The following is a 49,845-nucleotide window of genomic DNA, read 5'->3' on the forward strand; positions in this document are numbered from 1 at the left end:
AGGGCGGGTGTAGGAGGGATGTTTCTGGATCACCGTCCGAGGCCTTCGAGGCCAAGGACGGTGAAGATATCAAAGACCCGGTTTCCGGTGGACCGTAAGGCTGCTCCGCTTAAGTGAACAGCATTACTGCATATGCAGGCCTTTTTTACTTTCCGCACCTTGTTACGGCTTGTGCGCCCGCGCCAGGAATTCGTGGGATTGCATTTCCAGCAGTCGGCTGAGGGTACGCTGGAATTCGAAATTCAAGCGACCGCCGGTGTAGAGGTCTTTAAGCTCGACCTCGGCGGAAATGATCAGCTTCACGTTGCGGTCGTAGAACTCGTCGACCATGTTGATGAAGCGTCGGGCGATGTCGTCGGTGGTGACGCTCATCTGTTCGACATCGCTGAGCAGTACGGCGTGGAAGATCTTGCCCAGCTCGATGTAGTCGTTCTGGCTGCGCGGGCCGTCGCACAGCTCACGGAAGTTGAACCAGGCCACGTCATCGCAGGTGCGCACGGCACGAATTTCACGATTTTCGATCATCAGCACGTCATTTTCGACCGCCGCCGTGCATTCCGGTGTCAGCGCACGGAAGCTCTTGCGCAGGCTTTCGTTGGCGGCTTCGTCGAGTGGATAGTGGAACAGCTCGGCTTGTTCCAGGTGACGCAGACGATAGTCGACGCCGCTGTCGACGTTGACGATCTCGGTATTGATCTTGATCAGCGCAATGGCCGGCAGGAAGCGCGCACGTTGCAGGCCGTCCTTGTACAGGCCGTCCGGCACGATGTTCGAGGTCGCGACGAGGGTCACGCCGTTCTTGAACAGTTCTTCCATCAGGGTGCCAAGGATCATGGCGTCGGTGATGTCGGAGACGAAGAATTCATCGAAGCAGATGACCCGGGCTTCGGTGGCGAAACGCTTGGCGATGATGGTCAGCGGGTTTTTCTCGCCGCCGAGGGTCTTCATCTCTTCGTGCACGCGCTTCATGAAGCGGTGGAAGTGCGTCCGGGACTTTTCCTTGAAGGGCAACGCTTCGAAGAAGGTGTCCACCAGGTAAGTCTTGCCGCGACCTACGCCGCCCCAGAAATACAGGCCCTTGACCGGGGTTTGATCCTTCTTGCCAAACAACTTGCCCAGCAAGCCCGGCTTGTTTTGCTCGGCCGCGACCAGGTCGTCGTACAGGCGCTGCAAATGACGCACGGCAGTTTCCTGTGCGGCGTCATGGAAGAATTCCGGGCGTTTCAGATCAGCTTGATATCGTTCTAGGGGCGTCATAATTCGTTAGCAAGGCAACAAAAACGGGCCGTCACTGTAGCGACGGCCCCGAGGAATGGCAATCAGCCCTTGGTCGGGCCGAACCGTTGTTTATTCCTGAACCGGGGTCAGGGCAATGCGCAAGGCTTCGATCGCTGCGTCGCGAGCGGTGCCGTCGGCGAAGCTCGGGCTGTCGGCAACGCACTCGCCTTCCAGCCAGACACTGAAGCTCAGGTCTTCACTGCGCACGTCCAGAACCTGGCCAGCTTGCAGCTGCTTGGTCACCTGACCCGCGGTTTTACCATCAGCAAAGTTTCGCGACAGCAGCAGTTGCTCGCCATCCGCCGACAGCAGACGGAAACGGAAACTGCCGTCGTCTTCGCGGAAGCTGACAAAACGTGCAGTTTTCGCGGCTTTCTTTTTGGTAGTCGCCGCCACTTGGGTCTGGGCAACGAAGGAGCGCAGGCCGACCGCTTCACGCAGTTCGTTGAGGAACGGCGTCGCTACCGCACGGGCCTTTTTCGCGCCGTGTTGCAGGATGTCTTCCAGATCTGCCGGACGCTCGATCAACTGGTGATAACGCTCGCGGGACTCGCCTAGGTCGCTGTCCAGCAACTGGAACAGGCGACTCTTCGCCTCGCCCCAACCCAGGCCCTGTAACAGTTCGCTGCGGAACTCGTCGGCTTGCGCCGCAGAGGCAAACGCCTGGAACAGGGTGAACAGGTGCGAATTGTCCGGATCTTTGGCTTCGCCCGGGGCGCGGGAGTCGGTGACGATCCGCGAAATCGCGTCCTTCATCTCTTTGGCGCTGCTGAACAACGGAATGGTGTTGTCGTAGCTCTTCGACATCTTGCGACCGTCCAGGCCCGGCAATGTGGCGACGCTCTCTTCGATCAACGCCTCGGGCATGGTGAAGAATTCTTTGCCCTGGCCAAACAGATGGTTGAAACGCTGGCCGATGTCGCGGGCCATTTCCACGTGCTGGATCTGGTCGCGACCGACCGGCACCTTGTGCGCGTTGAACATCAGGATGTCCGCCGCCATCAGCACCGGGTAGCTGTACAAGCCCATGGTGATGCCGGCATCCGGGTCTTCGCCGGTCTCGACGTTTTTGTCCACCGACGCCTTGTAGGCGTGGGCGCGGTTAAGCAGGCCCTTGGCGGCGACGCACGTCAGCAGCCAGGTCAGCTCCGGGATTTCCGGGATGTCGGACTGGCGATAGAACGTCACGCGATCCACATCCAGGCCACCGGCCAGCCAGGTCGCGGCGATTTCCAGACGCGAGCGCTGGATGCGCAGCGGGTCATCGCACTTGATCAGGGCGTGGTAGTCGGCCAGGAAGTAGAACGAATCAGCATTACTGTCGCGGCTGGCGATGATGGCCGGGCGGATGGCGCCGGCGTAGTTGCCCAGGTGCGGCGTGCCGGTGGTGGTGATGCCGGTGAGGATGCGGGTACGGGTCGTCATGGGTAATCGCTTGTCAGACTGCAATCAATTCGAAAGGCGCGGCAGGATCAGATCCTTGAGATCGGTCAGCTTGCCATGAAAAAAGTGTCCGCATTCTGCCACTTTCAGCAGCTCATGGGGGCGTTCGAGCGTGTCGGACCATTCGTAAACCAGCTGCGGATCGATCACTTCGTCGGTTTCCGGCTGGATCAGCGTCACCTCGCCCTGCTGCGGCAGTTGATCCTGAGCACCCAGGCGCATGACGGCCGGAGCGACCATGAACAGATGCTTGATCTGTTCACCCTTCGCTTCCAGACGTCCGCCGAGACTTGCTGCAACAAATCCGCCAAAGGAGAAACCGAACAGGGTCAGTGGCAATTCCGGATGTTTGGCCCGGAACCAATCGGCCACCGCCTGGGCATCATCGACTTCGCCAGTGCCCATGTCGTGGGAGCCTTCGCTGGCGCCGACGCCACGGTAGTTGAAACGCAAGGTGATCAAACCCGCATCGCGCGCGGTGCGCTGCAGGGTCGAGACCACTTTGTTGAGCATGGTGCCGCCCTGCACCGGGTTCGGATGGCAGATGAGCGCGAGGCCGCGTGGCTGCTCGTTATCCAGGTAAAGTGCTTCCAGTTGCCCCACCGGGCCATCAATCACTACAGGGGTTTCACGCATAAGCAAGGAAGGAACTCCGTGACCTCGAATCAGGTCGACTCGTCTAGCAAATTGTCTGTGCCAATCTATTGCGAGTGAATCGCGGTATACAGCGCAGGTTGGAGCCGTTAACGTAAAGCAAAGCCGTTTATAGAGGAAGGACTCGTGGAACACTCGCTCTTAGTTTGGTTGTTACCGACTCTTGCCCTGGTTGTGGGTGTCGCCATTGGGTTCCTGATCGCTCGCCTCGCGCCGAACGCCGCGCCTAACCGCACGCAGCGTCAGCTGGACGATATTCAGGAACGTTTCGACAGTTATCAGAACGAGGTGGTGACCCACTTCAACAGCACGGCCACACTGGTCAAGAAACTGACTCAGAGCTATCAGGAAGTGCAGGATCATCTCGCCGAGGGCGCCAACCGCCTGGCCCTGGACGAGCAGACCCGCCAACGCTTGCTGGCCTCCCTGCACGCCGATGCGGCACAAGCGCCACGTGAACGCCTGACGCCGCCGCGCGATCAGGAGCCACCGCGCGACTACGCTCCAAAAGCCCCGAACTCTCCGGGCATGCTCGATGAGCATTACGGCCTGAAGAAGTCATAGGGTTTCAGGAAAGCAAAAGCCCCCGGACAATCACTTGTCCGGGGGCTTTTTTATTTCTGATCCAGTATTTTCGGTGTCTGTCAGGGCCTCTTCGCGGGCAAGCCCGCTCCCACAGGGTTATTTGTTGAACACAGATGTTGTGTACGACATCGATCACTGTCAGAGCTTGCTCGCAATGGGCCCGGAACGGACGACACAAAGAACTCCGGCCGAATGACTTAACCCAAAACCTCCCCCGCCACCTGATCAATTGCGTCCTTGGTGATGCCAACAATCAGGTCCGCCTCTGCCTCGGTCAAGACCAACGGCGGCGCGAAGCCAAGAATGTCGCCATGGGGCATCGCCCGGGCAATCATGCCGCGCTCAAGACAAGCCGCCGAGACTTTCGGGCCGACTTTCAGTGCTGCATCGAACGGTGTGCGTTGTTCGCGATCAGCCATGAACTCAACCGCTGCGAGCATGCCGTCGCCGCGCACCTCGCCCACCAGCGGATGCCCTTCCAGGGTTTCACGCAGTCGACGATTGAGATAGCCGCCAACCTTCTCGGCATTGGCCGTGAGGTTTTCCCGCTCCAGAATATCGAGGTTGGCCAGCGCCGCTGCGGCACAGATCGGGTGTCCGGAATAGGTCCAGCCATGGCCCATGGCACCTTGGGATTCGGAGGCCTTTTCGATGACATCCCAAACCTTTTCACCGACGATCACTGCCGACAATGGTGCATAGGCGCTGGTCAGGCCTTTGGCAGTGGTTATCAGGTCCGGACGCATGCCGTATCGTTGGCTGCCCATCTTCGAGCCGAGGCGACCAAAAGCGCAGACCACTTCGTCGGCGATCAGCAACACATCGTATTTATTCAGCACGGCTTGAATTGCAGCCCAGTAACCCGCTGGCGGCACGATGATGCCGCCCGTCCCCATCAACGGCTCGCCGATAAACGCCGCCACGGTGTCGGGGCCTTCGGCAAGGATCATTTTCTCCAGTTCGTCGGCGCAGTAATGTACGAACGCGGCCTCATCCATGCCAGTCGGCGCCTTGCGGTACCAGTGGGGGCACACGGTGTGCTTGATGCCTTCGGCCGGCAGGTCGAAATGTTGATGGAAGGTTGGCAGGCCGGTCAGGCTGCCGGTCATGATGCCCGAGCCGTGATAACCGCGGTCTCGGGAGATGATTTTCTTTTTCTGTGGACGACCCAGTACGTTGTTGTAGTAGCGCACCAGCTTGATCTGGGTTTCGTTGGCGTCGGAACCTGAGAGGCCGTAGTAGACCTTCTTCATGCCTTGCGGTGCCCAGTCGATTATGCGGTTCGACAGTTCGATGATCGCTTCGGTCGAATGCCCCACGTAGGTATGGTAATAGGCCAGTTCCTTGGCCTGCTTGTAGATGGCCTCGGCGACTTCGGTGCGACCATAGCCGATGTTCACGCAATACAGGCCAGCGAAGGCGTCGATGAATTCGCGGCCTTCGTGGTCGCGAATGCGGATGCCTGATGCGCTCTTGATGATGCGTCCCTTGAGTGCTCCGCTGGCGTGGTCATGGGCATGGGTCGAAGGGTGCATGAAATGCGCACGGTCTTGCTCGAACAGGGTATCGAATTCTTGGCTCATGGTAGATCTCCTCAGAACTGGCCTTGATGGTGCAGGCAGAAGTATTTGGTTTCGACAAAGGCTTCAAAGCCCTCGGTGCCGCCTTCACGGCCCAGCCCCGAGGCTTTCATGCCCCCGAACGGAATCGGATGGCCGGTGAACTTGACGCCGTTGACCGCGACCATGGCGTGGTCGAGACGACGAATCAGCGGGTAGATCAGGTCCAGGCGATTGGAGCAAATGTAGGCGGCCAGACCGTATTCGGTGTCGTTGGCCATCTCAATGGCATGATCAAGGCTGTCGAACGGCATCACTCCGGCAATCGGCGCAAAGTTCTCTTCGCGGTAAATGCGCATTTGCGGTGTGACGTCTGCCAACACTGTGGGCTGATAGAACAGGCCACCAAGCGCATGCGCTTCGCCACCCACCAGTCGGTGCGCCCCCTGTTGCAAGGCATCGGCCACACGCTCGGCGGTGACATCAAAGGCGGCCTGATGCATCAACGGGCCGATATCGACGCTCTGCTCCCGATCGCCGAGCATCGCCGGGCCGACCCGCAGTTCACGCACCGCCGAGGCAAAACCCTTGAGAAATTCCGGGTAGATCGAGCGATCGACCATGATGCGGTTGGCCGCACAGCAATCCTGGCCGGAGGTCTGGAACTTGGCGACGACCGCGACTTTTACTGCCAGCCCGAGATCGGCATCGGCGCAGACAATGAACGGTGCGTTACCGCCCAGTTCCAGCGATACCTTCTTTACATCCGCAGCCGCCGCTTGCAGCACCAACTTACCCACACGGGTCGAGCCGGTGAAACTCACCGAGCGCACGCGACGGTCCTGCACCAGGGTTTGCATGGCCATTTGCGGTTCGCCCAGCACCACGTTGAACACACCGGCCGGGAAACCCGCTTCCTCCGCCAGTTGCGCCAGGGCAAACGCGGAGTACGGTGTTTCATGGGCGGGCTTGATCACCACGGTACAACCGGCTGCCAAGGCGGCCGCCGCTTTGCGGGTGATCATGGCCGAGGGAAAATTCCACGGGGTCAGCAGCGCACAGACACCGACCGGTTCCTTGAGCGTGCCCAGGTGCGCACCGGGTATGTGGCTGGGAATGTTCTGCCCATAAAGGCGCCGCGCCTCCTCGGCGAACCAGGGAATGAAGCTGACCGCATAGGCGATTTCACCGCGGGACTCGGCCAGGGACTTGCCCTGCTCCAGGCTGAGAATCCGCGCGAGGTCTTCCTGATGCTCAAGAATCAGTGCCGCCCAGCGTCGCAGAATCAACCCGCGTGCCTCCAGGCTTTGTTCGCGCCAGCCGGTAAACGCACGGTGGGCCGCGTCGATGGCCGCGACAATTTGCGGCTGATCGAGCATCGGCACATGGCCGATGAGTTTTTGATCGGCCGGGTTATGCACGGCGATACTGTGACCGCTGTCGCTGTGGACCCAATGGCCGTCAACGTAGCAAAGGGCCTTGAACAGCAGTGGATGTTTATAGGTCATGGCGTTCACTCCAATCCGTGTGCGTAGAACCATGCTAGGGCAGCAAGACCTCGGGGATTTGGCGTTTGAACGGGGTGCGGCAGGTGGTTTTTTCTGATTGAGCGGGGGTAAATCGGGGATTTTTGCGGTGTGAATACTGCTCACGATGGCGGGACACCCGTCAATGCAGGGTTGAATGTAAGGGCGCTATCGCGAGCAGGCTCGCTCCCACAGGGAATAGCGTGTTTTCAAAGCTCCTGCGCCACTTCGGCCGGCAACGCGCCGCCGGTCTTGATGGTCTTGGTGACGATGTAGGTGAAGTAGCGTTCGATGCCCAGGTCGTCGAGCAACAACTGGTCGATGAAGCGCTGGTAATGGTCAATGTCCGGTGCCTGGATCATCGCCATGTAATCGACGCCACCACCGGTGGCGTAACAGAACGCCACTTCCGCAGCCTCGTTCATGCGCTGTTCGAAACGCCGCATGTCCTGCGCGGTGTGTCGAGCCAAGGTGATTTCCACCAGCACCTGTTGGCTTTTGAACACCGCGTTCCAGTCGATCTGCGCCCGGTAGCCCTTGATCAAGCCCAGGCTTTCGAGTTTGCGCACCCGCTCCCACGCAGGCGTTACCGACAGGTTGATCGCCTCAGCCAGGCTCGATTTGGTGATACGCCCGTCTTCAGCGAGGATTCGCAGGATTTTCAGGTCATAGCGATCGAGTTTGTGCATGGGCCGAGAATCTCCTGAATGGATGAGAAACCCTGTAGGAGCGAGCTTGCTCGCGATGGCGGCATGTCAGTCACGTCTTTATTGGATGAGCTGGCGCTATCGCGAGCAGGCTCGCTCCCACATGGGGTTTTGGGTTAGTTCAATACATCCGCGATTACCGCAATGGTATCGCCACAGCGCACCAGTCCCGGAAAATGCCGCGCCGCCAGCAGACCGCTGCGCGCCGCACGATATTCAACCGACGCCGCGCCGCTTCGGGTAGCGTCGTACACCCGGGCAATCACTTCACCTTGCTCCACGTTGTCCCCCAGATCACGGCACATTTCCAGCAGACCGTCGTGCTCGCTGGCGATGAAGCAATCGCCGTCGGGCATGTCGAGCATGATCGACGGTGCGAGCTGCACCTCGCCGTCAAGGATCCCGGCATGCACCAGCAAATTGCGCACACCGCGTTCGGCAATCGCCACGCTGCGCGCCGTGGAAGAGCCGCCGCCGCCCAGTTCGGTGGTGACGAAGACTTTGCCCTGGCGTTCGGCGGCGGTGTCGTACATCGCCCCGGCATCGAGTTCCAGCATGCGCATGCTGTACGGTGCATTGAAGGCACGCATCCCGGCCTCGCATTGCGCCTGCTGCTGTTTATCCGGCAGCACATGACAAGCGGCGAACGGCAGGAAATCCAGGGTGCGTCCGCCGGAGTGAATGTCCAGCACGATATCGGCCAATGGCAGCAAGGTACGCGTGAAGTAGTCGGCGATTTTCTCGGTCACCGTACCGTCCGGCTTGCCGGGAAAACTGCGGTTGAGATTGCCCTTGTCGATCGGTGACGTACGTCGCCCGGCATGGAACGCCGGGGTGTTCATGAACGGCACGATAATCAATCGCCCGCTCACGTCTTTGGCCGACAGGCTTTGCGCCAGTTTGCTCAGTGCTACCGGCCCTTCGTATTCGTCGCCATGGTTGCCACCGGTGAGCAGCGCGGTCCGCCCCTCACCGCGTTGAATCACCGTGACCGGAATCATCACCGCCCCCCAGGCCGAGTCGTCCCGGGAATACGGCAGTTTGAGAAAACCGTGCTGCACGCCTTCACGGGCGAAATCCACCGTGGCGCTGATTGGGTTGTCCGGCAATTCGCTCATGATTCAATCCTTCACGAACAGTTGGCGTGGCACGTTGCACAAGGTTTCGACGCCGGTTTCAGTGATCAGAATGCTCTCGGTGATCTCCAGCCCCCAGTCGTCCATCCACAGGCCCGGCATGAAGTGGAAGGTCATGCCCGGTTGCAACACGCTGGTGTCGCCGGGACGCAGGCTCATGGTGCGCTCGCCCCAATCCGGTGGATAACTGATGCCGATCGGGTAGCCGCAACGGCTGTCCTTGTGGATGCCGAATTTCTCCAGCACCTTGAAAAACGCCGTCGCGATGTCGCCGGTGGTGTTGCCCGGTTTGGCCGCTTCAAGCCCGGCGGCGATGCCTTCGACCACGGCTTTTTCACCGTCGAGAAAATGCTGCGGCGGCTTGCCCAGGTAAATGGTGCGCGACAACGGGCAATGGTAACGCTTGTAGCAACCGGCGATTTCAAAGAAGGTGCCGGCGCCCTTTTCGAACGGCGTATCGTCCCAGGTCAGGTGCGGCGCGCTGGCATCGGCACCGGTCGGCAACAGAGGCACGATGGCCGGGTAATCACCGCCATGGCCGTCGGCGCCGAGGATGCCGCTGCTGTAGATCTCGGCCACCAATTCATTCTTGCGCATGCCCGGCTCGATCCGTTCGAGGATCCGCCCGTGCATGTTTTCAACGATGCGAGCGGCGATGCGCATGTAGGCGATTTCCTGCGGCGACTTGATCGCCCGTTGCCAGTTCACCAGGCCGACCGCATCCACCAACGTGGCACTCGGCAAGTGTTTTTTCAGCGACAGGTAAGCCGCAGCGCTGAAGTAATAGTTGTCCATCTCCACACCGATGGTCAGCGCGTCCCAACCACGGGCGCTGATGACTTCCCGCGACAGGTAATCCATCGGGTGACGTTCCCGGGACTGCACGTAGATGTCCGGATAACCAACGATGTTCTCCTGCCGCATGAACACCGTGCGCCTGGCGCCATTGGCATCCTGCCCGCGACCGAACCACACGGGCTCGCCGTCGAGCGCCAGCAGCACGCACTGATGGACATAAAACGACCAACCGTCGTAGCCGGTCAGCCAGGCCATGTTCGACGGATCGGTGACCAGCAACAACTCGATGCCCTGCGCCTGCATGGCCGCTCGAACCTTGGCCAGACGCTGGGCATATTCCCCCCGTTCGAACGGGAGATTGACGACTATCTGAGACATGCACCTGCCCTCTGATAAATGACACGCGGATGAAAAAACCGGTTAACTGCCGAACTGGAATCCCTTGCCTGCCGAACGCGCGCGCTCGAATGCCAGGTTGGCCATGGCCGTGTCCTGAGCACCGGTGCCGGTGAGGTCGCACAAAGTGATTTGTGTTTCATTTGTGCGACCGGGACACTGCCCGGCCAGCACCTGCCCCAACTCTGCGAAGTCGGACTCGTCGCTGAGGACGCCAGCTTCCAGGGCGTGATGCAACTCGCCGAGAATGCGGGTCTGGCTCAAGCGATCCGCCACGTAGCAATCGACCTGAGCCAGGGCTTTGGGGGCAATTTCGTTTTTGTGCTCGGCATCTGAACCCATGGCCGTGATGTGCAGGCCAGGCTGCAAATGCCGCACGTCAATCAAGGGCTCGCGGCTCGGCGTGCAAGTGATGGCGATGTCCACGCCATCCATGGCCTCGTCGATACTTGCGCACAGCCTGACCGCCAGCCCGCTGTCACGCGCCAGATCGACACTGAAGGCTTCGGCCTTGGCGTAGTCGCGAGCCCAAACCCGCACGCTCTCGATCGGCCGTACCAGCCGCAAAGCCTGAAGTTGCAACGCCGCCTGCTCGCCGGCCCCGATCAGCGCCACGCTGCGACTGTCGGACCGCGACAATGCACGTGCGGCCACGGCGCCCGCCGCCGCCGTGCGCACGGCTGTCAGGTAGCCGTTATCCAGCAACAAGGCATCGAGCAAACCGGTGCGTGCTGACAGCAGCATCATCATGCCGTTGAGGCTCGGCAGACCGAGTTTCGGGTTGTCGAAAAATCCCGGACTGACCTTGATTGCGAAGCGCTCCAGTCCGGGTAGATACGCCGTCTTCACGTCCACTTCGCCGTTATGCTCGGGGATGTCCAGGCGCAGGATCGGCGGCATGTCCACGGCGGCGGTGGCCAGCAGCAGGAAGGCTTGCTCGATGGCTTCGATACTCGGCAGATCAAGGGCCACGCAGGCTCGCAGATCCGCTTCGCTCAACAGGGTGATTTCACTCATCAACGCTGCACTCCAGTCTGATTTTTGATTGAGTTCACGCATCCGCGCCGGCCAGCACACGCAGATGCTGGTCGACGTCGACATTGCGACCGCTGACCACCACCACGATCGGCCCACGCGGTTCGATCAAACCATCAAGCACAGCGCCAATTCCCACCGCCGCCGCGCCTTCGAGTACCAGGCGCTCTTCGCGATAGGCATGGCGCAAGGCATGGGCGATGGAAGCTTCGCTGAGCAGATGCAGGTGGTCGCAGGTGTCGCGGGTCATGTTGAAGGTGTAACGGTTGTCCAGGCCGATGCCGCCGCCGAGGGAGTCGGCGAGGGTCGGCAGTTCCTCGACTTCCACGGGATGTCCGGCGGACAGGCTGGCGTGCATGGCCGCGCCGCGCTGCATGCTGATGCCATGCGTAACGATCTGCGGGTTGGCGCTTTTGAGGGCCAGTGCCACGCCGGCAAACAGACCACCGCCGGACAACGGCACCAGTACTTGAGCGACATCCGGCAGTTGTTCAAGGATCTCCAGCCCCAGTGTGCCCTGGCCGGCGATGACGGCAGGGTGATCGAATGGAGGTAGCAGAGTGGCGCCCTGCTCGCGGGCAATACGCTCGGCTTCGCACTGGGCATCGTCCTGGGACTGGCCGACGATGCGCACTTGCGCACCGAGATCACGAATGGCCTGAACTTTATTTCCCGGCACCAGATGCGATAGACAAATCGTCGCCTTCACACCTTGCTGCGATGCGGCATAGGCCAGTGCCCGCCCATGATTGCCCGTCGACGCGGCGACCACGCCACACGCCTTTTGCTCGGCATTGAGTTGGGCCACGGCATTGCTCGCGCCACGCAACTTGAAGCTGCCGGTGATTTGCTGGGATTCGAGCTTGAGGTACACCGGCACGCCCAACCGCCGGGACAGGCTGGGCGAATGTTCCATGGGCGTGCACCGGACCAGCGATTGAATACGTTGGCGGGCGAGGTAGATATCGTTTAGCAGCACTGACATGACCGCGTCCCAAGTGAGGTGTTGGGCGCAGTCTAAGAGGGCTGGATTGTCGTGATGAATGTACTAGGGCAATTTAGTCGACAAACTTTTTGGCACCGGTTGCCCGCTCAAAAATCATGGATCTGCGGGTACTGACCGAAGATTTCGCGCATGCCCATCAGCGCATCGCGCATTTCGTCGTCGCTGCATTCGGCACCGACACACACCCGGACTGCCCGGGGCCTGGGCGTGCCACGCACCGTGAACGGGTCGGGCGAAGTGACCGCAATGTGCTTGTGGCGCAGCGCCCGCACCAGGCTGTCGACTTCCCAATGAGGGGGAATGCCGATCCAGGCATTCAATGCATAGGGATGCTGGCCAAGCAGGTACTCGTCCAGGTACTCGCTGACCATTGCTTGCCGACCGGACAGGAGTTTGCGTTGCAGGTCCACCAGGGTGTCGGCGCGCCCGTCGCGAATCCAGCGCGTGGCGATCTCCGCGACCATAGGCGTTGCCATCCAGCTATTGACCCGCAAAATACTTTCGGTGCGCAATGCCAGCCGCTTTGGCATCACCAGATATCCGACGCGCAAACCCGTGAGCACCGACTTGGTCATGCTGGTGCAATAAAACGACAGTTCCGGCAAATAGTGGCTGATCGGTGGTGCCCGGCGCTCGTCCAGCAGAGGGCCATATACATCGTCTTCGATAATGTGCACGCCAAACCGCCGAGCGATCTCGGCAATTTCCCGTCGACGGCTGTCCGGCATCAGGCTGGTGGTCGGGTTGTTCAGGTTTGGCGTACAGACCAGAGCGGTGATGCGCTCGTTGCTGCACATGTCCTCGAAATGCTCGGGGTCGATGCCATGTCGGTCCATCTCCAGACCCTTGAGGGTAAACCCGAGCACCTGGGAATTGCCGATCACACCGTGGTCGGTCAACCCTTCGCAAAGCACTACATCATCCGGGCCGGCAAGGGATGCCAAGGCCAGAAAAATGGCGTGGGCAGCGCCGTTGGTGATCAGAATGTCGTCGCGCTCGACCCGCAGGCCTTGCCGCGCGATCCAGTGCATCGCCGCTTCACGGTGCGACTCGAAACCGGCAATCGGGCGAAACGCGTGAATCCAGGGCTGATCCTCTTCGGTGCTGAGTTCGCGACAGGTTTCGCGCCAGAACTGGTCATGCTCACGGGTGTGCATGATCCGCGTGATGGAAAAATCCACCAGCGCTCGTTCGGGGCTGTCGAGAATATACGTGGCAACCCGGTCGCTCATGCGCCGCGAGACAAAACTGCCGCGCCCCACCTCGCACCTCACCAGGCCCTGGCGCTCGAGTTCCTTGTAGGCATTAGTGACGGTTTGCACACTGATGCCCATGGCATCGGCGACATTACGTTGCGGCGGCAGCCGCTGATCATTGGCCAGCACGCCCTGCTCGATATCGTCGGCAATCGACTGAACGAGGATCTTGTATTTCGACTCGCCACTACGGGCGATTTCCAGTGCTGCTTTCCACTTGTCCATCGGCGTTCGACCCGCGTGCATGCCAGTGGCCACAGCATCCCGCGAGAATCCACGCAAAGCAATTGTCCTAGTGCAATGCAATCCTGCACAGTGCTTTTGTATGCTCGGTACAAGGTCGATGCCCAGGCTGCCGAACCAGCCACCAACAACAACCAATCGATCTGTACCGGAACTGTCTCCCCACGCTTCGGCTCAACAGGTGGACCAGCCCTCGTACGCTTTGCTCTTGTCACACTGCCTCCTACCACAGAACCGTCAAAGACGGATCCACAAGAAACAGGAGATTTTATCGATGAGCAATTCCATTCCCCGCACTCCCCATGTCTTGCGCCACCTGTTCGTCGCTTGCGCGATATTCGGCCTGGCCACCAGCGCCTACGCCACGACGCTGGAAACCATCACGAAGAACAGCAGCATCCGCATTGGTTATGCAAACGAAACCCCGTTCGCCTTCACTGAAACCGACGGCAGAGTCACCGGTGAATCACCGGAAATCGCCAAGGTCATCTTTGAAAAAATGGGCATCAAGACAGTCGACGGCGTACTGACCGAATGGGGCTCGTTGATCCCCGGCCTGCGCGCCGGACGTTTCGACGTGATTGCCGCAGGCATGTACATCACGCCCGAGCGCTGCAAGCAGGTCATCTTCACCGATCCGCAATACCAGTTGCCCGACGCACTCCTGACAGCCAAAGGCAACCCGAAAAATCTGCACAGCTATGAAGACATCGCCAAAAACCCGGATGTGAAACTGGCGATCATGGCCGGCACGGTCAACCTGAAATACGCGCGGGATTCTGGCGTGAAGGACGCGCAGATCCTCCAGGTACCGGACACCACCGCGCAGTTGCAAGCCGTGCGCGCCGGGCGTGCCGATGCGGCCGTCGGCACCCAGCTGACCATGAAAGGCCTGGCCAGCAAAGGCGGCGACAAGGTCGAAGCGGTCACCGAGTTCAAGGATGACCCCTCGCACACAGGTTATGGCGCCCTCGCCTTCCGCCCGGAAGACAAGGACCTGCGTGATGCGGTCAACGCCGAACTGAAAAAGTGGCTGGGTTCCGAAGAACATCTCAAGACGGTTGCCCCTTTCGGCTTCGACAAATCCAACGTGACAAGCAAAACGGCTGCCGAGCTCTGCGCTCAATAGTCGAAACGGGCATGGCGCCCTGGCGCGATGCCTATTTCCCTGCTGACTCCGGATGTTGAACCACGCAGGTGTGAACAATGGGTGAGTTACTTCCGCTTTTGATACAAGGCGCCTGGGTCACGCTCCAGGTGACCTTCTTGGGCTCGATCCTGGCGATTGTCGCGGCCATTCTGGCGGCGCTGGGGCGCATGTCGCCGTGGCGGCCGCTGAGCTGGTTCTCGGTCGCCTACATTGAAGTGTTCCGCGGCACGTCGTTGCTGGTGCAATTGTTCTGGTTGTTTTTCGTGTTGCCGCTGCCACCGTTCAATCTCGAACTGAGCCCCTACAGCGTGGCCATTGTCGGCCTTGGCTTACACATCGGTGCTTACGGCGCGGAGGTGATGCGCGGTGCGATCAGCTCCGTTGCCAAAGGTCAGTACGAAGCGGCGACTGCATTGAACTTCAGCGGCTACAAGCGCCTTCGGCGAATCATTTTGCCCCAGGCGTTGCTGGCGGCCATTCCACCGGGCACCAACCTGCTGATCGAGTTGCTGAAAAATACGTCGCTGGTCTCGCTGATCACCCTGTCGGACCTCAGCTTCCGGGCCCGACAACTGGACCAGGCCACTTTCCAGACCCTGGAAATCTTCAGCCTGGCTCTGGTGATGTACTTCGTTCTGGCTCAAGCGATCAACCTCGGCATGCGCAGCGTTGAGCGACGTTTGGCTCGCGGCCGGATGCGTGGAGGTCTGTCATGACCCTGTTCGACTGGACATATGCCTGGCAGATCCTGCCCGATTTGCTGCGGGCATCGCTGAACACCGTGGGCATTACCCTGCTCGGTTTCCTGATCGCCATTGTACTGGGGTTGTTTCTGGCCATCGGCCGACGCAGTCGCCTGTTCTGGTTATCGTGGCCAACCGCCGGGGTGATCGAATTCATCCGCAGCACGCCGTTGTTGATCCAGGTGTATTTCCTCTATTACGTGCTGCCCAATTACGGCGTGAGCATGACAGCCATGCAGGTGGGGGTGATCGGCATTGGTGTGCATTACGCCTGCTACATCGCCGAGGTGTATCGCGGTGGCCTCGACGCCGTGCCGCGGGCGCAGTGGGAGGCCGTTACGGCGTTGAACATCGCGCCTTATAGCGCGTACCGCAACATCATCCTCCCCCAGGCCCTTCGGCCGATCCTGCCGCCGCTGGGCAATTACCTGGTGGCCATGCTCAAGGACACGCCGGTGCTGTCGGCCATTACCGTGGTCGAGATCATGCAGCAAGCCAAGAACATTGGTTCCGAGAACTTCCGCTACCTGGAGCCGATCACCATGGTCGGTCTGTTTTTCCTCGCCCTGAGCATCGCTTTGGCTTATCTGGTACGGCGCCTTGAACTGCGCCTGGAGCTACGCTAATGACTTCTCCTATCTCGACCTCCGACGACCTTTCCCGACACGGCACCCTGACATCACTGCACCCGCAAGAGGCCTGTGCCATGCCTGAATCGAAACCGGTCAAGCCGATTGTCAGCTTCCAGGACGTCACTAAGAGCTACGGCAATTTCACGGTGCTCGACCACTTGAACCTGGATGTCACGTCGGGAGAAAAAGTAGCGATCATCGGCCCAAGCGGCTCGGGAAAATCCACGCTGTTGCGGGTGTTGATGACGCTTGAGGGGATTGATGACGGATTGATCCGCATCGAGGACGACTTGTTGACCCATATGCCCAATCGCAACGGCGTGCTGGTGCCTGCAAACGACCGGCATATCCGTCGCGTTCGCGGCAAGATCGGCATGGTGTTCCAGAGCTTCAACCTGTTTCCGCACATGACGGCCTTACAAAACGTCATTGAAGCGCCAGTGCAGGTGCTGGGCATGAAACCCGCCGAAGCACGCGAACGAGCAGCGGATTTGCTGGAGCTGGTGGGCCTGGGCAACAAACTGGGGCACTACCCTTCGCAGCTGTCCGGTGGACAGCAACAACGGGTGGCCATAGCCCGCGCGTTGGCCATGCGTCCCAAAGTCATGCTTTTTGACGAAGTGACCTCGGCACTCGATCCGGAGCTGTGCGGCGAAGTGCTCAACGTTATCCGCAAGCTAGGTGCCGAACATAACCTGACCATGCTGATGGTCACGCACCAGATGGGATTTGCCCGGGAGTTCGCCGATCGCGTGTGTTTCTTCTACAAGGGGCAGATTCACGAGCAGGGATCACCGGCGCAGATCTTCGAACATCCACAGCAGGAACGTACCCGCGCGTTTCTCAGTGCGGTAAAAGAAGCCAACTAGAAACGCAATGTGGGAGCGAACCTGCTCGCGAAGAGGTTGTACCAGTCGACTGTGTTGCTGACTGACATACCGCTTCGCGAGCAGGCTCGCCCACAGGTTTACTGCGTTAAGCCTGAAAAGTGCTTACTGCTGAGCACCATACTGCTGACCAGGAATCGCCTTGAGGTTGACCTCGACACGGCGGTTCTGTGCACGGCCGTTGGTGTCACCGTTGCTGGCTACCGGATTATCCGGGCCGGCGCCACGGGCGCTCAGGTTGGTACCGCTGACACCTTGCGACGTCAGGTAGGTCGCTACGCTCTGGGCGCGACGCTGGGACAGGTCCATGTTGTGCTGGCGGCTGCCGGTGCTGTCGGTGTAGCCAACGATTTCGATCTGGTTCTGGTTGAACTCTTTGAGGGAGCCAGCCAGGTTGTTCAGTGGCTGATAGAAGCTTGGTGCGATGTTCGCCGAGTCGGTGGCGAACGTAATGTTGCCCGGCATGATCAGTTTGATCTGGTCGCCTTGGCGCTGCACTTCAACACCGGTGTTGGCCATGCTGGCGCGCAGTTTTTTCTCTTGCTGATCGGCGTAGTAGCCATAACCGGCAGCGGAAGCACCGACAACTGCGGCACCGATCAACGCGCCCTTGCCACGGTTATCGTGGTTGATGGCGGCACCGGCCAGAGCACCGGCCAACGCACCGAGACCACCGTATTTGGCGGTTTTGCTCATGCCTTGGGAGCCGGTATCCGTCTGGCCCTGCGGCTGACCGTCATAAGGGTTGGGCGAAGCACAGCCGGACAGTACGGCCACGGCAGTAGCGACAATCATCAAACGACGAGTGGTGAACATGTAAAGCTCCTACGTTTTGCATTCTGTGGCGCAACGGGCCAAGGCATCGGCCTTTGCGGGCGTTGGATCATTAATGTGGATAAAAATTCCGCCTTGCTTTCACAACGGCAAATCAGGCTCGCACAAAAGGATTTTCGCGCATTTCATCGCCCAGTCGGGTATCCGGACCATGCCCGGTTACCACCGTTGCGTCTTCATCGAGTGTGTACAGCCGCTGCTTGATCGAACGCACAATGGTCGCCTGATCGCCCCCCCATAAATCCGTGCGCCCGACACCGCGACGAAACAGCGTGTCACCGGCAATCAGCAGCTTGGCGTCTGCAAACCAGAAACTCATGGACCCCGGCGTATGACCCGGCGTGTGCAGTGCGACACCGCAGCCGCAGTCCAACGCTTCATCATCGGCCAGCCAGCGATCCGGCGATGGCACCGGAGTGTAAGGCACACCGAACATCTGGCACTGCATTTCAAGATTGTCCCAAAGGAACTGGTCTTCTTTGTGCAAATGCAGCGTCGCGCCGGTTTTTTCTTTCAACTGGCCGGAAGCCAGGAAATGGTCCAGGTGCGCATGGGTGTGGATGATACTGACCACTTTCAGACCCAGGGCGTCGAGCCGCGCCAGGATCAGCTCATGATTGCCACCCGGATCGACAACTATCGCCTTTTTCGTTACCGGATCACCGATGATCGTGCAGTTGCACTGCAACGGGCCGACGGGGAAGGTTTCGCGGATCAAGGTGGGGTGCTGTGACATCGGAGCCTGCTCGATAAACGGGGACGGGGGATTTTCGCACAATTGTGGATCGAAGCATTTACCCGGATGTGTAACGTGAAAACTTCTTAACCCAGCATCCCCAACGCCTTGGCCCGCGCCACCGCTTGTGTACGTCGCTCAACCCCGAGTTTGCTGTTGATATGGCTGGCATGCGTCTTGACCGTGTGCAGGGAAATGAACAACTGGTCGCTGATTTCCTGGTTCGAACAGCCTTGGGCGATCAATCGCAGGACGGCCAGTTCCCGTGCACTGAGTTGTTCCGCCGCCGCACAGGGCTCCAGATCGGAGCGAGCCACCGAGGCCGGCAACTTTTCGATAAGGCTCTGTGAAACGGGCGTCGACGGGTTGAGTTGAAGCTGCGCGCGCAACCAGTCCGGATGCTCGGCCAACAAGCCTTCGAACGATTGCAAAACACCGCCACCGGCAGCGTCCAGTGCTTGCACCAGTGCCTTGCGTGCTTCCGGCTCGCGCCCATTCCCCAGCAACAACGTGATTTTTTGAGTCAGCGCCATGGCACTGAGCATCTGTCGCCCTGATTGCTGACCATGCTCGATCAGCGTGTTCAAACGCCCCTCGGCCAGCATCGGCTGGCCCTGAATGGACTCGAGCAACGCTTGTTGCAATTCAATGTGCAGCGGCAGTTGCGGGTGAAACTCCGGCGGTGCCGCGGCGTGTTCGCCGTTGTAAGTCTGCCCCAGTCGCGCCAGCCAGGCTTCGGCCAGGTCGGTACGTCCCTGCGCCAGCCAAAGCTCACATTTGACCAGCGTGATCATTGCCAGATAGTAGATCGGCGGCACATCCCAGATGTGCATCAAACGTTCGGCTTCGGCGAGCTCGGCAAAGGCTTTGGCGAATTCGCCACTGCTGCCGTCGAGCCTGGCAATCACGCAATGACCGATCAATACGCTGATATCGCGGCAGGCGCGGGCTTCACTCAAGCCAGCCTGCAATCGTACCCGCGCCGCTTGGGGTTGCAGGCGCAGAGCCAGTAACAAACCCTCGTACAAGGTCAGTCGGGCACGAACGGCATAGAGTCGTTGCGAGGACAACCCTTGCAGGCGCTGCAACCCCTGACGAACTTCTTCAAGTGACCGACAGACCTCCCCGCGTGCTTGCAGGACCCGGGCACGATCGTAATGGGCCAATGCTTCAAACAAAGGGTTGCCGACGCGTTGCGCCAACTCCAGCGAGTCGCGGTTCAGCCCTCGAGCGCGCCACAAATCCCCATCGGCTATGGCCAGGTTGGACAAGGTCGAAAGGCACATCAGACGTTGCCCGTAACGCTTGGACGGAAGGCTTTCCAGCGCTTCCCGGCAATACTGTAGCGTGAGCTCACGATTGCCCCGGCCACGCGCGATGATGCCGCTCAACGCCAGCCACTGGGCCAGCATGGATTTCTGCGCGGTGGCCGAGGGCGCCGGCAGGAAGCGACTCAAATGACTCGCCAGCTCCTCGGCAGCATCCAGCTGACAAGCCATCCCCAACGCCCAGCTGTACAGCACGATCAAGCGTGGCGTGCTGATCAGCAGGCTGTCGGGCAAGTCCATTTTCCAGCGCAGCAACATGCCGACGTTCTGCTCGGCCAGCAGTTGCTCTTCGGAAAGGTTTTGCACCAGGTTCGCCGCGACATCCAGGTGACCGGCACGCAAGGCCTGTTCCACCGCCTCGTCGAGCAGGCCCTGGGCGTTGAACCAGCGGCACGCACGCAGGTGCAGGCTCGCCGCCGGCACCATCGACTGAGCGGCGGGCCGAGTGCGCAACAGATCGGAAAACAGATGGTGATAACGATACCAGTGCCCGTGCTCGTCGAGCGGTACCAAAAACACCTGATGGGCCAGCAGAAAGCGCAGGATCTCCGCGCTGTCATGGGCATCGCGAACGGCGTCGCACAGTTCGCTGCAAAAGCGCTCCTGGGGCGCCGTATCGTAGAGGAACGATTGCACTTCGGCGGGCAGGCAATCGATGACTTCTTCGAGCAGGTAATCGCGGATCAGCCCTTCCCCACCGTGCAGCGATTGAGGCAATGCGCCCTCGGTGCCCGCCTCTGTCGCGGCCAGCAACCAGAAACGCAATCCCGCAACCCAGCCCTCGCTGCGCTGGATCAGGCTTTCCAGCGCTTCGCCACGCAGGGACGTGCTGTGGCGAGCAAGCAGGCTCAAGGCTTCATCGCGAGTCAGACGCAAGTCTTGTTCATGTAACTCAAGCAGTTGGCGTGACAGCCGCAGCCGCGCCAGATGCCAGTCCGGGCGCTGGCGACTGGTGACCATCACCAGTAAGCCGTCGGGAAGGTGATTGAGGAAAAATTGCAGGCAACGATCCAGAACCGGGCCTTGGGCCAGATGATAATCATCCAGCACCAGCAGCAGCGGCGAAGCCGTAGACAGGTGCTCGGCCAACTCGTCGAGCAAGCCGTCCAGCCACTCTTCGAAGGCAAACGGCTGATGGCGCTGACGCATTTTCAGCAGTCCGAGAGACTGCCGACCAAGCTGCGGAAAATAGTCCTGCAGACCTTCCAGCAAACGCTCGAGAAATCGACCGGGATCACTGTCCCGAGGGCTCAGCCCCAACCAGAGGCTACGCCAGTGATTCGGCAACGCCTGACAGAACTCCACCGCTAACGAACTTTTGCCAAACCCCGCCGGTGCACTGACGAGCAATAACCGTCCTTCAAGACCGGCGCTCAGTCGCTCGCACAAACGCGGTCGCAGGACATGACCGTCGGGCAATGGCGGACGAAAGAATCGCCCGTCCAGTGTCGCGACAGCAGCAGTTGCAGAACCTTTGGGTGTAGACAAATCAGTCATAGCCGGCTCTTGTTTGAATTGCGGGTGGCGGCGTGCAGATGTCCGCAGACTAGCCGTAATCGGCTAGGGAATGAAGGTAATTGCTACAAATGGCTACAAAAAGTCTACGAACAAAAAAAAACGCCCCGAACCAGTCGGGGCGTTTCTCTAGAGAGGATGCGGCCTCTGCTCAGCTCACCTTAGCGAACACCTTCCTGGCGCAAGGCGGCCGGAGTGAAGTCGCTGGTGGTCGCCGTGAAGCCGAAGTCATACGCGGACTTCTCTTCGTTTTTCATGCCCAGCGCCAGGTAACGGCCCGATTGCAGGTCGTACAGCGCTTCGAGGGCGTACCACGGCACTTGCTTGTCGTAGTAGTTCTCGGCATGAGCCTCGGCGACGCGCCACAGTTGACCACGACCGTCGTAATGGTCGATGACCGCTGCTTGCCAGGTGTCTTCGTCGATGTAGAAGTCACGCTTGGCGTAGATGTGACGCTGACCTTCCTTCAGGGTTGCAACCACATGCCAGACCCGGCGCAGCTCGTAACGAGCCAGGTCCTGGTTGATGTGACCGGCCTTGATGATGTCGGCGTACTTGAGCTTCGGATCGTCGAGTTTGTAGGCGTCGGAGGCGATGTACATCTCTTTCTTGCCTTCGAGCTTCCAGTCGTAACGATCCGGTGCACCGTTGAACATGTCCAGGTTATCGGAGGTACGCAGGCCGTCGGCAGCGGTACCCGGGCCGTCATAGGACACTTGTGGCGCACGACGCACACGGCGCTGACCGGCGTTGTAGACCCACGCCGAACGTGGTTCCTTCACTTGGTCGAGGGTCTCGTGCACCAGCAGCACACCACCGGCCAGACGTGCCGGGGCAGTCACTTTCTGCTTGAAGTAAAACAGGATGTTGCCCGGGTTCGCCGGATCGTAATCCTTCATTTTGTCGCGGAACACGAACTGATCCTGGAAGTACACCAGGCTGAACGAGCCGTTCGGCTGTGGCGTCGCCTGGGTTACCAGACGGGTCACGCTACCACCGCGATAGCGGGTGATATGGTTCCAGATGACTTCAACACCGGTTTTCGGGATCGGGAATGGAACGGCAGTTTCGAAGTTTTCCAAACCGTTGCCGCCGGACACCAGCTTGGTGTTGGTGGCATTCTTCTTGATCGCCGCGAACACGTCATCCGGCACGGTGGCACCGCGATGCGAGGTGTAGACCGGCATCTTGAAGGTTTCCGGGTAGCGCTTGAACATCGCGTACTGGCCCGGGGCAAGCTTTTCCTTGTATTGGTCGACGTTCTGCGCCGTGATGGTGAACAGCGGTTTTTCACTGGCGTAAGGGTTGGACAGGAAGCCCTTGCTGTCGACAGTGCCGGCGTTCTTCGGCAACGGTTTCCAGGCCGGGATCGAGCCGTCGGCGTTGCCCGACATTTCGGCACCCATCGGGGTCAGGCTTTTGCCCAGCTTGTCCGCCTCGGCCGCAGGGACCGCCGCCATGACGCTGGTCGCGAGCAGAGAAAACCCGAGGACACCGGCGTGGAACAGACTCTTGGTCATTTTCATATGTGCGTTCGTCCTGAAAATACAGTGCTTAGAAGTTCACGCCGAGGCTGAGCGCAACGAAGTCGCGATCATCCACAGTGGTGTACTTGCCATCGAAGAAGTTGGTGTACGCCAGGCTCGCGGTGTAGGTGTTCTGGTACTCGGCATCGACGCCCAGGCTGACCGCTTTGCGACCTTCCTCGAAGTTGGCACCTGGGCCTGGGGAGTAACCTTCGACGTCATGGGACCAGGCCACGTTCGGCTTGAGGTTCACACCGGCGAACACGTCGTTGTATTCCCAGATGGCGCGGCCGCGGTAGCCCCAGGAGTTAGCGGTCGTAAACCCGTCGTTTTCGCAGTAGCGACTGACGTTGTTTTGCGCCCCACCCGCCAGGGTGCCGGTGTTCAACGTGACACACTGGTTGTTCGGCAACGGGCCAGGGCCGTAGCTCGGGTCACGGCCGTAACGCGCTTCGGAGCTGTCTTCCAGGCCACCGACGTGGGTCCAGCCAACCTCACCAACCAGGGTCAGTCGCTCGGCACCCATCACCTGATCGAAAAAGTGGGTAAGCGTCGTCTGGAGCTGGGTCACTTCCTTGCGGCGATAACCTTGCTGATCCTGACCTGGTGTACCCGAGAGCACGGAAACGCTAGGGTTAAGCGGAGTCAGACCGGAGAAGAGAATGTCGGTGGTGTTGAGTTGAACCGGAGCATTCGGACGGTAGCTGAGCTCGCCACTCCACGCGGTACCGGTAGGCAACGTGGTAGAGAAACTCAGACCATACAGACGGATATCTTCAGGGTATTCGACGTAGTAGCTGGAGTTGCCCGCCACTTGCAATGGCAGCAACGTCGGGGCTAGACCTGCCGCGACATTGGCCGGAATACCTGCGCCCCTCAACGCGCCCACCAGACCCGCCGGGCTGTAAGCACTTGCCGGCGCACCATGTCCGCTGAAGATCGGCGCACGGCTGTGGTAGTTCATGAAATAAGCACCGAACTCGGTGTCCAGCGGATCGAACATGTACTTGAACGACACGCCGAACTGACCGCTGTCGCGGGCATCGCGATCCGGGCCGCGACGAACGATCACGCCTTCGTCCGGATCACCCCAGGACACGCCTCGTGCGGCAAGCGTGTTGATGGCGGCATTGCGCAGGCTCGCTGGCAACCCAGCTCCTGCCAGTGCGCTGTTCAGCCCGTTTTTGGTCCGAAGTACTGCCAGGTTGTTGTCGCAACCATCGGAGATCACGTCGGGTTGCGAGAAGAATGTGCCGCAGTTGTCGGCAACGGTCTGGTCCCATTCGATCTGATAGAAAGCCTCGGTCGAGAGGTTTTCGGTCAGGCTTTGGGACACATAGAACATGTTGACCGGGATCAGGCCTTCCTTGATCTCGGCACCCGGACGACGGAACGCGGACACATCGATCGGGTTGATCGAGTTGATGCCGCCGCCGATGAAGGTACTTTCACCCCAGCTCACCACCTGCTTGCCAAGACGCACGGAGCCCGGCTGATCGGCGATGGCGTAGTTGTGGTAAACGAAGGCGTCGAGGATCTGGCCGCCGGACGACTTGGCGCCCTCTTTGCGGTTGTCGTCGCTGATGTCCTTGAACTCACGGCTTTCGTCTTTCAGCTCGAAGTCATACCAGTATTTGCCACGGACGAAGATGCCGGTGTCGCCGTATTTCAATTCAAGGTCGTGAATGCCTTTGAAGATCTTCGAGAAGGTTTCACCGCTCTTGAAGTTCAGGTGACCGTCATCGGAGGTTTGGGACAGGCCTCGGCCGCCGTTGTTGACACCGATGAGGTTCTTGTTGGCACTTTCGGTAGACCAACTGGCACCGACCGACAGGGATGAATCGAACTGACCTTCGATTTCACCAACGTTGAAACTGACGCCGAATGCTGGCCCGGCGAGCGTAGAGGCAAGACTGACAGCCAGAGGCAGTTTCGCCCGGCGCCAGAGCTGGTTTACTGATGTCATCGACGCTTCTCCATGTGCATTTTATTGTTATGGCATTAGCACTTCTAAAAACGCTGTGGATAACCGGGAGCCATGGCATCCCAAAGTCATTCCAAAGTTGCATCGCCCCTGTTTGTGCGTGTGCTCCGTTTCTAAAAATCCTTGAACGGACTATAGCCAGCAGGTAGTAGTGCTTGATCCCTCTAAAGTGTGATTTGCACCTGCCAACCACTCTGGAACAGTCCTTTCGCCAGTCCGACACTGTCGGCATGGCAAGGATGGCTGAATTTATGAATTTGACAAGCCAAGCGCTTGCTTGGTGGGGCTGGCGTGCCTTTTGGGCACGCCGGCAGACGCTTAAAGCGTCGAGAGAAAGGTGCTGTTGGTGGCTTGCCATTCGGTGATGTCGACGCGAATTTTCTTCTTGTCGAGTTTACCGACGCTGGTCTTGGGAATTTCAGTAACAAGGGCGATCTGACTCGGAATCGCCCACTTGCTCAGGTGCCCCAATTCCACAAACGGCTTGAGATGCTCCTTGAGCTCACGGGCCCCGATTTGTTGCCCTTCACGAAGCACGAGCAAGGCAAACGGCCGCTCACCCCACTGCGGATCGGCGATGCCTACCACTGCTACTTCGCGTACCGCTGGATGACGACTGATCAGGTCTTCCAGGTCCAGGGAGGAAACCCACTCACCTCCGGTCTTGATCACATCCTTGATCCGGTCCCGTATGTCGATCACGCCCATGCTGTCCAGGGTCGCCACATCACCGGTGTGCAGCCAGCCCCCGGCCCAGAGCTCTGCGCCTTTTTGCGGTTCGTTGTAATAGCCCTCGGTGAGCCACGGCGCACGCAACACCAATTCGCCCTGGGTCTCGCCATCGGCCGGCAGGAAGTTACCCTCGGCATCGACAATCGCCGCTTCCACCAAAGGCCCTGGCACGCCAGCCTTGATCCGGTAGGTGGTGCGTTCGTCTTCGCTGCCGGCCATCAATTCATCGTTGAGGTGCGCGCATGACACCAGCGGTCCGGTTTCCGACATGCCATAGGCGGCGGTCAGCTGGATACCCTTGACCTTGGCGGCTTCGTACAGCGAGCGGTTCAGTGCGCTGCCACCGATGACAATCTTCCAGCCGCCGAAATCGGTGTTTTGCGCAGCCTTGGCATTGAGGAGCATCTGCAGGATGGTCGGGACGCAATGGGAGAAAGTGACCTTCTCTTTGCGCCATAGCTCCACCAGGTATTCCGGGTCATAGCGGCCGGGGTACACCTGCTTGAGGCCGAGCATGGTCGCCACATACGGCAGGCCCCAGGCGTGCACGTGGAACATCGGGGTGATCGGCATGTACACATCGTTGGTGCCCAACAGACGCACGCTGTCGATCGAACCCATGATGGTCGACACGCCAATGGTGTGCAGCACCAGTTGCCGATGGGTGAAGTACACGCCTTTGGGGTTGCCCGTGGTGCCGGTGGTATAGAACGTGGTCGCGACGGAATTCTCGTCGAAATCCTGGAAGTCGTACTGCGGGCTCGCGGCAGCCAGAAGCTGTTCGTATTCGCCGATGAGGTTCGGCAGGTCGGCGGTCTTTTCCGGCAGGTCGGTCAGCAGCAGGGTTTTCTCGACCGTGGTCAGGTGACCGGCAATCGCGTTGTACAACCCGGTGAACTCGCTGTTGACCAGCACGAAGCGGTCCTCGGCATGGTTCATGGTGTAGAGGATCTGTTCCGGCGACAGACGCACGTTGATGGTGTGGATGACGGCGCCGATCATCGGGATGGCAAACATGCATTCCAGATAACGATGGCTGTCCCAGTCCATGACCGCCACGGTATCCCCGGCTTTGACACCGGCCGCCGTGAGCACGTTGGCCAGACGGGCGACCCGTTCAATCAGGGTCGGATAGCTGTACCGCAACTGGTCGCGGTAGATGATCTCGCGGGTTTTCTCATAACGAGCGCCGGACATCAGCAGCCGTTTGATCAGCAGCGGATACTGGTAAGCGCCTTCGGCTGGGGGGATAACGCGAGTCTGCAACATAAGAATCCCTTTTTCTGACTGCACGGTCTTGGCTGAAAGTACGCACTGTAGTGCGCTTGTTCGCCAGCCAAATCAGCCAAAGGAATGATTTGCAGAACCGCGCAAATGCTAGCGTTGCGCCAGCATTCGTGGGCTTTCATCGTAGGGGATGTGTGATTGATCAGTGCATCTCGGTGAACGCGAGCTTCACGCCAATCGCGATCAGCACCGCGCCCATGGTGCGGTCGAACCAGTGGCCCATACGGGCGAAACCGGCGCGCACGCGCTGTTGGCTGAACAGCATGGCCACCAGGCAGAACCAGGCTGCCGTCGCCACCGCCAGATAAACGCCGTAGCCAGCCTGCACCGCCAGCGGTGTGTGGGGATTGATCACCACGGTGAACAGCGAAAGGAAAAACAGCGTGGCTTTCGGGTTCAGACCGTTGGTAACAAAACCGGAGGTGAAGGCCCCACGAGCAGTGCGCTCACCAGCCTCCTTGTGCAAATCGTCCGCCACAGGCGTGGCCGGTTTCGCGCGCAGCGCCTTGTAGCCGATGTACAGCAGGTAAGCGGCAGCGGCCCATTTCAGCGCATTGAACAGCACAATCGACTGGGACACGATCAAACCAATGCCCAGCAGCGAATAGCCCACATGCAGGAAAATCGCTGTGCCCACACCCAGCGCAGTCCACGTACCCGCGCGCCGACCGTGGGTAACACTTTCACGTACCACCACGGCAAAGTCCGGGCCGGGGCTGGCTACAGCCAGCAAGTGAATCAGGGCAACGGTCAAGAACTCTGTCCAGTACATGTGGGGCTCCTTTAGGCCAAGCGTAACTATTTATTTCATCTGGTAGGCTCGGCAGATTACGCCTTCAGTTCAATGCACAAAAGGTACAGTTGATGACGAACACTCGCCGCGCCGTTTTCCTCGACCACCCCTCCCTGGACCTCGGAGACCTTGATCTCAGCCCGTTGCACCAGTGCTTCAGCGAATTGCAGCTGTTCGCCCAGACCCTGCCGGATCAAGTGATCGATCACCTCAAGGGCGCCACCGTCGCCATCAGCAACAAAATTGCCATCGATGCCGCCGCCATGGCCGCCAGCCCCGATCTCAAGCTGATCCTGATCACGGCCACCGGCACCAATAACGTCGACCTCGCCGCCGCCCGCGCCCATGGGATTACCGTGTGCAACTGCCAGGGCTACGGCACGCCGTCGGTGGCGCAGCACACGATCATGCTGTTGCTCAACCTCGCCACGCGCCTGGCCGATTATCAAAAAGCGGTCGGCGAAGGGCGCTGGCAGCAGGCAAAACAGTTCTGTTTATTGGACTTCCCGATTGTCGAACTGGAAGGCAAAACCCTCGGCCTGCTGGGACACGGCGAACTGGGTGGTGCAGTCGCGCGACTGGCCGAAGCGTTCGGCATGCGTGTGCTACTCGGCCAGATCCCGGGGCGCCCTGCCCGGCCCGACCGTTTGCCGCTGGAAGAACTGCTGCCGCAAATTGACGCACTGACCTTGCACTGCCCGCTCAACGAACACACTCGACACTTCATCGGCGCCCGTGAGCTGGCGTCCATGAAGCCCGGCGCTTTCGTGGTCAACACCGCACGCGGCGGCCTGATCGACGAACAAGCCCTGGCCGACGCCTTGCGCAACGGTCATTTGGGCGGCGCAGCCACAGACGTATTAAGTGTCGAGCCTCCCATCAACGGCAATCCGCTGCTGGCCAACGACATCCCGCGCCTGATCGTTACCCCGCACAACGCCTGGGGCAGTCGCGAAGCGCGGCAGCGAATCGTGGGCCAAGTCACCGAAAACGCCTTGGGATACTTCAGCGGTAAGGCGCTGCGGGTCGTCAGTTGATAAACTGCGGCACTTTTTTCCACAGGAGCAGTTATGGATCCGCGCAGTGAAGTACTGCTTCGTCAGGCTGAGTTATTCCAGGGTTCGGTGCTATTGGCCGGTTTGCCCGCCGATGATTTGCTCGGTCGCCTGCCAGGCGCTCACGGTTGGTGCTGGCATGCCGGTGATCAGGCCGGACTGGATGCGCGCTTTGCCGAGCGCAGCCATTTTGGCGTGAATGCACCTGAACGCGAGTTTGATAGCGCCGTGGTGTTTTTGCCCAAGTCCAAGGATCTGACCGACTACATCCTCAACGCCCTCGCCTCACGCCTGGCCGGGCGTGAGCTGTACCTGGTCGGCGAGAAAAAAAGCGGCATCGAAGGCGCGGCCAAGCAACTCAACCCGTTCGGCAAGCCACGCAAGCTCGACAGTGCGCGGCATTGCCAGCTATGGCTGGTCACTGTGGCCAACGCGCCTGCAGCCAAGCCGTTGGAAAGCCTGGCCCAGACCTATGAATTGCCACTGGCCGAAGGTCCGTTGAAAGTCATCAGCCTGCCGGGCGTGTTCAGCCACGGTCGCCTGGATCGCGGTAGCGCATTGTTGCTGGAACACTTGGACAAACTGCCCAGCGGCCATTTGCTGGACTTCGGTTGCGGTGCGGGCGTTCTGGGCGCCGTCGTGAAGCGTCGTTACCCGCACAATCAGGTCACTTTGCTGGACGTTGATGCCTTTGCCGCCGCCAGCAGTCGCCTGACACTGGCTGCCAACGGTCTGGAAGCAGACGTGATTACCGGCGACGGTATCGATGCGGCGCCCATGGGTTTGAGCGCCATTCTGAGCAACCCGCCGTTCCATGTCGGCGTGCACACCGATTATTTCGCGACCGAGAACTTGCTGCGAAAAGCCGCCAAACATCTGAAAAACGGTGGAGAACTGCGCTTGGTTGCGAACAGTTTCCTGAAATACCAGCCGTTGATCGAGGAGCACCTTGGCGTGTGTGCGATCAAGGCCGAAGGGCAGGGTTTCCGAATCTACCGAGCCAAGCGCGGCTAGAAATTTGTTCTTGCCGAATGGATTTTGCGTAGGCAGAATCCGCTCCGTCCTAGGGGAGTAGTCTCCCACGAGCGCCATGCTCGTCCGGCATACGTCAACATACTTGGTCCTCAGACCATGGCGTATGCGACCCAAGCGACCGCATCAGACGGTTCGCAGGGTTTGACAAGACCTATGACACGCACACCTTACCCGGGGCGGGAAGGCTGTACGTGTCATAGCCGTGTCGACCCGCCCCTTAGGAAAACCCCTGATGCTGGATTCATTACTCGTCCCCACCGCAATCGTTGCCTTGGCCGAAATCGGCGACAAGACGCAACTGCTCGCGCTCATTCTCGCTGCCCGCTTCCGCAAACCGTGGCCGATCATCGCCGGCATCGTCGCCGCGACCCTGGCCAACCACGCGGCCGCCGGTGCGGTCGGCGCCTGGGTTGGCAGTTTCTTCTCGGACGCGATGCTGCACTGGATTCTCGCTGCGAGCTTCGCCGCCACCGCGCTGTGGACCCTGGTGCCGGACAAGATGGATGACGATGAAGCCAGCACCGCGCGCAAGTTCGGGCCATTCCTGACCACGCTGATCGCGTTTTTCCTCGCGGAGATCGGTGACAAGACCCAAATCGCGACGGTGATGCTGGCCGCGCAATATCCAGAACTGTGGCTGGTGATCATCGGCACCACCCTCGGCATGCTGATCGCCAACGTGCCGGTGGTACTGGCGGGTAACTTCGCCGCGGACAAACTGCCATTGACGCTGATCCGTCGACTGGCGGCGTCGGCGTTCTTCATCCTGGCGATTGTTGCGGTGTACAAGGCGATGCAGAGCAGCGGGTGGATTTGACCCGGGGACTGAAATCAATCTGTGGCGAGGGGGCTTGCCCCTCACCACATTTTCAGCGCCTGATCGTCAGAATTTTTTGGCCCGCTCATAAAAAGGCATAACCTTCGGAATGGCCGCCTGCAACGCCTCGATACGACTCGACGACGCCGGGTGAGTACTCATGAACTCCGGCGGTGAACCTTGCGAGACTTTGCTCATTTTGTTCCACAGGGTGATCGCGGCATTCGGGTTGTAACCGGCGCGGGCTGCCAGTTCGAGGCCAATCAGGTCCGCTTCGTTTTCATTGGCGCGACTGTTGGGCAAGGTCATGCCGTAGTTGGCCACGGCGTCTGCCAGGGCCAGGCTGTCCTGTCCCAATCCCAGGAGAGTGCCCGCGCCCTGCTTGGCCATTTCGATGCCATAGGCCTTGGACATCGCTTCACGACCGTGCTCACGCAAGGCGTGGGCGATTTCATGGCCGATGATGGCGGCGATTTCATCGTCCGTCAGTTGCAGCTTGTCGATCAACCCGGTGTAAACAATGATCTTGCCGCCAGGACCACAGTTGGCGTTGAGTTCATCACTCTTGATCAGATTGACTTCCCACTTCCACTGGGCCGCATCTGGACGGAAGGTCGGTGCCTGAGCAATCAGTCGGTCAGCAATCAGCTGTACGCGCTGGGCTTCATTGCTGGTCTTGTCCAGCACACCTTTGTTCGACGCTTCGCCCACAGTCTTCTGATAGGACTGTGCATACATCTGGTCGACTTCTTGCGCGGACAGCATGCTGAACATGTATTGCTTGCGTTCAATGCCCACCGCACCGCCGCTGGTGGTATTGACCGACTGACAGCCAACGAGCAGCAGCGCTACGCTCAGCGCACTTACAACCAACGTTTTGTTCATTGAAAAACTCCCTGAAAAACATGCCGCGTATCCTAGGCGTGGAAATGTATCCACGCCAGATACTATGGACGTAAGACGCGTAACTCAGGCAAATCTCTCATGGCGGTAGAAAAAATAATCCCCGTCGGTCGGCGCGCCGCAGGCTGATGTCACGACCTTATTGCGGGCAACGCCTCAACCCGGCGTCAAACACTCCGGTCCGTTGAGCTTCGGATCGTTCACCAGATTGGCCAGTACCCGCTCGCGCAACGCCGCCGGCTCGCTGGCCAACAAGGCTTGCAATGTGTGCAGCGGCGTCTCGGGATCAAGCCACGCCGCCTGCCCGGCCTCGTCGAGAATCAACGGGCGGCGCTGACTCGCCGCTGGTTGCGTAATCACCGCCGTGCTCAGCCAGACTTGTTCCTGCACCGGATACGCCTCCCAGATCGCGGCGAAAAACAGCGACGAACCTTCCCCCGGCGTCAACCAGAATGGCCGTTTGCGCGTAGTACCGCGCCACTCGTAGAAACCGTTGGCCGGCAGCAGGCAGCGACGCTCGCGCAAGGCCTGGCGAAACATCGGTTGTTCGGCAACGGTTTCGGCACGCGCATGAGCCGGGGTGCGCGACAGATCCGTCAGCCACGGCGGTGTCAGGCCCCAACGGGCGCGGGCCAGTTCACGCTGGCCGTCGAGACCTGCGCGCAGCATCAACACCGAATCATTGGGGGAAATGTTCCACTGCGCCTGCTGATCGGCGGGAAAACCTGGCAGGGTCGCGAAGTCGCGGTTCCAGCGAAACAGGGCATAACGTCCACACATGGGGCAGCACAACTCTTGATCAAACGAACGCCAGCCTAACAGACCAGCGTGCCGGGGAAGCTCTCCGGTTCATCGCCGGACAGGGGCAGCGCGGCATTGTACGCGGTGATCAGCTCCCGGGCGTATTCGGCCTGATCGTTATCCACCGCGAGGCCCAACAGGCCGAATATCGGCAGTTCACCCGTGGCGCCCACCAGATCGCGACCCACCAGATGCGCCTCGACGCCCTCGCTGGCGAGCATGCCTTGCAGCAATTCGCCTTCCATCAGGTTTTCCGGTTCGTAAATACGCTGCATACATGCCCCTCATTCGTTTTCACTGAAAACTTCGAGATGCCATTCCTCTTCATAAACCTGCAGCACGAATGTTATCGGCCGACAACACACCTGACAGTCTTCAATATAGGTCTGATCGCCACCGGACAAGTCCAACGTCGTCTCGACCTCTTCACCACAATACGGACATTCATACTGCGTAGTTTCCAGCATCGCGGTCTCCCAGGTGACTTGTGCGTATAATCGCCGGTCTATTTGCAGGGCTATTTTTGTCTGGCTAACTTTTCAGACCGTACCCCGCCGGTTTTCGATCAGAACCTTTACTTACCCTAGCCGTTTCTAACAAGAGAGCATGATGGGCGAATTCGATGCCATCCGACCTTACGACGACAGCGAAGTCCCAGCGGTGCTGGACCGGCTGCTCGGCGACAAGGCGTTTCTAGATATCCTCACCCACTTTCGCTTCCCGCGTTTTGCCGGCACTTTGGGCTGGGCGCTCAAACCTCTTATAGCTCATCGCTTGCGCCGTGAGTTCGCCGGCGTCCATTCGGTCGCCACGCTGCAGGACAAAGTCGAGGTTTACGTCGACCACACCATCGAGCGCGCTACGGACGGTGTCACGTATACCGGCGTCGAGCAGTTCAAGTCCGGCAGCGCTTATCTGTTTATCGCCAATCACCGCGACATCGTGATGGACCCGGCCTTCGTCAACTATGCCGTGTACCACGCCGGCCTGCCGACGCCGCGCATCGCCATTGGCGACAACCTGCTGCAAAAGCCGTTTGTCAGCGACTTGATGCGCTTGAACAAGAGTTTCATCGTGCACCGCTCGATCACCGGTCGTCGCGAGAAAATGGCGGCGTATCAGTTGCTGTCGGCGTACATCAACCACTCGATCCGCAACGATTGCGCATCGATCTGGATCGCCCAGGCTGAAGGTCGTGCGAAGGACGGCGACGACCGTACCGAGTCGGCGATCCTCAAGATGTTCCACATGAGCCGCAAGGACGAGCCGTTCGGCGAGGTCATCCGTTCGCTGAACCTCACCCCGGTGTCGATCAGCTACGAATACGACCCGTGCGATCAGGCCAAGGCCCGCGAGCTCTACATCCGCGCCACCACCGGCAGCTACACCAAGGTGCCGGGCGAGGATGATGTGAGCATTGCCAAAGGCATCACCGGCTACAAGGGCCGGGTGCATGTGAACTTTGCCGCGCCGATTACCGAACTGTTCGATGACACCAAGCAATTGGCGGTCGAGATGGACAAGCAGATCCTCGGTGGGTATCGCCTGTTCCCGGTGCACTACCTGGCTTACGCCATGTGGAAAGACGCCGATCCGCAGTTGTCGGTACCAAAAGCCGCAGAGGTATTTGCCGCCGACGAGCTGGCCAAGGCTCAGGAAGAATGGCAGCAGCGCCTGGACGCTTGCCCCGAGGAACATCGTCCGTTCCTGGTGCTGCAATATGCGACGCCGGTGCGCAATCAATATCGGGTCAAGGCTGGACTGCCGCTGTAAGCAAAAAAAATCGCAGCCTGCGCAAGCTTCTGTAGGAGCTGCCGCAGGCTGCGATCTTTTGCTTCAAAAATTTAAACCTGCGTGCTGATCCACGACACCAAAAGTGCCAGCGCCATGCAGGAAAAACCGAAGATGTAGAAAAACCGGTTCTTGCGCAGGGTTGCCCAATCCAGAACCGGCTCTGCGTTGGGGCTGCTTTGGCGTTGCGCCTGAAGGCTCGCCATCGCGCGTTGTTCGCGGCGACGGGTGGCGTGCAGCAACCAGCCGCCAGGGAAGGCGAAGAGCAAGGCCAGCAGATTGATCAGTTTGGCGGGATGGGCGGTAAACAGCGTCATCAAATGCAGCGACATCACAAACCTCAAGCGAAAACGTTAGCGCAAGCGCCGGACCGACGACTGCGGCGCGGATTCTACCCAAAGCCCTCGCGCCTGCCCTCCACTTTGCGACAAATAACGAAACAATTGACCAATGGCAGTCCAATCGCAATTGAACGTAGGCGCGCCGAAGGCTGCGATCTTTTGATCTTTTTTTAAAAACAAAATCAAAGGATCGCAGCCTGCGGCAGCTCCTACGGGGCTCGCATTACTCGCCGAGAACCTGACCCACGGTTGGGTCCTTGAACAGACGAGTCAACGCATCGCTCAACACGTCGCTGACCAGTTTGGTGTTGGTTTCCTGGTTCGGCGCCATACCGAAACGCTGGTCCAGGGACGCACCATAACGACCGCTGTAACGGCGGTTGGCGTTCTGTACATCGGAGCGGAACGTCGCGCCAATGGTCGCCTCGGTCACGTACATGCCTTCTTTGGGCGATTGATACTTCAATTCAGCCAGGGTCACGGTGATTTGCGGGGCATTCGCTGCATTGGTCGTCGGGGTAAAGCCCAACAGGCGCACGGCCGCTTCAGCCTGAGCCTGCAACTTCGGCAGAATCTGCGCGCCCTGCACGGTGATCGCGCTGGTTTCCGGATACAGGCCACCGCGGGTCCCCAATGTCGGCGACGGGCGACCGTCTACCACACGCACCACGACAGGCTGACCATGGCCGACAGGGGCCAATTGAGCGGTCAGTTTTGGCTCCGGGTTCAGTTGTTGCGGGCTGTGGGCGCAGCCGACCAGCGTCAAACTGGTCACAGTGATCAAACCGAACAACAGGCGTTGCAACATGCGCTTCTCTCCAGATTCAGGCACAAACAGGCCGGCAGTATAACGGTGCGCCACTGCGGGGAACCAGCGCCCCACTGTGATTGCGGAAATATCTGACAAAACCTTGGGAACGCGGTTCCTGTCACACAGATGTCACCGCCCTTAAACTTGCACGTAACGGCTTGCGCTTATTATTTTTTTCAGAAACCCAAAAGGTACTTCGCCATGCGCTATCTGATCTCGTTGTTCGCACCACGCCCGCTGCATCGCTGTTTCGCCCTGCTCGACCGTAACGGCCACTGCCAGGCATTCAAGCAGTGCAGCCTGCAACCGATGGGTAATGGCTGGGTCGAAATCGAAGAAATCCGACTTAACTGGCTGCATCAGCCTTTGCCTGCCAGCGCCCGCGTCGTTCAGCACCAAACGCGGTCACGGGAGCAGCATCTGCTGACCACCTGACCGAACGCCTAATAAAAGTCATTAAACACGACCATTTCCCTGCGTTTCTTAGATACAATCTCCCCCCGATTATAAGGACGTCTCCTGATCGGGCCTCGCAGCATCGTCAATGCGCTTGTATTGACACCCCGCACCGCCCACAGAGAGCCGCCCACACAGATCGAGTGAAGCTGGCGCGCTTGCTGTTTTGTTGAGCAAAACCTCCACTTTTCGCGAATCTGCAGAGCTGTCATTACGCTCGGTCACTGAGCTGTTTGCCCGTTTTGCCTGCCCTGTATCCCATGGCGGCGATCCATCCGGGCACGGTGCCAGGCTGGGACAGCCCTTTTTGAGGTTCACGTCTTCAAAAGAGCGTGAAAAAAACGGGTTTTCACAACTTCACAAGAGTGTGGCGAGCAAATGAATAGTTTTGCGTCTGAACATGCACCATTAGCGTCTAGAGCAGCCCAACGATACAGGACCGAGTATTGCGCGAACACCGGAGCCTGAAGCCTGTCCGCTACGGATTTGGTTGCACAAACGGATGTATCGACCATAAGTCGAATTGCCCGCCGCCCGTTGAAATGAGTTCATGTGACTCTTATTAGACCCGGCAGGTAGCGTCCGTCGAAGTTGCAAAAAATTGCGAAGATTCGGACATGGCGATCCTGCCATGGGTACCTGGGGCATCACTGACACGCCCCGTCACTCCTGGCAGCCATGCCGTCAATTTGGTGCTGCAGATTTTGGAGACGCGTTAAATGGCGCATAACGAAGCAGTCGACGTAGTACTGGTTGGGGCCGGCATCATGAGTGCCACCCTTGCAGTACTGCTCAAAGAACTCGACCCCGCGATCAAGCTGGAAGTCGTCGAGCTGATGGATTCCGGTGCTGCGGAGAGTTCGAACCCGTGGAACAACGCCGGTACCGGTCACGCCGGGCTGTGTGAGCTCAATTACACGCCGCAGGCCGCCGATGGCGCCGTCGACATCAAGAAAGCCGTGCACATCAACACCCAGTTCGAGGTGTCGAAGCAGTTTTGGTCGTACCTGACCAAGAAAGGCACGTTCGGCTCGTGCAAATCGTTTATCAGCCCGGTGCCACACCTGAGTTTCGTGCAGGGCGACAGCGGCGTTTCCTTCCTCAAGGAACGCTTCAAGGTGCTGAGCAAGCACCACGCCTTCACCGACATGGAATACACCGAAGACAAGGCAACAATGGCAGAGTGGATGCCATTGATGATGCCTGGTCGCGACCCTGGCGAAACCCTGGCCGCCACCCGCGTGATCAATGGCACCGACGTCAACTTCGGCGCCCTGACCAACCAGTTGCTCAAGCACCTGACCAGCGCACCCGATGCCCAGGTCAAGTACTGCAAGCGCGTGACCGGCCTCAAGCGCAACAATGGCGGCTGGACTGTCAGCATCAAGGACGTCAACAGCGGCAACACCCGTGAAGTCGACGCCAAGTTCGTCTTCCTCGGTGCTGGCGGCGCGGCTCTGCCATTGCTGCAAGCGTCGGGCATCGAAGAGAGCAAAGGCTTCGGTGGCTTCCCGATCAGCGGCCAATGGCTGCGTTGCGATAATCCGGAAGTGGTCAAGCACCACCAGGCCAAGGTCTATAGCCAGGCCGCCGTGGGTTCGCCGCCAATGTCCGTGCCGCACCTGGACACCCGTGTGGTCGAAGGCAAGAAGTCCCTGCTGTTCGGGCCTTACGCCGGTTTCACCACCAAGTTCCTCAAGCACGGTTCCTTCATGGACCTGCCGATGTCGGTTCGTGCCGGCAACATCGGCCCGATGCTGTCCGTGGCGAAAAACAACATGGACCTGACCAAGTACCTGGTCAGCGAAGTGATGCAGTCGATGGAGCAGCGCCTGGAATCCCTGCGTCGCTTCTACCCTGAGGCGAAAGCCGAAGACTGGCGCCTGGAAGTGGCCGGCCAACGGGTGCAGATCATCAAGAAAGACTCGAAAAAAGGCGGCATCCTGCAGTTCGGCACCGAACTCGTTGCGGCCAAGGACGGCTCCCTTGCCGCCCTGCTCGGTGCTTCGCCTGGTGCCTCGGTGACCGTTTCGATCATGCTGGAACTGATCGAAAAATGCTTCCCGAGCCAAACCAAAGGCGAATGGGCCACCAAACTGGCAGAAATCTTCCCGGCCCGGGAAAAGGTTCTGGAAGCCGACGCTGCGCTGTATCACAAGATCAACACGCAGAACAACGTTGCCCTGGAACTGGTTGAAGCCAGCAGCGAGACCGAAAGCTACGCTTGATTCGCTCGCATGAAAAACGCCCCGTTCTCATTGAGAGCGGGGCGTTTTTTATGCCTTTGAAAGATCGCAGCCTCGCTTCGTTCGATAGCTCCTACAGATCCAGGCGACCCATTTGCAGGAGCTGCCGAAGGCTGCGATCTTTTGATCTTTAACCGCGAGCCTTTTCGATCAGTTCGATGTATTCAGGTGCGTTGCGCTGATCCTTGATCAGGGCAACGAAGTCATTGCCGTGCTCGTCCTTGCCGTTGACATCAAAACCGGCCTCGACGAAGAACGTCAGGAAACGCTCGAAGTCGTCGATGCGCAGGCCACGGTAGGCCTTGATCAGTTTGTGCAGCGATGGAGACGTGGCGTCGACCGGCTCGAAATCGAGGAACAGCTTGATCTGATCATCGCCGATCTCATCACCAATCACTTGTTTCTTATCTTTACGCATTGCCGACTCCAACTCGCAGACATTACACGGGGCGGGCAGTTTACCCCTGCGCGGGCCCGGCACTCAACGCGAACGAACGCTACCGGTATGCAGATCCGCCCAGACATGGCCGTTGGCATAGCTGAGGAACTGGCAATACACCGTATCGTTACGCAACAAGTCGATCACCACGCGGTACTGAGCCATCGGGTAATACAGCGTCAGGGTTTTGCTCTTGGCGTCGTAGACCGGTTTTTTCAGGCTTTTGCTTTCGCCATCGAAATTGACCAGCACCTGATTGATCGTCGCGCCCTTGCTCAAGGATTTTCCCTTGAGGCGGATCAGGATTGGCGAAGTCACTGGAATCGGTTGCTGATTGGACTGTCGCTGACTGCCGACCACCACCGAGTATTCGGTGACTTGCAGCAACTGTTGCTGCTCTGGCTCGCTGTCACGCAAGTTCAGGTCATCAGGCGGAAGAAACTGAGCATGCATGGGCGCCGGGGCGGCGGCCAAGGGCAAACTGAGAGTCAGCAACAAGGCGGCGCAGCTGCGGATCAAAAGGCTCATGACAGGCTCCGGAGGGCGGGTGTAGGAGCGAGCTTGCTCGCGATGGTGTGTCAGACGACGCCAATGTACCTGACAAAACATCGCGAGCAAGCTCGCTCCTACATGGAGCCGTGCAGGATGCTTACATGCCTTTAACGGCGAAGATCCCGTTGGCGTTACGCCAGTAGCCTTTGTAGTCCATGCCATAGCCGAAGATATAACGGTCAATGCACGGCAGACCGACGAAATCAGCCTTCAAGTCCGGACGGGCCTTGCGGTCGTGGTCTTTGTCGATCAGCACGGCGGTGTGCACTTTGCGGGCACCGGCGTGTTTGCAGAAGTCGATGATCGCGCCCAGGGTGTGACCTTCGTCGAGGATGTCGTCGATGATCAGCACGTCACGGTCGATGAACGAGACTTCCGGCTTGGCTTTCCAGAACAGATCGCCGCCGCTGGTTTCGTTGCGATAACGGGTGGCGTGCAGGTAGGACGCTTCCAGCGGGAAGTTCAGATAGGTCAGCAGCTTGCCGGAGAAAATCAGCCCGCCGTTCATCACACAGAACACCACCGGGTTGCTGTCGGCCATTTGTTCGTTGATTTGCGCACCGACGCGAGCAATGGCCGCCTCGACTTCAGCTTCGGTGTACAGGCAGTCAGCCTCTCGCATGATTTGACGGATATGCTCGAGATCAGCGGACATGGCGCTCTCCAGGGGGTGGCGGATTCGGAAAAGCGGGCAAAGGTACGCATCAACCGAGGCCAGATCAAGCGTTTGTGGACTAACGTACTCTATGTCTATAGGACAACACCCCGGGATAGATTAATCTACGCCGGTTTTTTTGCCCGCCGCCGGAGCCTTTCCCCATGCCCATCCATGAGATCCGCCACCCGCTGATCCGTCATAAACTTGGCCTGATGCGCCGCGCAGACATCAGCACCAAGAATTTCCGTGAGCTCGCACAGGAAGTCGGCGCCCTGCTGACCTATGAAGCCACCAAAGACCTGCCGCTTGAGTCCTACGATATCGAAGGCTGGTGCGGCACCGTGTCAGTCGAGAAAATCGCCGGCAAGAAAATCACTGTAGTCCCGATTTTGCGTGCCGGCATCGGCATGCTTGAAGGCGTGCTCAGCCTGATTCCGGGCGCCAAGGTCAGCGCCGTGGGTGTTGCCCGCAACGAAGAGACCCTGCAGGCCCACACCTACCTGGAAAAACTGGTCCCGGAAATCGACGAACGCCTGGCGATGATCATCGACCCGATGCTCGCGACCGGCAGCTCCATGGTTGCCACCATCGATCTGCTGAAAAAAGCCGGCTGCCGCGAGATCCGCGCCATGGTGTTGGTGGCGGCCCCAGAAGGTATCGCGGCGGTAGAGAAAGCTCACCCTGACGTGATCATCTACACCGCGTCCATCGACCAGAAACTCAACGAACACGGTTACATCATCCCTGGACTTGGCGATGCCGGCGACAAGATCTTCGGCACCAAGCAGAAGGACGCGTGACCATGCAGCAAGAGTTCAACGATCCGCTCTGGCGCACGGTGCTGTCGGGTGCACAGATGCTGTTCGTGGCCTTCGGCGCCTTGGTGTTGATGCCGCTGATTACCGGCCTTGACCCGAACGTGGCGCTGTTCACGGCCGGTTTGGGGACGATCCTCTTCCAGATCGTTACCGGACGCCAGGTGCCAGTATTCCTGGCATCGAGCTTTGCCTTCATCACCCCGATCATTCTCGCCAAGGGCCAGTTCGGCCTGGCCGCGACCATGGGCGGTGTGATGGCGGCAGGTTTCGTCTACACCTTCCTCGGCCTGGCCGTGAAGATCAAAGGCACCGGTTTCATCGATCGCCTGCTGCCACCCGTGGTGATTGGCCCGGTGATCATTTCGATCGGCCTGGCCATGGCACCGATTGCCGCCAACATGGCGATGGGCAAGGCCGGTGACGGTAGCGAGCTGATTTATTACCAGACGGCGATGATGATCTCGATGCCAGCGCTGCTGACCACCCTGATCGTCGCCGTGTTCGGTAAAGGCATTTTCCGCCTGGTGCCGATCATCTCCGGTGTGCTGGTCGGCTTTGGCATGGCGTTCTACTTCGGTGTGGTCGACACGGCGAAGATTGCCGCGGCACCGTGGTTCGCGATTCCGCATTTCACTGCGCCGGAATTCAACTGGCAGGCGATTCTGTTCATCGTGCCCGTGGCCCTGGCGCCGGCCATCGAGCACATCGGCGGTGTGATTGCCGTGGGCAGCGTGACCGGTCGCGATTACCTGAAGAAGCCCGGCCTGCACCGCACCTTGCTCGGCGATGGCATTGCCACCACCGCGGCAGGCCTGTTTGGCGGCCCACCCAACACCACCTACGCCGAAGTCACCGGCGCGGTGATGCTGACCAAGAACTACAACCCGAAAATCATGACCTGGGCAGCGATCTTCGCCATCAGCCTGGCGTTCGTCGGCAAATTCGGCGCACTGCTGCAGAGCATCCCGGTGCCGGTGATGGGCGGGATTCTGTGCCTGTTGTTCGGTTCGATTGCGGCGGTGGGCATGAACACGCTGATTCGCCACAAGATCGATCTGGGCGAGGCGCGCAATCTGGTGATTGTATCGGTGACCCTGGTGTTCGGGATCGGCGGTGTGCTGATCGGCACCGGCACCGGCCCTGACGACTTCGGCCTCAAAGGCATCGCGCTGTGTGCGGTGGTGGCGATTGGTTTGAATCTTTTGTTGCCGGGCAATGACAGCTGGAAGCACAAGAAGGCGGATGAGCCGCTGATCTAAAGTCGATCTGCGTGACGCCATCGCCAGCAAGCCGGCTCCTACAGGTCTGTACGCGACCCTGTAGGTGCCGGCTTGCTGGCGATGTTTTTAAAGCACCAACGGTGCTCGCTCGCACAACGTGCTCAACGCCTGCGCCCACTGCGGGTCATCATTGAGGCACGGTACCAGCACCAACTCCTCGCCTCCCGCTTCGCGGAACTGTTCCTTGCCGCGATCACCGATTTCTTCCAGTGTTTCGATGCAATCGGCGACGAACGCCGGGCACATCACCAGAATCTTTTTCACGCCGCTCTTGGCCAACTCATCAAGGCGCGCTTCGGTGTAGGGCTCGATCCATTTGGCCCGCCCCAGTCGCGACTGAAACGACACCGACCACTTACCGTCCGGCAAGCCCATCCGTTTGGCAAACCCCGCTGCGGTGCGCAAGCACTGGCCGCGATAGCAGGTGGCGACCACATCCGGTGGCGCACCCGCACAACAATCGCCGCCACCCTCGAAGCAATGACCCGGATTGAGCTTCTTCAGATGCCGCTCCGGCAAGCCGTGAAAGCTCAGCAGCAAGTGATCGAAATCCTGTTCCAGATGAGGTTTGGCCGAGGCCACCAGCGCATCGATGTATTCCGGCTGGTCGTAGAACGGTTGCAGCACCGACAACTGCAAGTCGAGCTTATGCTCCCGCAGAACGCGCTTCGCTTCTTCAATCACGGTGGTGGTGGTGCTGTCGGCGAACTGTGGATAAAGCGGCGCCAGGGTGATGCGCTTGTGGCCGGCGGCCGCCATGCGCACCAGCGTCGTCTCGATCGACGGTTCGCCGTAGCGCATCGCCAACTCGACCGGGCCGTGATGCCACTTGGCGGTCATCGCCTGCTGCAATCTGCGACTGAGAACGACCAACGGCGAGCCCTCGTCCCACCAGATCGATGCGTAGGCATGGGCCGACTGTTCGGGACGCTTGATCAGAATCAGTGACACCAGCAACCGTCGAACCGGCCATGGCAGGTCGATCACGTACGGATCCATCAGAAACTGATTGAGGTAGCTACGCACGTCCGCCACCGAGGTGGAGGCAGGTGAACCCAGATTGACCAGAAGCAACGCGTGATCGGTCATGCAACGTCCTATTTCAAAGGCGACTGGACAACTCGTCCAAAGCCGCACGCAAATCCGTGAACTGAAAAGTGAAACCCGCTTCCAACAGGCGAACCGGGGTGGCCCGCTGGCCACCCAGCAACAACGAAGACAACTCGCCCAGGCCGACCTTCAAGGCCAGAGTCGGCATCGGCATGAACGCCGGGCGATGCAGCGCGCTGCCCAGTGTTTTGGCAAACTCGCGATTGCGCACGGGTTCGGGTGCGCACGCATTATAAGGACCGCTAGCGTCACTGCGATGCAGAAGAAAATCAATCAAGGCGATTTGATCGTTGATGTGAATCCACGGCATCCACTGCCGACCATTGCCAATCGGCCCTCCCAGGCCTAATTTGAAAGGCAGTATCAGCCGCGACAAAAAGCCGCCCTCAGCCGATAGAACCAGCCCGGTCCGGATAAGGATGACGCGAATGCCCAACGCTTCGGCTCGCTGCGCGGTTTCTTCCCAGGCGATGCATAACTGACTGGCGAAATCATCGATGACCGGAGGCGACTCTTCCGTCAACTCACGCTCGCCGCCGTCGCCATACCAACCGATTGCAGAACCGGAGATCAGCACCTGCGGTTTCTGCGCGCGGCTTTCCAGCCAGGCCAGCAAGCTTTCGGTCAGGGTGATGCGGCTACTCCACAACAGGGTTTTGCGTTTGTGGGTCCAGAGCCGGTCGGCAATCGGTGCCCCGGCAAGGTTGATAATCGCATCGACCGGCTCCTGCCCGATATCCTCCAGACGGGCGACTCCACGCACTTGAGGACCACAGATTGTCGCGACTTTTTCAGGCGTGCGACTCCAGACGGTCAGGCGATGTCCCTGACTCAACCAGTGCCGGCAAAGCTGACGTCCTATCAAACCAGTACCGCCGGTCAGCAATATGTGCATGACTTCTTCCTCGCGTGGCGTTTTACCTTGTCCATTAGTCTATTTTTATAAGCAGGGATCTTTGGTATCGAGCAGGCTCTATGTTTAACAATAGGCCAAGCTGTCAGAACGAGAACGCTAAAAGTTATACCAAAAAACAATATTGTACAGGTTTAAACCCCGGCGTAGTCTGTACAGAAAGGTAAACGAGGCCCCTATGACTGTACCTATCGCAATCATCGGCACCGGCATCGCCGGACTCTCCGCTGCCCAGGCCCTGACGGACCTCGGGTACGTGGTTCAACTGTTCGATAAAAGCCGCGGCAGCGGTGGACGCATGTCGAGCAAGCGCAGCGATGCGGGTGCCCTGGACATGGGCGCGCAATATTTCACTGCCCGCGATCGCCGCTTTGTCACGGAAGTGCAACGTTGGCAGGCCAACGGCTGGGTCGCCGAGTGGACGCCGCAGCTGTACACCTACCATGGCGGTCAACTCAACCTGTCACCGGACGAGCAGACACGCTGGGTCGGCACGCCACGCATGAGCGCGATCACCCGCGCCCTGCTCGGCGACCTTGAAGTGCATTTTGCCTGCCGGATCACCGAGGTTTATCGCGGCGAGGAACACTGGCATTTGCAAGATGCAGAAGGCTTCACCCACGGCCCGTTCAGCCACGTCGTCATTGCCACGCCAGCGCCGCAGGCCACCGCCCTGCTGGCCTCCGCACCGAAACTCGCCGGTGCCGCCGCCGGGGTGAAAATGGACCCGACCTGGGCCATCGCACTGGCCTTTGAAACACCGTTGGAAACCCCGATGGAAGGCTGCTTCGTACAAGACAGCCCACTCGATTGGCTGGCCCGCAACCGCAGCAAGCCCGGACGCGACAACACCCTCGACACGTGGGTCCTGCACGCCACCAGCGCCTGGAGCCGGCAGCACATCGACTTGTCCAAGGAAGCAGTGATCGAACAGTTGCACGGTGCATTCGCCGAACTGCTGCACGACTCCATGCCCGCACCGAGCTTCAGCCTCGCCCACCGCTGGCTCTACGCCCGCCCTGCCAGCAGTCACGAATGGGGCACGCTGGCCGATGCCGACCTGGGGCTGTATGCCTGTGGCGACTGGTGCCTGTCCGGACGCGTCGAAGGTGCCTGGCTCAGCGGTCAGGAAGCCGCTCGCCGTTTGCATGAACATTTGCAGTAGGGAGCATTACACCGAAAAACTTGTACACAAAGTTTGACTTGTACAGCTTCGAATCTAAGATGAAGGTATGTTGTACAGACCAGAACGTTTGTACAGGTTTAGATTCGAGGTGCTCCGATGCTGCCCACTCCCGCCAAACCGAAAATCGCCATCAGCGCCTGCCTGATGGGTTTCGACGTGCGCTACAACGGCGGGCATAAGGAATCGCGGCTGTGCACCCGCACGCTCGCGGAGTATTTCGAGTTTGTCCCGGTTTGCCCGGAAGTCGCCATTGGCCTGGGCATTCCACGCCCACCGATCCGACTGGTTGGCGATGCGACGCAACCCCAAGCCGTCGGCACACTTGATCACACCTTCAATGTCACGCAGCCGTTGGCCGACTATGGTCGGAAAATGGCGGTGGAACTGGGCGATGCCTGCGGTTACATCTTCATGCAGAAATCCCCGTCCTGTGGTCTGGAACGGGTCAAGGTCTATCACGCCAACGGTGCGCCGCTGGATGGCGGTGGCCGGGGAATTTACGCCCAGGCGTTTTGCTTGCAGCACCCGGACCTGCCCGTGGAAGAGGACGGGCGGCTCAACGACCCGGTGCTGCGGGAAAACTTTCTCACTCGAGTATTCGCTTACAGCGCCTGGCAGCAGTTGTTGCAAGAAGGCCTGACCCGGCGCGCGCTCACGGAATTTCACTCACGCTACAAATACCTGCTGATGGCGCACAACCCGGTGCAATACAAAACCCTGGGCAATCTGCTCGGCACCATGGGCCATACCGATCCGCAAGAACTTGGCCCCCGCTATTTCAGCGAGCTGATGGCGGCCCTGAAAAAATGTGCCACACGCCGCACCCACACCAACGTGTTGCAACACCTCAGCGGCTATCTGAAGCGGGCCATCAGTGGCGAAGACAAACAAGAGATGCAACACCTGATCAGCCAGTATCACCGAGGCATCGTGCCTTTGGTGGTGCCGCTGACGTTGCTTAAACATCACTTGCGCCAACACCCCGATCCCTACCTCGCGCAGCAGGTCTACCTGCAACCGCATCCCGAAAACCTCAGCCTGCGAAACGCCCTCTAATGAAAGCCCCGCTCGACACCAGCGCCCGTGAAGACCTCGGCGACGACTTTAAAAAAGCCCTGGATGAAGGCTGGCTGCCGATCCGTGAAGTGTCGCGCCAGACCGGTGTCAATGCCGTGACATTACGAGCCTGGGAACGGCGCTACGGCCTCATCGTGCCCCAACGCACACCCAAGGGGCACCGCCTGTTCTCTGCCGAACATGTGCAGCGTATCCAGGCCATTGTTACCTGGCTCAACCGTGGGGTGGCCGTCAGCCAGGTCAAGCAATTGCTCGATACGCCGCAGACGTTGAGCGAAGCCGTGGACAACGACTGGCACGCGCTGTTGCAGACGCTGGTGCACGCGGTCACCCGGCTCAACGAGCGCACCCTTGATGACACTGTCAATCAGGCAATGGCGCTGTATCCGCCGCGCACGTTATGTGAGCAACTGCTGATGCCGTTGCTGGTCGTTCTGGAGCAGCGCTGGCAAGGCCAGTTCGGTGAGCAGATGGAGCGCACGTTTTTTTGTTCCTGGCTCCGCAGCAAATTCGGCGCACGCATCTACCATAACAATCGTCAGTTGCGCACCGCGCCGCTGCTGCTGATCAATCAGTCTGACCTGCCGCTGGAACCGAACCTGTGGCTGACGGCCTGGTTGATCAGCAGCGTCGATTGCCCGGTGGAAGTATTCGACTGGCCGCTGCCGGTCGGTGAACTCGCCCTGGCGGTTGACCATCTGCAAGCCCGTGGCGTCCTGCTGTATTCCAGCAAGGCCATGAACCTGGGGCAGTTGCCGAAACTTTTCAAAGGTGTCGGTTGCCCAAAAATGATTGCCGGACCAACGGTGTGCATCCACCACGCCGAGTTGTCAGCAAGACTTACCGATATCGCTCATTTGTACCTGGCCGAAGATCCCTTGGCGGCACATCAGGTACTGGTTCAGCGTGGGTTGATTTAAATGAACAGCGTGAATAAGACGATGCAATTGATCTGGCTGCGCAGCGACTTGCGCCTCCATGACAACACCGCCCTCTCGGCCGCCGCCGCTCGCGGACCGAGTGTGGCGGTGTATCTGCTGAGTCCCCAGCAATGGCTGGAGCATGACGACGCCCCCTGCAAAGTGGATTTCTGGCTGCGCAATCTGGCGCAGTTGAGCCATGCACTGGGTCAACTGAATATTCCCCTGCTGATCCGCACCGCCCCGCGCTGGGATGAGGCGCCAGCGGTATTACTCGACTTGTGCCGTCAGTTGCAGATCGACGCACTGCACCTCAACGACGAATACGGCGTCCATGAAACCAGGCGGGATGCCGCGGTCGCCAGCGCCCTGAAAGCCGAAGGCATCGAAGTACACCGCTACCTCGATCAACTGCTGTTTCAGCCCGGCAGCGTACTGACCAAAACCGGCAGCTACTTTCAGGTCTTCAGCCAGTTCCGCAAAGTCTGTTATGAACGGCTGCATCATTCGCTGCCCCATCTCGTGCACGCGCCAAATGCACAAACGCCGCTGGACATCACCAGCGACGCTGTTCCCTCAACCATCACAGGATTCCCCACACCCAGCGCCAGCCTGCACAACCTGTGGCCCGCCGGTGAGACCGAAGCCCGCCGTCGCCTCGACATCTTTACCGATGCGCAGATCGATCACTACGAAAGCGAACGGGACTTCCCGGCGAAACCCGGCACCAGCCAACTCTCGCCCTACCTCGCCGCCGGAGTGATTTCTCCCCGCCAATGCCTGCACGCAGCACTGCAAAGCAATCGGGGTGAGTTTGAGAGCGGAAGTGCCGGTGCAGTGACCTGGATCAACGAACTGCTGTGGCGCGAGTTCTATAAACACATTCTGGTGGGTTATCCACGGGTTTCCCGACACCGGGCGTTTCGCCCCGAAACCGAAGCCCTGGCGTGGCGCGACGCCCCCGATGACCTCGCCGCCTGGCAAGAAGCACGTACCGGTCTGCCGATTATTGACGCCGCCATGCGCCAACTGCTGGAAACCGGCTGGATGCACAACCGACTGCGCATGGTGGTGGCAATGTTTCTGAGCAAAAACCTGTTGATCGACTGGCGTGAAGGCGAGCGCTTTTTCATGCGTCACCTGATCGATGGCGACCTGGCCGCGAACAATGGCGGCTGGCAGTGGAGTTCGTCCACTGGTACGGACTCAGCGCCTTACTTCCGGATTTTCAACCCGCTGAGCCAGTCGGAAAAATTCGATCCGCAGGGCGTGTTCATCAAGCACTGGCTGCCGGCGTTGGCTGATCTGAATAAAAAAGAGGTGCATAACCCTGCCAATGTTGGCGGTTTGTTCGGTGCGGTCGACTACCCGACACCCATCGTCGATTTGGGCACTTCCCGCACCCGCGCACTGACCGCGTTCAAGAACCTGCCAGCACGAACACCGGTTACTGAACCGTTTGGGGAGCGCGCTTGAGTAATTCCCCGCGGCGATCCGTAGAGATGAGCAAAAAACAATTGGACTGGGCCGATGCCTGGCTGAACAGGAGATTGGGATGAGTCGTACACCTCCACGGCGATATTGGCTGACGGGCGCCAGCAACGGAATTGGCGCCGCACTGGCTGAGGAAATCTTGAAAACCGGCGCGCATCTGGCCTTCAGTTCACGCTCTGCAACATCGCTGAAAGTCATGTCGCAACGATATCCCGGACAAGTGCTGGCGCTGGCCGCAGATCTGACCGACAGTCAAACCGTGCGCGAGATCGGCGAGCAAATTGCCGAAGACTGGGGCTCGCTGGACACAGTCATCCTCAATGCCGGCACCTGCGAGTATGTGGACGCCCGGCAGTTCGACGCGACAATCGTCGAGCATGTGGTGCGGACCAATCTGCTTGCCAGCAGCTATTGCATCGAAACCGCCGTGCCACTCTTGCGCGCCGGCACCGCCCCACATCTGGTGGCGATGGCCAGTGCCGTGACGTACCTGCCACTGCCCCGAGCCGAAGCAAATGGCGCCTCGAAGGCAGGTTTACGTCACCTTTTTGAGTCCCGGCGCATTGATCTCGCCCCTGAAGGCATCGAAGTCACCGTGATCAACCCCGGATTCGTCGAACCATCGCAGACGGGTAAAAGTGACTTCTCCATGCCGCTCAGTTGGCCCGTGGAAAAAGCCGCGCGGCACATTCTCGAACAGCTCAAGGATCGCCCGCTGGAAATCACTTTTCCCGCGGCATTCATGGCGACTCTGTGGCCACTGTCCAGATTGCCTGACACGGTGAAACTGGACATCGGCAAGCGCATGGTGCGCAGCAACCCGCCGATCAAGGATTAGCGGCCGGGTCATCACTTGCGAAGTCGGCGTCCGTCAGAGCTTTCACACAGTTCAGGGGGACTGGCTTACACTGCGCGCCATGAAAACCATCCCCCACACGCAAATCGCGGAACCCGCGGTCACCTGCTCGACCTGCGCAGCCTGCTGCTGCCAGCTCGAAGTCATGTTGATCACCGACACGGGTGTGCCTGAACGGTTCATCGATACCGATGACTGGGGCGGGGAAGTCATGCTGCGTCTGGACGACGGCTGGTGCGCTGCGCTCGATCGCAACACGATGATGTGCACCATCTACGAAAAACGCCCGCTGATCTGCCGGGAATTCGAGATGGGTGCACCGGAATGCATTGAGGAACGCCAAGGAATTTCCACAGCGTATCGCTGAAAGCTCAGTCACAGCAGAACGATTGTAATTGGATGGACTCGCCCACGCCGAGGCGTCAATGCGCCACGGTGGCAGTCTAAGAAGCCAACGGCAGCGAGGGCGAGTCCATGAAAAAGAATACGACGCTTAAACAGTCCCTGTCTTCAACCG

At 59.4% G+C, this 49,845-nt stretch carries 48 protein-coding genes and 1 riboswitch; of the genes, 19 read left to right on the plus strand and 29 right to left on the minus strand.

Annotation, left to right across the window (positions count from 1 at the left end; genetic code table 11):
- Positions 1 to 162: 162 nt before the first annotated feature.
- From zapE to CKW15_RS24865, 3 genes are all read right to left on the minus strand, one after another.
- A complete protein-coding gene (gene zapE, locus CKW15_RS24855; RefSeq protein WP_095056947.1) occupies positions 163 to 1,257 on the minus strand; it encodes a cell division protein ZapE in 1,095 nt (364 codons plus the stop codon).
- A gap of 90 nt (positions 1,258 to 1,347) precedes the next feature.
- Entirely contained in the window at positions 1,348 to 2,703 is a 1,356-nt protein-coding gene (locus CKW15_RS24860) for a tryptophan--tRNA ligase (RefSeq protein ID WP_095056946.1), read from the minus strand.
- Positions 2,704 to 2,727: 24 nt separating this feature from the next.
- A complete protein-coding gene (locus CKW15_RS24865; protein WP_095056945.1) occupies positions 2,728 to 3,357 on the minus strand; it encodes an alpha/beta hydrolase in 630 nt (209 codons plus the stop codon).
- 144 nt (positions 3,358 to 3,501) lie between these two features.
- On the opposite strand from CKW15_RS24865, the gene CKW15_RS24870 reads away from it, so the two are divergent.
- Positions 3,502 to 3,939, plus strand: a complete 438-nt coding sequence (locus CKW15_RS24870; protein ID WP_095056944.1) for a YhcB family protein — start codon at positions 3,502 to 3,504, stop codon at positions 3,937 to 3,939.
- 218 nt (positions 3,940 to 4,157) lie between these two features.
- On the opposite strand, the gene CKW15_RS24875 is transcribed toward CKW15_RS24870, so the two are convergent.
- The 8 genes from CKW15_RS24875 to CKW15_RS24910 all read right to left on the minus strand — a co-directional run bounded on the left by CKW15_RS24875 (position 4,158) and on the right by CKW15_RS24910 (position 13,604).
- A complete protein-coding gene (locus CKW15_RS24875; RefSeq protein WP_095059940.1) occupies positions 4,158 to 5,543 on the minus strand; it encodes an aspartate aminotransferase family protein in 1,386 nt (461 codons plus the stop codon).
- Positions 5,544 to 5,554: 11 nt separating this feature from the next.
- Positions 5,555 to 7,027, minus strand: a complete 1,473-nt coding sequence (locus CKW15_RS24880) for an NAD-dependent succinate-semialdehyde dehydrogenase (protein ID WP_095059941.1) — start codon at positions 7,025 to 7,027, stop codon at positions 5,555 to 5,557.
- Positions 7,028 to 7,254: 227 nt separating this feature from the next.
- The gene (locus CKW15_RS24885) at positions 7,255 to 7,734 is read right to left on the minus strand and encodes an Lrp/AsnC family transcriptional regulator (RefSeq protein WP_095059942.1); all 480 of its coding nucleotides are present in this window, start codon (positions 7,732 to 7,734) and stop codon (positions 7,255 to 7,257) included.
- Positions 7,735 to 7,868: 134 nt separating this feature from the next.
- Positions 7,869 to 8,870 carry a N(2)-acetyl-L-2,4-diaminobutanoate deacetylase DoeB gene (doeB, locus tag CKW15_RS24890; protein ID WP_095059943.1) on the minus strand — a complete coding sequence of 334 codons (1,002 nt, stop codon included), beginning with the start codon at positions 8,868 to 8,870 and terminating at the stop codon, positions 7,869 to 7,871.
- Between the two features lie 3 nt (positions 8,871 to 8,873).
- Positions 8,874 to 10,064: an ectoine hydrolase DoeA gene (doeA, locus tag CKW15_RS24895; protein WP_095059944.1), complete on the minus strand. Its 1,191-nt coding sequence runs from the start codon at positions 10,062 to 10,064 to the stop codon at positions 8,874 to 8,876.
- Between the two features lie 42 nt (positions 10,065 to 10,106).
- Positions 10,107 to 11,099, minus strand: a complete 993-nt coding sequence (gene eutC / locus CKW15_RS24900) for an ectoine utilization protein EutC (protein WP_095059945.1) — start codon at positions 11,097 to 11,099, stop codon at positions 10,107 to 10,109.
- Positions 11,100 to 11,133: 34 nt separating this feature from the next.
- Complete coding sequence (gene eutB / locus CKW15_RS24905; protein WP_095152866.1) at positions 11,134 to 12,102, minus strand: hydroxyectoine utilization dehydratase EutB; 969 nt, start codon at positions 12,100 to 12,102, stop codon at positions 11,134 to 11,136.
- 107 nt (positions 12,103 to 12,209) lie between these two features.
- Positions 12,210 to 13,604, minus strand: a complete 1,395-nt coding sequence (locus CKW15_RS24910; RefSeq protein ID WP_095059947.1) for a PLP-dependent aminotransferase family protein — start codon at positions 13,602 to 13,604, stop codon at positions 12,210 to 12,212.
- Positions 13,605 to 13,896: 292 nt separating this feature from the next.
- Here CKW15_RS24910 and ehuB point away from each other — a divergent pair, with 292 nt between their 5' ends.
- The 4 genes from ehuB (at position 13,897) to ehuA (ending at position 17,016) form a co-directional block, all read left to right on the plus strand.
- Complete coding sequence (ehuB, locus tag CKW15_RS24915) at positions 13,897 to 14,751, plus strand: ectoine/hydroxyectoine ABC transporter substrate-binding protein EhuB (RefSeq protein WP_095059948.1); 855 nt, start codon at positions 13,897 to 13,899, stop codon at positions 14,749 to 14,751.
- 77 nt (positions 14,752 to 14,828) lie between these two features.
- Positions 14,829 to 15,488 (plus strand): ectoine/hydroxyectoine ABC transporter permease subunit EhuC, encoded by a 660-nt coding sequence (gene ehuC, locus CKW15_RS24920; protein ID WP_095059949.1) that lies wholly within the window; start codon positions 14,829 to 14,831, stop codon positions 15,486 to 15,488.
- Positions 15,485 to 16,141, plus strand: coding sequence for an ectoine/hydroxyectoine ABC transporter permease subunit EhuD (gene ehuD / locus CKW15_RS24925; protein WP_095059950.1), 657 nt, complete (start codon positions 15,485 to 15,487; stop codon positions 16,139 to 16,141). The genes ehuC and ehuD overlap by 4 nt, the downstream gene beginning before the upstream one ends.
- 80 nt (positions 16,142 to 16,221) lie before the next feature.
- The gene (ehuA, locus tag CKW15_RS24930) at positions 16,222 to 17,016 is read left to right on the plus strand and encodes an ectoine/hydroxyectoine ABC transporter ATP-binding protein EhuA (protein ID WP_095059951.1); all 795 of its coding nucleotides are present in this window, start codon (positions 16,222 to 16,224) and stop codon (positions 17,014 to 17,016) included.
- A 123-nt stretch (positions 17,017 to 17,139) separates the two neighbouring features.
- Here the strand turns inward: ehuA and CKW15_RS24935 are convergent, their stop codons facing one another.
- From CKW15_RS24935 to CKW15_RS24965, 7 genes are all read right to left on the minus strand, one after another.
- The gene (locus CKW15_RS24935) at positions 17,140 to 17,850 is read right to left on the minus strand and encodes an OmpA family protein (protein WP_095059952.1); all 711 of its coding nucleotides are present in this window, start codon (positions 17,848 to 17,850) and stop codon (positions 17,140 to 17,142) included.
- A gap of 112 nt (positions 17,851 to 17,962) precedes the next feature.
- Positions 17,963 to 18,604: an MBL fold metallo-hydrolase gene (locus tag CKW15_RS24940; protein ID WP_095059953.1), complete on the minus strand. Its 642-nt coding sequence runs from the start codon at positions 18,602 to 18,604 to the stop codon at positions 17,963 to 17,965.
- A gap of 86 nt (positions 18,605 to 18,690) precedes the next feature.
- Entirely contained in the window at positions 18,691 to 21,429 is a 2,739-nt protein-coding gene (locus tag CKW15_RS24945) for a LuxR C-terminal-related transcriptional regulator (protein WP_095059954.1), read from the minus strand.
- Positions 21,430 to 21,608: 179 nt separating this feature from the next.
- Positions 21,609 to 22,973 carry a DUF1329 domain-containing protein gene (locus CKW15_RS24950; protein WP_095059955.1) on the minus strand — a complete coding sequence of 455 codons (1,365 nt, stop codon included), beginning with the start codon at positions 22,971 to 22,973 and terminating at the stop codon, positions 21,609 to 21,611.
- A 28-nt stretch (positions 22,974 to 23,001) separates the two neighbouring features.
- Complete coding sequence (locus tag CKW15_RS24955; RefSeq protein WP_095059956.1) at positions 23,002 to 24,939, minus strand: DUF1302 domain-containing protein; 1,938 nt, start codon at positions 24,937 to 24,939, stop codon at positions 23,002 to 23,004.
- 336 nt (positions 24,940 to 25,275) lie between these two features.
- Positions 25,276 to 26,958, minus strand: coding sequence for a fatty acid--CoA ligase (locus CKW15_RS24960; RefSeq protein ID WP_095059957.1), 1,683 nt, complete (start codon positions 26,956 to 26,958; stop codon positions 25,276 to 25,278).
- 160 nt (positions 26,959 to 27,118) lie between these two features.
- Positions 27,119 to 27,748, minus strand: coding sequence for a LysE family translocator (locus tag CKW15_RS24965; RefSeq protein ID WP_095059958.1), 630 nt, complete (start codon positions 27,746 to 27,748; stop codon positions 27,119 to 27,121).
- Between the two features lie 92 nt (positions 27,749 to 27,840).
- On the opposite strand from CKW15_RS24965, the gene CKW15_RS24970 reads away from it, so the two are divergent.
- From CKW15_RS24970 to CKW15_RS24980, 3 genes are all read left to right on the plus strand, one after another.
- Positions 27,841 to 28,806 (plus strand): 2-hydroxyacid dehydrogenase, encoded by a 966-nt coding sequence (locus tag CKW15_RS24970; protein ID WP_095059960.1) that lies wholly within the window; start codon positions 27,841 to 27,843, stop codon positions 28,804 to 28,806.
- A 33-nt stretch (positions 28,807 to 28,839) separates the two neighbouring features.
- On the plus strand, positions 28,840 to 29,838 hold the full coding sequence (locus tag CKW15_RS24975; protein ID WP_095059962.1) for a class I SAM-dependent methyltransferase: 999 nt from the start codon (positions 28,840 to 28,842) through the stop codon (positions 29,836 to 29,838).
- A gap of 40 nt (positions 29,839 to 29,878) precedes the next feature.
- Positions 29,879 to 30,001: riboswitch (yybP-ykoY riboswitch) on the plus strand.
- Between the two features lie 90 nt (positions 30,002 to 30,091).
- Positions 30,092 to 30,676: a TMEM165/GDT1 family protein gene (locus CKW15_RS24980; protein WP_095059964.1), complete on the plus strand. Its 585-nt coding sequence runs from the start codon at positions 30,092 to 30,094 to the stop codon at positions 30,674 to 30,676.
- Positions 30,677 to 30,742: 66 nt separating this feature from the next.
- Here CKW15_RS24980 and CKW15_RS24985 read toward each other — a convergent pair whose 3' ends face one another.
- From CKW15_RS24985 to CKW15_RS25000, 4 genes are all read right to left on the minus strand, one after another.
- Complete coding sequence (locus CKW15_RS24985) at positions 30,743 to 31,561, minus strand: M48 family metallopeptidase (protein WP_095059967.1); 819 nt, start codon at positions 31,559 to 31,561, stop codon at positions 30,743 to 30,745.
- A 174-nt stretch (positions 31,562 to 31,735) separates the two neighbouring features.
- Positions 31,736 to 32,359 carry an SOS response-associated peptidase gene (locus CKW15_RS24990; RefSeq protein ID WP_095059969.1) on the minus strand — a complete coding sequence of 208 codons (624 nt, stop codon included), beginning with the start codon at positions 32,357 to 32,359 and terminating at the stop codon, positions 31,736 to 31,738.
- Positions 32,360 to 32,394: 35 nt separating this feature from the next.
- Complete coding sequence (locus tag CKW15_RS24995) at positions 32,395 to 32,655, minus strand: putative signal transducing protein (RefSeq protein ID WP_095059971.1); 261 nt, start codon at positions 32,653 to 32,655, stop codon at positions 32,395 to 32,397.
- A 9-nt stretch (positions 32,656 to 32,664) separates the two neighbouring features.
- Complete coding sequence (locus CKW15_RS25000) at positions 32,665 to 32,847, minus strand: CPXCG motif-containing cysteine-rich protein (protein ID WP_095059973.1); 183 nt, start codon at positions 32,845 to 32,847, stop codon at positions 32,665 to 32,667.
- A 139-nt stretch (positions 32,848 to 32,986) separates the two neighbouring features.
- Here CKW15_RS25000 and CKW15_RS25005 point away from each other — a divergent pair, with 139 nt between their 5' ends.
- On the plus strand, positions 32,987 to 34,153 hold the full coding sequence (locus CKW15_RS25005; RefSeq protein ID WP_095059975.1) for a 1-acyl-sn-glycerol-3-phosphate acyltransferase: 1,167 nt from the start codon (positions 32,987 to 32,989) through the stop codon (positions 34,151 to 34,153).
- 71 nt (positions 34,154 to 34,224) lie between these two features.
- On the opposite strand, the gene CKW15_RS25010 is transcribed toward CKW15_RS25005, so the two are convergent.
- Together CKW15_RS25010 and CKW15_RS25015 are read right to left on the minus strand one after the other, a co-directional pair.
- Positions 34,225 to 34,503 (minus strand): hypothetical protein, encoded by a 279-nt coding sequence (locus tag CKW15_RS25010; protein ID WP_095152867.1) that lies wholly within the window; start codon positions 34,501 to 34,503, stop codon positions 34,225 to 34,227.
- Between the two features lie 232 nt (positions 34,504 to 34,735).
- Positions 34,736 to 35,320, minus strand: coding sequence for a YajG family lipoprotein (locus CKW15_RS25015; RefSeq protein WP_095152868.1), 585 nt, complete (start codon positions 35,318 to 35,320; stop codon positions 34,736 to 34,738).
- Positions 35,321 to 35,524: 204 nt separating this feature from the next.
- Between CKW15_RS25015 and CKW15_RS25020 the strand changes: the two genes are divergently transcribed.
- Complete coding sequence (locus CKW15_RS25020; protein ID WP_095059980.1) at positions 35,525 to 35,758, plus strand: hypothetical protein; 234 nt, start codon at positions 35,525 to 35,527, stop codon at positions 35,756 to 35,758.
- A 740-nt stretch (positions 35,759 to 36,498) separates the two neighbouring features.
- On the plus strand, positions 36,499 to 38,007 hold the full coding sequence (gene mqo, locus CKW15_RS25025) for a malate dehydrogenase (quinone) (protein ID WP_095152869.1): 1,509 nt from the start codon (positions 36,499 to 36,501) through the stop codon (positions 38,005 to 38,007).
- 148 nt (positions 38,008 to 38,155) lie between these two features.
- On the opposite strand, the gene CKW15_RS25030 is transcribed toward mqo, so the two are convergent.
- From CKW15_RS25030 to CKW15_RS25040, 3 genes are all read right to left on the minus strand, one after another.
- On the minus strand, positions 38,156 to 38,443 hold the full coding sequence (locus CKW15_RS25030) for a PA4642 family protein (protein WP_095059984.1): 288 nt from the start codon (positions 38,441 to 38,443) through the stop codon (positions 38,156 to 38,158).
- A gap of 63 nt (positions 38,444 to 38,506) precedes the next feature.
- Entirely contained in the window at positions 38,507 to 38,992 is a 486-nt protein-coding gene (locus CKW15_RS25035; protein ID WP_095059986.1) for a hypothetical protein, read from the minus strand.
- A 121-nt stretch (positions 38,993 to 39,113) separates the two neighbouring features.
- Entirely contained in the window at positions 39,114 to 39,671 is a 558-nt protein-coding gene (locus CKW15_RS25040; protein ID WP_046041880.1) for a hypoxanthine-guanine phosphoribosyltransferase, read from the minus strand.
- Between the two features lie 164 nt (positions 39,672 to 39,835).
- Between CKW15_RS25040 and upp the strand changes: the two genes are divergently transcribed.
- Together upp and CKW15_RS25050 are read left to right on the plus strand one after the other, a co-directional pair.
- Positions 39,836 to 40,474 (plus strand): uracil phosphoribosyltransferase, encoded by a 639-nt coding sequence (upp, locus tag CKW15_RS25045; protein ID WP_095059988.1) that lies wholly within the window; start codon positions 39,836 to 39,838, stop codon positions 40,472 to 40,474.
- A gap of 2 nt (positions 40,475 to 40,476) precedes the next feature.
- A complete protein-coding gene (locus CKW15_RS25050) occupies positions 40,477 to 41,751 on the plus strand; it encodes a uracil-xanthine permease family protein (RefSeq protein ID WP_095152870.1) in 1,275 nt (424 codons plus the stop codon).
- 87 nt (positions 41,752 to 41,838) lie between these two features.
- Here the strand turns inward: CKW15_RS25050 and hemH are convergent, their stop codons facing one another.
- Together hemH and CKW15_RS25060 are read right to left on the minus strand one after the other, a co-directional pair.
- The gene (gene hemH, locus CKW15_RS25055) at positions 41,839 to 42,861 is read right to left on the minus strand and encodes a ferrochelatase (RefSeq protein WP_095059992.1); all 1,023 of its coding nucleotides are present in this window, start codon (positions 42,859 to 42,861) and stop codon (positions 41,839 to 41,841) included.
- Between the two features lie 13 nt (positions 42,862 to 42,874).
- Positions 42,875 to 43,777 carry a TIGR01777 family oxidoreductase gene (locus CKW15_RS25060; protein ID WP_095152871.1) on the minus strand — a complete coding sequence of 301 codons (903 nt, stop codon included), beginning with the start codon at positions 43,775 to 43,777 and terminating at the stop codon, positions 42,875 to 42,877.
- Positions 43,778 to 43,973: 196 nt separating this feature from the next.
- Here CKW15_RS25060 and CKW15_RS25065 point away from each other — a divergent pair, with 196 nt between their 5' ends.
- The 6 genes from CKW15_RS25065 (at position 43,974) to CKW15_RS25090 (ending at position 49,695) form a co-directional block, all read left to right on the plus strand.
- Positions 43,974 to 44,960, plus strand: a complete 987-nt coding sequence (locus CKW15_RS25065) for an NAD(P)/FAD-dependent oxidoreductase (protein WP_095152872.1) — start codon at positions 43,974 to 43,976, stop codon at positions 44,958 to 44,960.
- A gap of 117 nt (positions 44,961 to 45,077) precedes the next feature.
- Complete coding sequence (locus CKW15_RS25070) at positions 45,078 to 46,037, plus strand: DUF523 and DUF1722 domain-containing protein (protein WP_095152873.1); 960 nt, start codon at positions 45,078 to 45,080, stop codon at positions 46,035 to 46,037.
- Positions 46,037 to 46,978 (plus strand): MerR family transcriptional regulator, encoded by a 942-nt coding sequence (locus tag CKW15_RS25075; protein WP_095152874.1) that lies wholly within the window; start codon positions 46,037 to 46,039, stop codon positions 46,976 to 46,978. Before CKW15_RS25070 ends, CKW15_RS25075 begins: the two co-directional genes overlap by 1 nt.
- A gap of 21 nt (positions 46,979 to 46,999) precedes the next feature.
- The gene (gene phrB / locus CKW15_RS25080; protein ID WP_095152876.1) at positions 47,000 to 48,454 is read left to right on the plus strand and encodes a deoxyribodipyrimidine photo-lyase; all 1,455 of its coding nucleotides are present in this window, start codon (positions 47,000 to 47,002) and stop codon (positions 48,452 to 48,454) included.
- Between the two features lie 79 nt (positions 48,455 to 48,533).
- On the plus strand, positions 48,534 to 49,310 hold the full coding sequence (locus CKW15_RS25085; protein ID WP_095152875.1) for an SDR family oxidoreductase: 777 nt from the start codon (positions 48,534 to 48,536) through the stop codon (positions 49,308 to 49,310).
- A gap of 79 nt (positions 49,311 to 49,389) precedes the next feature.
- Positions 49,390 to 49,695, plus strand: coding sequence for a YkgJ family cysteine cluster protein (locus CKW15_RS25090; protein WP_056726267.1), 306 nt, complete (start codon positions 49,390 to 49,392; stop codon positions 49,693 to 49,695).
- The last annotated feature ends 150 nt before the right edge of the window (positions 49,696 to 49,845 follow it).

Source organism: Pseudomonas sp. Irchel s3b5, from assembly GCF_900187435.1.
In the GTDB taxonomy this organism is placed as follows: Bacteria; Pseudomonadota; Gammaproteobacteria; order Pseudomonadales; family Pseudomonadaceae; genus Aquipseudomonas.

Coding starts and splice junctions, on each gene's coding strand:
- zapE (WP_095056947.1), bottom strand. CDS start 1,257: ATGACGCCCCTAGAACGATATCAAGCTGATCTGAAACGCCCGGAATTC.
- CKW15_RS24860 (WP_095056946.1), bottom strand. CDS start 2,703: ATGACGACCCGTACCCGCATCCTCACCGGCATCACCACCACCGGCACG.
- CKW15_RS24865 (WP_095056945.1), bottom strand. CDS start 3,357: ATGCGTGAAACCCCTGTAGTGATTGATGGCCCGGTGGGGCAACTGGAA.
- CKW15_RS24875 (WP_095059940.1), bottom strand. CDS start 5,543: ATGAGCCAAGAATTCGATACCCTGTTCGAGCAAGACCGTGCGCATTTC.
- CKW15_RS24880 (WP_095059941.1), bottom strand. CDS start 7,027: ATGACCTATAAACATCCACTGCTGTTCAAGGCCCTTTGCTACGTTGAC.
- CKW15_RS24885 (WP_095059942.1), bottom strand. CDS start 7,734: ATGCACAAACTCGATCGCTATGACCTGAAAATCCTGCGAATCCTCGCT.
- doeB (WP_095059943.1), bottom strand. CDS start 8,870: ATGAGCGAATTGCCGGACAACCCAATCAGCGCCACGGTGGATTTCGCC.
- doeA (WP_095059944.1), bottom strand. CDS start 10,064: ATGTCTCAGATAGTCGTCAATCTCCCGTTCGAACGGGGGGAATATGCC.
- eutC (WP_095059945.1), bottom strand. CDS start 11,099: ATGAGTGAAATCACCCTGTTGAGCGAAGCGGATCTGCGAGCCTGCGTG.
- eutB (WP_095152866.1), bottom strand. CDS start 12,102: ATGTCAGTGCTGCTAAACGATATCTACCTCGCCCGCCAACGTATTCAA.
- CKW15_RS24910 (WP_095059947.1), bottom strand. CDS start 13,604: ATGGACAAGTGGAAAGCAGCACTGGAAATCGCCCGTAGTGGCGAGTCG.
- ehuB (WP_095059948.1), top strand. CDS start 13,897: ATGAGCAATTCCATTCCCCGCACTCCCCATGTCTTGCGCCACCTGTTC.
- ehuC (WP_095059949.1), top strand. CDS start 14,829: ATGGGTGAGTTACTTCCGCTTTTGATACAAGGCGCCTGGGTCACGCTC.
- ehuD (WP_095059950.1), top strand. CDS start 15,485: ATGACCCTGTTCGACTGGACATATGCCTGGCAGATCCTGCCCGATTTG.
- ehuA (WP_095059951.1), top strand. CDS start 16,222: ATGCCTGAATCGAAACCGGTCAAGCCGATTGTCAGCTTCCAGGACGTC.
- CKW15_RS24935 (WP_095059952.1), bottom strand. CDS start 17,850: ATGTTCACCACTCGTCGTTTGATGATTGTCGCTACTGCCGTGGCCGTA.
- CKW15_RS24940 (WP_095059953.1), bottom strand. CDS start 18,604: ATGTCACAGCACCCCACCTTGATCCGCGAAACCTTCCCCGTCGGCCCG.
- CKW15_RS24945 (WP_095059954.1), bottom strand. CDS start 21,429: ATGACTGATTTGTCTACACCCAAAGGTTCTGCAACTGCTGCTGTCGCG.
- CKW15_RS24950 (WP_095059955.1), bottom strand. CDS start 22,973: ATGAAAATGACCAAGAGTCTGTTCCACGCCGGTGTCCTCGGGTTTTCT.
- CKW15_RS24955 (WP_095059956.1), bottom strand. CDS start 24,939: ATGACATCAGTAAACCAGCTCTGGCGCCGGGCGAAACTGCCTCTGGCT.
- CKW15_RS24960 (WP_095059957.1), bottom strand. CDS start 26,958: ATGTTGCAGACTCGCGTTATCCCCCCAGCCGAAGGCGCTTACCAGTAT.
- CKW15_RS24965 (WP_095059958.1), bottom strand. CDS start 27,748: ATGTACTGGACAGAGTTCTTGACCGTTGCCCTGATTCACTTGCTGGCT.
- CKW15_RS24970 (WP_095059960.1), top strand. CDS start 27,841: ATGACGAACACTCGCCGCGCCGTTTTCCTCGACCACCCCTCCCTGGAC.
- CKW15_RS24975 (WP_095059962.1), top strand. CDS start 28,840: ATGGATCCGCGCAGTGAAGTACTGCTTCGTCAGGCTGAGTTATTCCAG.
- CKW15_RS24980 (WP_095059964.1), top strand. CDS start 30,092: ATGCTGGATTCATTACTCGTCCCCACCGCAATCGTTGCCTTGGCCGAA.
- CKW15_RS24985 (WP_095059967.1), bottom strand. CDS start 31,561: ATGAACAAAACGTTGGTTGTAAGTGCGCTGAGCGTAGCGCTGCTGCTC.
- CKW15_RS24990 (WP_095059969.1), bottom strand. CDS start 32,359: ATGTGTGGACGTTATGCCCTGTTTCGCTGGAACCGCGACTTCGCGACC.
- CKW15_RS24995 (WP_095059971.1), bottom strand. CDS start 32,655: ATGCAGCGTATTTACGAACCGGAAAACCTGATGGAAGGCGAATTGCTG.
- CKW15_RS25000 (WP_095059973.1), bottom strand. CDS start 32,847: ATGCTGGAAACTACGCAGTATGAATGTCCGTATTGTGGTGAAGAGGTC.
- CKW15_RS25005 (WP_095059975.1), top strand. CDS start 32,987: ATGATGGGCGAATTCGATGCCATCCGACCTTACGACGACAGCGAAGTC.
- CKW15_RS25010 (WP_095152867.1), bottom strand. CDS start 34,503: ATGTCGCTGCATTTGATGACGCTGTTTACCGCCCATCCCGCCAAACTG.
- CKW15_RS25015 (WP_095152868.1), bottom strand. CDS start 35,320: ATGTTGCAACGCCTGTTGTTCGGTTTGATCACTGTGACCAGTTTGACG.
- CKW15_RS25020 (WP_095059980.1), top strand. CDS start 35,525: ATGCGCTATCTGATCTCGTTGTTCGCACCACGCCCGCTGCATCGCTGT.
- mqo (WP_095152869.1), top strand. CDS start 36,499: ATGGCGCATAACGAAGCAGTCGACGTAGTACTGGTTGGGGCCGGCATC.
- CKW15_RS25030 (WP_095059984.1), bottom strand. CDS start 38,443: ATGCGTAAAGATAAGAAACAAGTGATTGGTGATGAGATCGGCGATGAT.
- CKW15_RS25035 (WP_095059986.1), bottom strand. CDS start 38,992: ATGAGCCTTTTGATCCGCAGCTGCGCCGCCTTGTTGCTGACTCTCAGT.
- CKW15_RS25040 (WP_046041880.1), bottom strand. CDS start 39,671: ATGTCCGCTGATCTCGAGCATATCCGTCAAATCATGCGAGAGGCTGAC.
- upp (WP_095059988.1), top strand. CDS start 39,836: ATGCCCATCCATGAGATCCGCCACCCGCTGATCCGTCATAAACTTGGC.
- CKW15_RS25050 (WP_095152870.1), top strand. CDS start 40,477: ATGCAGCAAGAGTTCAACGATCCGCTCTGGCGCACGGTGCTGTCGGGT.
- hemH (WP_095059992.1), bottom strand. CDS start 42,861: ATGACCGATCACGCGTTGCTTCTGGTCAATCTGGGTTCACCTGCCTCC.
- CKW15_RS25060 (WP_095152871.1), bottom strand. CDS start 43,777: ATGCACATATTGCTGACCGGCGGTACTGGTTTGATAGGACGTCAGCTT.
- CKW15_RS25065 (WP_095152872.1), top strand. CDS start 43,974: ATGACTGTACCTATCGCAATCATCGGCACCGGCATCGCCGGACTCTCC.
- CKW15_RS25070 (WP_095152873.1), top strand. CDS start 45,078: ATGCTGCCCACTCCCGCCAAACCGAAAATCGCCATCAGCGCCTGCCTG.
- CKW15_RS25075 (WP_095152874.1), top strand. CDS start 46,037: ATGAAAGCCCCGCTCGACACCAGCGCCCGTGAAGACCTCGGCGACGAC.
- phrB (WP_095152876.1), top strand. CDS start 47,000: ATGCAATTGATCTGGCTGCGCAGCGACTTGCGCCTCCATGACAACACC.
- CKW15_RS25085 (WP_095152875.1), top strand. CDS start 48,534: ATGAGTCGTACACCTCCACGGCGATATTGGCTGACGGGCGCCAGCAAC.
- CKW15_RS25090 (WP_056726267.1), top strand. CDS start 49,390: ATGAAAACCATCCCCCACACGCAAATCGCGGAACCCGCGGTCACCTGC.